The organism is Aquimarina sp. AD1, assembly GCF_003443695.1.
Taxonomy (GTDB): domain Bacteria; phylum Bacteroidota; class Bacteroidia; order Flavobacteriales; family Flavobacteriaceae; genus Aquimarina; species Aquimarina latercula.
In genome coordinates this window covers 1,695,758-1,753,428 of record NZ_CP031966.1, presented here as the reverse complement: position 1 = coordinate 1,753,428, position 57,671 = coordinate 1,695,758, and the positions used below count along the sequence as shown (strand labels likewise).

52 protein-coding genes and 2 tRNA genes (2 of these 54 running past the window's edge) are annotated in these 57,671 nt (G+C 31.8%); 25 read left to right on the top strand and 29 right to left on the bottom strand.

The genetic code is table 11. The features are described 5' to 3' along the window. From D1815_RS07930 to D1815_RS07845, 18 genes are all read right to left on the bottom strand, one after another. Positions 1 to 2,277, bottom strand: partial view of a DUF6531 domain-containing protein gene (locus tag D1815_RS07930; RefSeq protein ID WP_118386555.1) — the 5' portion only. Its footprint begins 1,854 nt before the window's first position; the window shows 2,277 of its 4,131 coding nt (coding positions 1-2,277); its start codon is at positions 2,275 to 2,277; its stop codon lies beyond the left edge, outside the window. Positions 2,278 to 2,279: 2 nt separating this feature from the next. Then, positions 2,280 to 3,641: a hypothetical protein gene (locus tag D1815_RS07925; RefSeq protein WP_118386554.1), complete on the bottom strand. Its 1,362-nt coding sequence runs from the start codon at positions 3,639 to 3,641 to the stop codon at positions 2,280 to 2,282. A 6-nt stretch (positions 3,642 to 3,647) separates the two neighbouring features. Continuing rightward, complete coding sequence (locus D1815_RS07920; RefSeq protein WP_118386553.1) at positions 3,648 to 5,435, bottom strand: type VI secretion system Vgr family protein; 1,788 nt, start codon at positions 5,433 to 5,435, stop codon at positions 3,648 to 3,650. 427 nt (positions 5,436 to 5,862) lie between these two features. After that, complete coding sequence (locus tag D1815_RS07915) at positions 5,863 to 7,335, bottom strand: SH3 domain-containing protein (RefSeq protein ID WP_118386552.1); 1,473 nt, start codon at positions 7,333 to 7,335, stop codon at positions 5,863 to 5,865. A gap of 90 nt (positions 7,336 to 7,425) precedes the next feature. Then, entirely contained in the window at positions 7,426 to 8,019 is a 594-nt protein-coding gene (locus D1815_RS07910; protein WP_118386551.1) for a hypothetical protein, read from the bottom strand. Further along, a complete protein-coding gene (locus D1815_RS07905; protein ID WP_118386550.1) occupies positions 8,020 to 9,012 on the bottom strand; it encodes a hypothetical protein in 993 nt (330 codons plus the stop codon). A gap of 2 nt (positions 9,013 to 9,014) precedes the next feature. Further along, positions 9,015 to 11,225: a hypothetical protein gene (locus D1815_RS07900; RefSeq protein ID WP_118386549.1), complete on the bottom strand. Its 2,211-nt coding sequence runs from the start codon at positions 11,223 to 11,225 to the stop codon at positions 9,015 to 9,017. Positions 11,226 to 11,233: 8 nt separating this feature from the next. Continuing rightward, a complete protein-coding gene (locus D1815_RS07895) occupies positions 11,234 to 11,815 on the bottom strand; it encodes a hypothetical protein (RefSeq protein WP_118386548.1) in 582 nt (193 codons plus the stop codon). A gap of 68 nt (positions 11,816 to 11,883) precedes the next feature. After that, the gene (locus tag D1815_RS07890) at positions 11,884 to 13,416 is read right to left on the bottom strand and encodes a PAAR-like protein (protein WP_118386547.1); all 1,533 of its coding nucleotides are present in this window, start codon (positions 13,414 to 13,416) and stop codon (positions 11,884 to 11,886) included. After that, positions 13,409 to 14,296, bottom strand: a complete 888-nt coding sequence (locus D1815_RS07885) for a hypothetical protein (RefSeq protein ID WP_118386546.1) — start codon at positions 14,294 to 14,296, stop codon at positions 13,409 to 13,411. The genes D1815_RS07890 and D1815_RS07885 overlap by 8 nt, the downstream gene beginning before the upstream one ends. A gap of 10 nt (positions 14,297 to 14,306) precedes the next feature. After that, positions 14,307 to 15,746, bottom strand: a complete 1,440-nt coding sequence (locus D1815_RS07880) for a DUF2235 domain-containing protein (RefSeq protein WP_118386545.1) — start codon at positions 15,744 to 15,746, stop codon at positions 14,307 to 14,309. 8 nt (positions 15,747 to 15,754) lie between these two features. Continuing rightward, entirely contained in the window at positions 15,755 to 16,834 is a 1,080-nt protein-coding gene (locus tag D1815_RS07875; protein ID WP_158594438.1) for a DUF2931 family protein, read from the bottom strand. Next, positions 16,824 to 18,608, bottom strand: a complete 1,785-nt coding sequence (locus D1815_RS07870) for a type VI secretion system Vgr family protein (RefSeq protein ID WP_118386544.1) — start codon at positions 18,606 to 18,608, stop codon at positions 16,824 to 16,826. The genes D1815_RS07875 and D1815_RS07870 overlap by 11 nt, the downstream gene beginning before the upstream one ends. A 450-nt stretch (positions 18,609 to 19,058) precedes the next feature. After that, on the bottom strand, positions 19,059 to 19,454 hold the full coding sequence (tssD, locus tag D1815_RS07865) for a type VI secretion system tube protein TssD (RefSeq protein WP_108803055.1): 396 nt from the start codon (positions 19,452 to 19,454) through the stop codon (positions 19,059 to 19,061). A 147-nt stretch (positions 19,455 to 19,601) separates the two neighbouring features. Further along, complete coding sequence (gene tssD, locus D1815_RS07860; RefSeq protein ID WP_118386543.1) at positions 19,602 to 19,988, bottom strand: type VI secretion system tube protein TssD; 387 nt, start codon at positions 19,986 to 19,988, stop codon at positions 19,602 to 19,604. A gap of 252 nt (positions 19,989 to 20,240) precedes the next feature. Continuing rightward, positions 20,241 to 21,116: a TssN family type VI secretion system protein gene (locus D1815_RS07855; protein ID WP_118386542.1), complete on the bottom strand. Its 876-nt coding sequence runs from the start codon at positions 21,114 to 21,116 to the stop codon at positions 20,241 to 20,243. Further along, the gene (locus D1815_RS07850; protein ID WP_027392883.1) at positions 21,113 to 22,036 is read right to left on the bottom strand and encodes a hypothetical protein; all 924 of its coding nucleotides are present in this window, start codon (positions 22,034 to 22,036) and stop codon (positions 21,113 to 21,115) included. Before D1815_RS07850 ends, D1815_RS07855 begins: the two co-directional genes overlap by 4 nt. 35 nt (positions 22,037 to 22,071) lie before the next feature. Next, the gene (locus tag D1815_RS07845) at positions 22,072 to 22,701 is read right to left on the bottom strand and encodes a C40 family peptidase (protein WP_081415589.1); all 630 of its coding nucleotides are present in this window, start codon (positions 22,699 to 22,701) and stop codon (positions 22,072 to 22,074) included. Positions 22,702 to 22,903: 202 nt separating this feature from the next. Here D1815_RS07845 and D1815_RS07840 point away from each other — a divergent pair, with 202 nt between their 5' ends. Genes D1815_RS07840 through tssO form a run of 5 tightly spaced genes read left to right on the top strand, consistent with a single transcriptional unit; the run spans position 22,904 to position 27,926 of the window. Further along, the gene (locus D1815_RS07840) at positions 22,904 to 23,335 is read left to right on the top strand and encodes a GPW/gp25 family protein (RefSeq protein WP_027392882.1); all 432 of its coding nucleotides are present in this window, start codon (positions 22,904 to 22,906) and stop codon (positions 23,333 to 23,335) included. An 8-nt stretch (positions 23,336 to 23,343) separates the two neighbouring features. Then, positions 23,344 to 25,179 carry a type VI secretion system baseplate subunit TssF gene (locus D1815_RS07835; RefSeq protein WP_118389918.1) on the top strand — a complete coding sequence of 612 codons (1,836 nt, stop codon included), beginning with the start codon at positions 23,344 to 23,346 and terminating at the stop codon, positions 25,177 to 25,179. Positions 25,180 to 25,202: 23 nt separating this feature from the next. After that, positions 25,203 to 26,192 (top strand): PKD domain-containing protein, encoded by a 990-nt coding sequence (locus tag D1815_RS07830; protein ID WP_118386541.1) that lies wholly within the window; start codon positions 25,203 to 25,205, stop codon positions 26,190 to 26,192. A gap of 33 nt (positions 26,193 to 26,225) precedes the next feature. After that, positions 26,226 to 27,383 (top strand): hypothetical protein, encoded by a 1,158-nt coding sequence (locus tag D1815_RS07825; protein ID WP_118386540.1) that lies wholly within the window; start codon positions 26,226 to 26,228, stop codon positions 27,381 to 27,383. A 27-nt stretch (positions 27,384 to 27,410) separates the two neighbouring features. Beyond that, positions 27,411 to 27,926 (top strand): type VI secretion system TssO, encoded by a 516-nt coding sequence (gene tssO, locus D1815_RS07820; RefSeq protein ID WP_027392878.1) that lies wholly within the window; start codon positions 27,411 to 27,413, stop codon positions 27,924 to 27,926. Positions 27,927 to 27,989: 63 nt separating this feature from the next. Here tssO and D1815_RS07815 read toward each other — a convergent pair whose 3' ends face one another. Then, positions 27,990 to 29,798, bottom strand: coding sequence for a M61 family metallopeptidase (locus tag D1815_RS07815; RefSeq protein ID WP_118386539.1), 1,809 nt, complete (start codon positions 29,796 to 29,798; stop codon positions 27,990 to 27,992). Positions 29,799 to 30,192: 394 nt separating this feature from the next. Between D1815_RS07815 and folE the strand changes: the two genes are divergently transcribed. The 9 genes from folE (at position 30,193) to D1815_RS07770 (ending at position 37,306) form a co-directional block, all read left to right on the top strand. Beyond that, positions 30,193 to 30,891 carry a GTP cyclohydrolase I FolE gene (gene folE / locus D1815_RS07810; RefSeq protein WP_027392876.1) on the top strand — a complete coding sequence of 233 codons (699 nt, stop codon included), beginning with the start codon at positions 30,193 to 30,195 and terminating at the stop codon, positions 30,889 to 30,891. A gap of 43 nt (positions 30,892 to 30,934) precedes the next feature. Beyond that, positions 30,935 to 31,567: a flavin reductase family protein gene (locus tag D1815_RS07805; protein ID WP_118386538.1), complete on the top strand. Its 633-nt coding sequence runs from the start codon at positions 30,935 to 30,937 to the stop codon at positions 31,565 to 31,567. Position 31,568: 1 nt separating this feature from the next. Then, positions 31,569 to 31,985, top strand: coding sequence for a hypothetical protein (locus tag D1815_RS07800; protein ID WP_118386537.1), 417 nt, complete (start codon positions 31,569 to 31,571; stop codon positions 31,983 to 31,985). 169 nt (positions 31,986 to 32,154) lie between these two features. Beyond that, positions 32,155 to 32,304: a DUF2256 domain-containing protein gene (locus D1815_RS07795; protein ID WP_081415588.1), complete on the top strand. Its 150-nt coding sequence runs from the start codon at positions 32,155 to 32,157 to the stop codon at positions 32,302 to 32,304. 15 nt (positions 32,305 to 32,319) lie between these two features. After that, positions 32,320 to 33,618 (top strand): DASH family cryptochrome, encoded by a 1,299-nt coding sequence (locus D1815_RS07790; protein WP_118389916.1) that lies wholly within the window; start codon positions 32,320 to 32,322, stop codon positions 33,616 to 33,618. A gap of 3 nt (positions 33,619 to 33,621) precedes the next feature. Then, positions 33,622 to 35,154: a cryptochrome/photolyase family protein gene (locus D1815_RS07785; protein WP_118386536.1), complete on the top strand. Its 1,533-nt coding sequence runs from the start codon at positions 33,622 to 33,624 to the stop codon at positions 35,152 to 35,154. Then, positions 35,144 to 36,622: a cryptochrome/deoxyribodipyrimidine photo-lyase family protein gene (locus D1815_RS07780; RefSeq protein WP_118386535.1), complete on the top strand. Its 1,479-nt coding sequence runs from the start codon at positions 35,144 to 35,146 to the stop codon at positions 36,620 to 36,622. The genes D1815_RS07785 and D1815_RS07780 overlap by 11 nt, the downstream gene beginning before the upstream one ends. A 4-nt stretch (positions 36,623 to 36,626) precedes the next feature. Continuing rightward, positions 36,627 to 36,908, top strand: coding sequence for a TIGR03643 family protein (locus tag D1815_RS07775; protein ID WP_118386534.1), 282 nt, complete (start codon positions 36,627 to 36,629; stop codon positions 36,906 to 36,908). After that, positions 36,908 to 37,306 (top strand): DUF2452 domain-containing protein, encoded by a 399-nt coding sequence (locus D1815_RS07770; RefSeq protein ID WP_108803073.1) that lies wholly within the window; start codon positions 36,908 to 36,910, stop codon positions 37,304 to 37,306. Before D1815_RS07775 ends, D1815_RS07770 begins: the two co-directional genes overlap by 1 nt. A gap of 141 nt (positions 37,307 to 37,447) precedes the next feature. Here the strand turns inward: D1815_RS07770 and D1815_RS07765 are convergent. Next, a tRNA-Ser gene (locus D1815_RS07765) sits at positions 37,448 to 37,532 on the bottom strand. 170 nt (positions 37,533 to 37,702) lie between these two features. On the opposite strand from D1815_RS07765, the gene D1815_RS07760 reads away from it, so the two are divergent. Next, positions 37,703 to 38,749 carry a M28 family metallopeptidase gene (locus D1815_RS07760; protein WP_118386533.1) on the top strand — a complete coding sequence of 349 codons (1,047 nt, stop codon included), beginning with the start codon at positions 37,703 to 37,705 and terminating at the stop codon, positions 38,747 to 38,749. Positions 38,750 to 38,818: 69 nt separating this feature from the next. Here the strand turns inward: D1815_RS07760 and D1815_RS07755 are convergent. The 4 genes from D1815_RS07755 to D1815_RS07740 form a co-directional block, all read right to left on the bottom strand. After that, a tRNA-His gene (locus D1815_RS07755) sits at positions 38,819 to 38,894 on the bottom strand. 59 nt (positions 38,895 to 38,953) lie between these two features. After that, complete coding sequence (gene bshB1 / locus D1815_RS07750; protein WP_027392867.1) at positions 38,954 to 39,670, bottom strand: bacillithiol biosynthesis deacetylase BshB1; 717 nt, start codon at positions 39,668 to 39,670, stop codon at positions 38,954 to 38,956. Position 39,671: 1 nt separating this feature from the next. Next, entirely contained in the window at positions 39,672 to 40,841 is a 1,170-nt protein-coding gene (locus D1815_RS07745; protein WP_027392866.1) for a PLP-dependent aspartate aminotransferase family protein, read from the bottom strand. A 97-nt stretch (positions 40,842 to 40,938) separates the two neighbouring features. Continuing rightward, positions 40,939 to 43,188 (bottom strand): response regulator, encoded by a 2,250-nt coding sequence (locus D1815_RS07740; protein ID WP_027392865.1) that lies wholly within the window; start codon positions 43,186 to 43,188, stop codon positions 40,939 to 40,941. 275 nt (positions 43,189 to 43,463) lie between these two features. Between D1815_RS07740 and D1815_RS07735 the strand changes: the two genes are divergently transcribed. The 3 genes from D1815_RS07735 to D1815_RS07725 all read left to right on the top strand — a co-directional run bounded on the left by D1815_RS07735 (position 43,464) and on the right by D1815_RS07725 (position 44,724). After that, the gene (locus D1815_RS07735) at positions 43,464 to 44,102 is read left to right on the top strand and encodes a peroxiredoxin (protein WP_027392864.1); all 639 of its coding nucleotides are present in this window, start codon (positions 43,464 to 43,466) and stop codon (positions 44,100 to 44,102) included. Between the two features lie 69 nt (positions 44,103 to 44,171). Next, on the top strand, positions 44,172 to 44,486 hold the full coding sequence (locus D1815_RS07730) for a co-chaperone YbbN (RefSeq protein WP_027392863.1): 315 nt from the start codon (positions 44,172 to 44,174) through the stop codon (positions 44,484 to 44,486). After that, complete coding sequence (locus D1815_RS07725) at positions 44,467 to 44,724, top strand: hypothetical protein (protein ID WP_108803080.1); 258 nt, start codon at positions 44,467 to 44,469, stop codon at positions 44,722 to 44,724. Before D1815_RS07730 ends, D1815_RS07725 begins: the two co-directional genes overlap by 20 nt. A gap of 81 nt (positions 44,725 to 44,805) precedes the next feature. On the opposite strand, the gene D1815_RS07720 is transcribed toward D1815_RS07725, so the two are convergent. Further along, entirely contained in the window at positions 44,806 to 46,905 is a 2,100-nt protein-coding gene (locus D1815_RS07720; protein ID WP_118386532.1) for a T9SS type A sorting domain-containing protein, read from the bottom strand. Positions 46,906 to 47,040: 135 nt separating this feature from the next. Here D1815_RS07720 and tpx point away from each other — a divergent pair, with 135 nt between their 5' ends. From tpx to ribB, 6 genes are all read left to right on the top strand, one after another. Further along, positions 47,041 to 47,541, top strand: coding sequence for a thiol peroxidase (gene tpx, locus D1815_RS07715; protein WP_118386531.1), 501 nt, complete (start codon positions 47,041 to 47,043; stop codon positions 47,539 to 47,541). Between the two features lie 9 nt (positions 47,542 to 47,550). Beyond that, a complete protein-coding gene (locus D1815_RS07710) occupies positions 47,551 to 47,919 on the top strand; it encodes a diacylglycerol kinase (RefSeq protein WP_108803083.1) in 369 nt (122 codons plus the stop codon). 67 nt (positions 47,920 to 47,986) lie between these two features. After that, on the top strand, positions 47,987 to 50,461 hold the full coding sequence (locus tag D1815_RS07705) for a DNA translocase FtsK (RefSeq protein ID WP_118386530.1): 2,475 nt from the start codon (positions 47,987 to 47,989) through the stop codon (positions 50,459 to 50,461). Between the two features lie 45 nt (positions 50,462 to 50,506). Continuing rightward, a complete protein-coding gene (locus tag D1815_RS07700; RefSeq protein WP_118386529.1) occupies positions 50,507 to 51,142 on the top strand; it encodes an outer membrane lipoprotein carrier protein LolA in 636 nt (211 codons plus the stop codon). A gap of 143 nt (positions 51,143 to 51,285) precedes the next feature. Then, complete coding sequence (locus tag D1815_RS07695) at positions 51,286 to 53,058, top strand: LptF/LptG family permease (protein ID WP_369899401.1); 1,773 nt, start codon at positions 51,286 to 51,288, stop codon at positions 53,056 to 53,058. Positions 53,059 to 53,127: 69 nt separating this feature from the next. Next, positions 53,128 to 54,279 carry a 3,4-dihydroxy-2-butanone-4-phosphate synthase gene (ribB, locus tag D1815_RS07690; RefSeq protein WP_118386527.1) on the top strand — a complete coding sequence of 384 codons (1,152 nt, stop codon included), beginning with the start codon at positions 53,128 to 53,130 and terminating at the stop codon, positions 54,277 to 54,279. A gap of 14 nt (positions 54,280 to 54,293) precedes the next feature. On the opposite strand, the gene D1815_RS07685 is transcribed toward ribB, so the two are convergent. The 3 genes from D1815_RS07685 to D1815_RS07675 all read right to left on the bottom strand — a co-directional run bounded on the left by D1815_RS07685 (position 54,294) and on the right by D1815_RS07675 (position 56,725). Next, complete coding sequence (locus D1815_RS07685) at positions 54,294 to 55,484, bottom strand: DegT/DnrJ/EryC1/StrS aminotransferase family protein (protein ID WP_118386526.1); 1,191 nt, start codon at positions 55,482 to 55,484, stop codon at positions 54,294 to 54,296. Between the two features lie 84 nt (positions 55,485 to 55,568). Beyond that, positions 55,569 to 56,024 carry a thioredoxin family protein gene (locus tag D1815_RS07680; RefSeq protein ID WP_233557556.1) on the bottom strand — a complete coding sequence of 152 codons (456 nt, stop codon included), beginning with the start codon at positions 56,022 to 56,024 and terminating at the stop codon, positions 55,569 to 55,571. Between the two features lie 71 nt (positions 56,025 to 56,095). Further along, on the bottom strand, positions 56,096 to 56,725 hold the full coding sequence (locus tag D1815_RS07675) for an NAD(P)H-dependent oxidoreductase (protein ID WP_118386525.1): 630 nt from the start codon (positions 56,723 to 56,725) through the stop codon (positions 56,096 to 56,098). Between the two features lie 91 nt (positions 56,726 to 56,816). On the opposite strand from D1815_RS07675, the gene D1815_RS07670 reads away from it, so the two are divergent. Then, positions 56,817 to 57,212 carry an acyl-CoA thioesterase gene (locus D1815_RS07670; protein ID WP_027392852.1) on the top strand — a complete coding sequence of 132 codons (396 nt, stop codon included), beginning with the start codon at positions 56,817 to 56,819 and terminating at the stop codon, positions 57,210 to 57,212. A 56-nt stretch (positions 57,213 to 57,268) separates the two neighbouring features. Here D1815_RS07670 and nhaC read toward each other — a convergent pair whose 3' ends face one another. Continuing rightward, positions 57,269 to 57,671, bottom strand: the 3' end of a protein-coding gene (gene nhaC / locus D1815_RS07665) for a Na+/H+ antiporter NhaC (RefSeq protein WP_027392851.1). 1,082 nt of this gene lie beyond the right edge of the window; the window shows 403 of its 1,485 coding nt (coding positions 1,083-1,485); its start codon lies off the right edge, out of view; its stop codon occupies positions 57,269 to 57,271.

Below are 57,671 nucleotides of genomic sequence, written 5' to 3'. Positions count from 1 at the left end.
TACTTTTCCCGCTCGGTCCCGATCATATTTTCGGGTAAGTCCATCAAAACCAATTTCTCTAATAATTTCCCCTTTTTCATTTCTAGAAAAACGATAATATTCATTGTGCTCATTGGTAATAGTATTTAACTGTTCTTCGGTATCATACTTAAAAAATACTTTTCTGCCATTTTCTTCTCGCATTTTGAGGCTTCCCATCGGAGTATAGTCAAAATTCACTTCACGTTTCTTTTGATCTATAGATTGAATCACCTCATCATAGGCGTTGTATTTTAACTTAACCAGATTGGTGTCCGCTTGTCGTATTTGATAAATACGGTCTAATTCATCATAAAAGAATTGTTGTTGATGGTCTTCAGAATTTTTGGTATGTAGACATCTTCCCCAAGGGTCATATTCCCAAGTAGATTCGGCATTATTAGGTAGTGTTAATTTATTTAGGTTATGATCTTCATCATAATTTAGAAAAGTCCTATTCCCTGCATTATCTCTTATTTCCTGAATTAACCCTTGGTTATTGTATTCAAAAGAGGTAACGCCTCCATCTAATCCAATTACAGCGTGTAGACGGTCATTTTCAAAAGTTTTTACTATAGATCCTCCAGCTGGGTCTTTAGTAAGAACCAATCTATCTTTTTCGTCGTAAACAAATCCAATAACGGAACCATCAGGTTGATGTAAACCAATTAAATTTCCTCTATCATCATAACTATATCCAGTAATATTTCCTTCTTCATCAATATCGCGATACGGTTCCATATATGGCGTATATTCATGGAAAATATGATCTCCCATTGGATCGGTAACTTGTGTACAAAGATTTTGATTGTTAAAGTAATAGATACTCTCTTGATCTAGTGAATTGGTAATTACATTATACCCTTTATTATATTCAATTGTTCCTGATAATATGCCTCCATCTCCCCAAGTTCTAATACATTTAGCACCAGTTGTTTTTCCGTCATATTCCCAATAGAATGCCTGACCATTACGATCAGTTTTCCTTATCATTAGGTGATTTTCATATTCCATCACCGTTTTTTGATCTAATGCATCAATAATTTCAATTAAATCTCCTTCTTCATTATAAGAATATTTTACTAGCGTTCTGGTTTCCCCCTGATGCGTAGCGGAAACTTTAGTTATTTTGTTTTCTTCATTCAGATCTAAATCAATTCTTCTGCCAGCAGTATCGATGATTTGTTCTAATTTATAAACAGCGTTATAAATGAATTGAATTTCAAAACCTTCAGGATTTTTTAAACTTGTCGGTTTGTATAATGTATCCGTATATTTCTTAAATGTATATGTTTGTTGTGATTCATTGTCAATAACTTCATAGGTGCTACCATCAATAAAGGTAAGTGTTAGTTTTTCTGTTCTGTTATAAGAAGTTTCATTTTCTGTAAGCAACATTGGGAAAGAAGTTATTCTTCCATCTGGTAATCGCATTACGATGGAATCCTCATCATAATCAACGTGTAATGAGAGATCATAATTGCAATGCATTCCATGTCCCATCATTCCTTCATATCCAGAATCTGAATACCAATTTCGTTCCCAACGAATAGGTATTGGTCCAGCTATGCTAAAATCTTCTCCTTCATATACCATACGACCTGTAATTAGGTCAACCGGTTCGAATCCCATTTTACACATTTTTTTACTAAGACCTTGTGTGGCAGGAAATTTCTTTAATACTTTATGATTTAATTTGGTCAATCCTTTTCCAGCTCCTTTCATAAGAGCACCAAAACCGTATGACATCACTAAAGCCATTAGCATTCCCATCAAATCTGGAGCATATGGTCCTCCAACATTAACAGGTTTTCCCATTGGTAAAGGAACACTCATTGACGATGGCAGATACAAACTAGGAATTGGTTTCATCTTTTTTCCAGGAGTCAATGACAACGGCATCCCGATGTCATTACATGTCATTGTCATATATCCCGCAGGAGTAAAATAGGCATCTTCTGCGCTTACTTTTGTGCTTCCAAAAAAGTTCATAGAATCGTGACCAATCATCGGAGCCATTGCAAACGGACCTCCCATAGGTATATGAACTACTGTTCCGATCATTCCTGCTGTTCCACTATTTCCTTTGGGAACACAGTTTACATTTACGGTAGATCCAATAATAGGAACATAATCCATAGGATCAATAACCATACCTATGTATGGATGAGGAATTGGTATAGGAACTCCAGGCGGAACGATTATGATATGTATATCAATTCCGATGACAGGAGTAAAGTGTTTACTTGCTAATAACATATCTAGAACCAGTTTAAAATTGAAAGACTTTTTTTCTCCATTTCTTTACGATGTGTTTCTACTTGTTCTCTCCATTCTTCTCCTTCAATTTCTTTCATGAAGAGATCAATAGATTCACATTCTTCAGTATTTCTGTTTTTTTCGCAACTGTTATAATAATCCGCTGCGATATATGCCATACACGTAGATTTTATTAGTTCTGTTGGCAATGTTACTCCATATTGGTATGCCTCAGTAATAATAGTTGTATAGCGTTTCTTGTCTCTTTTTTTTATTACATTATATCCCAACCACCATGCTGTCAATGCTTGTGGACCAAAACCATATTCAATAGACATTTCTGCTTGTTTACAAAATAAATCTGCTGCTGTGTCTTTTTGTTTTTGTAATTGCTTACAACTTGCTTGATACCCATAATTTTGTACAATAATTGGCTTACAAGTATCATCACCTACTGATAATCCTTGTTTTGCTATAGCCATACCTTTTTGTAGTAATTCTTCTATAATTTGATATTCTTTGAAATTGAAAAGCATTCCAGCATATATGACATGAGCAGTAGCAAAGGCAGATTTACTTCCAGATTTCTGAGTAATCATTAATCCTTTTTTACCCCAATTATGAAGTCGTGGGAGATTTTTTTTAGTTACACTTTTAGACATTTCGATCATGCATTGTCTAAATTGAACTTCTGGATCATTCGGATCTCCCGCAGCTGCTATTTTGTTAATAGCACCTTGTAAATCAATGGGCACAGCTAAAGATTTAGAAACATCCTGATGTGTTTTTATAAGTTGATCAAAATGTCTTTCTTCTACATAATCAAAAAACATAAGTCTTACTTTATCTGGCATCCCTAATTGTATAAGGTTGTCAATCCATTTGCTATAGTCCTTAGTGTCTTCTATAGAGTAGGGGTAAAGCGATAAAGTTAAATGTAGTTGAGGGTTAGGCATTGCTTTTTGAAAAGTACTGAGCATCTCCAATAATAAAATATTACAATCAGTATTCTCATTTTCTAGTTTCGCTTCATAGTCCGCAATATTCCAATTGAATTTTAAGTTCCTAACTTTTAGTTCTTGTTGTAATTTTTCGTCTTTTTTAAAAGTTTCAATCCAATCTTCTATTAATTTTCTGCTGTGAGTTTCTTTTGTTTCGAAAGCCGTAAGCAACACAATTGGAACATCGGGAAGTCCTCCATTTGGAGTAGATTCTAATCTTAGAAACCCCTCATATAATCTAGCTTGATCAGGTTTGATTAACCATCGCACCAATTGAATATGATTATACGGACTGACTTCATTAATCCATTTTTGTTGGATTGTAGTAATTAATTGCGCTATAGGATTATGCTCATTATTCATGATATATTACCCACAATTTAGATTTAACAAACCTCCTTTTACATTAGTCATTGCTGTACCATCAATATCCGTCATTCCTTTACTAGTAAGCTTTAGTTCTGCTTTTCCTTCTACCAAAGTACTAGGTGCTCCGACTTCGACCTTGGCTCCACTATTGATAGTAACTTTAGCACTACCATCATTAAGGATTTCTTTGGACTTAACATTTACATTATTTGTGCCGTCAATATTTACGGTCTCCGATGCATTAATATTAATTTCTTTAGAAGAAAAATTAATTTTTTCTGGAGCACTGATGTTTATTTCTTTTTTGGAAGTGTCTAAGATGATAGAATTCCCATTTTTGTCAGTAATAGTAATCGTTTCTTTTCCGTCTTCATCAGAGAAGGATAGTGTATGACCACCTCGAGTTTTGATCGCTTTGATATCATTCTTTTCAGTTTTCCAATCTCCAGCATTACTACCTCCCGTAAAAAGAGCTCCCATTACATAAGGTCTTTCTGCATTACCTCCTTCAAAACCTACGATAACTTCTTCATCTTTTTCAGGTGTAAATTGAAAACCTTTACCACCTCCTGCATGCGGAGTTAAAACACGAAGCCATGGGGTTTCTTCTCCGGTTGCTTTTTGCCATGGAAACTGAACTTTTATTCGACTCATTCCTTCTGGATCGGCATTATCCATTACAGTAGCTACTTGTGATTCACTCTTTGGAAATGCCATCATATTAGTATTAGGATAGACATCTAAATCAGCAGTTACTCCTACAAAACGATTTTGATACTTTCCATTTTCCGTAGAATTATGAGATACACTTATAATTCTAAAACTTCCATAATCAGAGTTTTCTCCTTTTATTTTTACAACTTGACCAAGATTTACACCAGGATTATCACTTACTCCATGTATTTCAACTTGTCTTACTTCTGTTGCTTTCTTTTGTTGCTCTACGTGTTTGTCTAGTCGTTTTTTTAATTGCGGATCATAATATGAGTTTACGTAGATGCTTGTTTCTTTAGCAAAGATTGCCTCACTTTTTTGACTTGTAAAACCATTAAATCCATTGACACCAGAATTTATTTGGGCAGTAGCCATTTCGTGCTGCTCATCGGTTAGGTAATCATTCGTAAAATATTTAAAATTATTAGGAGTAGGATTGAGATTTAAAGAGAATTCTTGTAAATCATGGCCGTAATTTAGTTCTGTTGCTTCTTTATCTTCGGGTTTTCCGAATACTAGTTTACTACCATCATAAAAAAACCATTCGCTGTACTGGGCAGCTAATCTACTAGCATATTTGAAAGCGCTCTCATTATGCTGTACGCTATAATGAAGACTTTCTGAGTTTTGAGGACTAATATTAGTATCAAGTTTAGACTTATCATATCCCTGAAAAGTTTTATCCAATATTTCAGAAAGTCCAACATCACTATGAGAGTCATAATGTGGACCATCATCCGTAATAATGCTGCAAGAATGTGCTTTTATAGAAACTAGATCACCGCTTTGTTGATGAAATCCTTTTGTATTACTTACTGAGGTAACAATACCTTTAAACTCTAATTCTTTATATCCGTTTACAGTATCTAAAGAGGATACTTTTACGGTTAGAATTTCGCCAAGATAATTTTTGCTTTCCGAGGCAATTTCTCCTGCGATAGTTTCTAATACATCCATTCGACATAAAAGTTCTAACGCATGATGTGCATCAATTTCTTGATGTAACATTAGTCTTTTATAGGCTTTTATAGGAGATCCTCCGATAAAAATTTGTGTGTTTGATTGCAGTGCCATGATTTTCCTTATTTCCAGTTTTGTAAAATGCCCTAATGCTAAAAACTCATTATTTAGTCAACTATTAGTATACGATTTATAGTGATAGTTAACAGTTCGAACGATTTGGGGAAAGAATGTATATTCGAATTGTGTAAAAACTATCAAAAATAGTACCTAACTATTCTCTTATAAAAATACTTAAAATTTTAAAAATCTTATAGTTAGCAACGTTATTTTTACCTTTTCTTACACAAAAATGGGTTGTTTTCCCCCTTTATTTTGTACGTTCTACTTTATATACAATCTATAGTGTAATTGTTACCCCTATACATTAGAAAATGTTTTATAGGTGTGTGATAGAAATTTATGGAAGGGAAGCGGGTATTCTATTTTGGACAGACTAAAACCTCTAAGATTATTGGAATAAAATGTTATATTAAGTTTTTTATTTATGTATTTTAATATGTATATTCTGATAGGATTTATTATAATTCCCCGAGCTTTCCCACATCGTGGCTATAGGAGTTGCTTTTACTAGAAAAGAGAGATTAGAAGTCCAGAGAATTTCTGTGTTCTCCATATTTTGTCCCCAATAAACTATTTCTATTATACGTTTTAAAGTAATTTGATTCTTATTGTCTATTGTATAAATGAAAAACTCAGAACGATGATTATACGGATTAAAATAAAAACAAATTATAGTTTTTTTGTCTGGCGAAATATGTGGGTAATTTGGGAACCTAGTTTTTATTTCTCCATTATTTTGATCAACAAAAAAGAAATCTCCTTCTTCAAAATAACTTCCTGCTATTAAGTGGTAATTGAATGATTCTAAAAATCCAATATATTCATAAGATTCCGTACTCTCTAGGTATTTTGTGTTATTAACGAATGTTTTTTTCTTCCCATTTGTTAACGGTAGAGTTATTTCTCCTTTTTCTATTATTACGTTATCATTTTTGGTGATAAAATTAGTGGGGATACTATTGGGTAGTTTTTCTAAAATAATTGAGTATATATCATCTAAACAAACCCTTTCTCCGTTATTAAAAGGGTCTTTATCATCCTCTGTAAGCATATTTGGACATAATTGAGTATTATATAGTTTTAATGCGGTATCATCAACAAGATATCCATCAAAAACATATCTTCTTTTGTTGTAACCAGATTCATAATTACATATTTCTACTATAGAGCCATTTATGATTTTTCCATTATCATTTACAGATAATTCTTTATTGGTATATTTTATAATATTTACTTTTTCTCCATACAGTAATTTTCCAATTTTGTTTCCATTTTCATCTCTGATATTAAGCCCATTTAATGCTTGTACATATTTTACTGCTAATGGATCAAAATAATGAATACAGGTATCTGGGATGTCTCCATTGTAATATTCTTTTTCACTAACAATTTCACCTGTATCTTTAAAAATAAAATTTATGTATTCTATCTGTTCTGGTTCGATATATAATGCATCCATTCTGTGAATACGGTGTCGGGTAATAGTACTTTCTGATAAAGTCCATCCTTCTGCGTTTTCATCCATTGCAAGTTGCTCTGAATCGATAAAGTTATATTCTAAATCGTAATTTACAAGGGTGGTATGAAGTTCTTCGCCCCAATAATAATAAAGGACCCAAGTAATATAGTTTTCGGATAATTTGAGGTTATAAAGTACTCCACAATCTACTTGTTTCCAATCTTCTGTGATTTTATCAAAATGAAGTGCTTTTTTTTGAATTACTGTAATGTGATTCGTCGGTGCGTTATGATCTAATTTCGTTTTTTCTTCTAGTGGAACTTCTTTAGTAGAATAATCGTTTAAAAACTTATAATTAAACTTCTCTTGTCCAAAAGATAAGGTTACAGTAACGATAGAAATGAGCAAAATGAATATTTGAAGGCTTTTCATAAGATTAATAAACTCCTGTTAGATAATTGTTTTCGAATTGATATAATAGTTTTTCTCCTTGAATACTACTTTCTTATTCTTTATGAAACATTAACATGGAAAGAAATAACGAAGCTCCACTAGTTTTTCGTTTCGAAATGTAAATATATAAAGATCATCAGATAAAGGATGTGAGAACATGTTGATTGTAATTATTCCATTTTTTTCCTTACTCTTATTTTTTACAAAGGAAACAGGGAAATCTTCTTTAAAATTTAGTAGCGTATATTTTTTTGAAAAAATAACATTCTTATGTTTAATGGTAAAATTAGAAGATTTTAAATCTATTTCTCTGAATACATATTCAGTTTTTGATACTTCAATTTCACAATTTAGATAATTCCATATTTCATCAGAATCATCGATAATAGTTCCACAATCATCTATCTGTTTTTGGATAGTATCAGGTTTTTTTATTAAAGGTTTTAGGGCATCTAGTTTTCCTTCAAACGGATATTTGCTGTTTATATATAAAGTCTCGGATAAATATTCAACTTCTGATTGGTCCCTTAAAACAGCACCTTGTTCTATAGTTGAAGAAGTACTTTTTTTATTTAAATTTGTGCTTATTTCTTGAGAACTTATCTTTGTTGTATAACTACTAAGAAATAAAATAGATAGTATTAAAGGTAATATGTTTTTCATTTACTTATTTCCAATAATTTCTCTTTTAAGTAGAACTCCTTTATCTGAATATTCTTCGGTCATTAGAAGTTTATCTGTTTTTTGGGTAATGGTATTTATTACGTATCCTTCGTCATTTATCTCCTCAATAGTTTCTAACATATAATAATACCATTTTTTAACAGGAATTCCATTGGAATATTTGGCTTCAACATAAGTTTCTGAATTGACATAACCATAATTTGGTTTTTTTTCTATCCAAGATCCATGTTTTAAATGATCTTTTATTAAACCTTTTTCATATTTGTTTTCATATGATCCATCAGATTTCTCAAAATAATTGATTAAAATCCCTTCATCATTTAGGGTGAACTTATTTAACATATGAACATAATATTCATTATTTCCAGAGACACTACTTATGGTTCTTGTGTTAATGATATAGTTATTGTCGATAAACCAATATTTAGAGGTTTCTGTTAAATCCCCAAATAAAGTATAACCAATATTATAAAGTTTGATTAGTTTGTTTTGTTTTTTTATCACTAAACAATATTGAATTTCCAAGTTATTATTATCATTACATTTCTTAGAGACTTTTTCAATAGAAATATCTAATCCCTTTTTTTGAGGAAGTTTTAAAATATGTTCAAACGAAACAGATTTGGAATCTTCTAATAGTTCTTTTATTTCATAATAAGGATATTCGATAGGTATGTTAGAGGCCAAACATTTTGATTCTTTTGTAGAACTGATTTTATCAAAATGATGTGATATAGAATCTAATGTTGAACTTAATTTTTTGTTGTCAAAACTTACAACTTCTGGGAAATCAGTAAGTATTAGTTTATTTCCTACGGGTAAAGAAATAGAAAAAGAATCGAGATTAGATTCATCATTACTACTAATCGAAGTAACTTCACTTGTTTTATTGTTATGATATTTTTTTTTATAACAACTATTCAGGGAAGTGAAGAGTATTAGCAATATAAATATGGACTTCAACACTTTCATTATTATTTATATTTAGCTTTAAATTTTATTGTACCATTCTTAGGAGCTCCTCCTGAATGTAAATGATCATTATGACCTCCTAACGCGGTAGCTCCGGTTAAACTACTAAATTTTGATTTAGTACCTTTATATTGAACTAAAAAACCATAATCTTTTAGAGCATTAATAAGTTTTTGTTCTCTCGTATTGTCTATATAGCTAGTATCTATTGCATAGCCATTATTGTGAGATAAACTTGGGTAACTACTTCCATCTTCGTAACAAGATCCTCCACTTTTAATATCTTTAAAGCCACATTTTGCTAATGCACCAATAAATGCTGCAAAAACTTCTGGCTGACTAAACCTTCTTAATGTTTGATGCCAGACAAACTTTATCAAAGTGTCTCCGTTTTTATAGTTTAATCCGTTATAAGGAAGCTTAACCATTGTTATTTTTTCGTTTAACGCTTTATAATATACATGGGTATAACCCCAAGATCCTTTTTCTCCTTCGGTATAAACATCTTGATTGCTTAAGATATAAGATTTATATGCAGAAACCCCAGTTATGTTTTTAGATTTATAATCAACAATTGTTGCGGAAGCTTTTTCTGTGGTGTTTAACACTTTAGCTTTATTCCCACTTCCCATCTTCAAAGTTTCATATATCTCACATTCACAAACATTGTGTTTTTCCCCATTTTTATCGTGATACCTATATTTCACTTTAGTTAATCCTTCTAAATTTAATTTACTCATTTTACCATCGTGATATACGTGAATAGTATTTGGTGTAATTAGTTTTAGAGTTCCAATAAAATCTTTTTTTATAGTGGTGTTAGGGCTTTGAACACTATCGCATTGTGATGTTAACCAAAGAGCAGTGGTTTCTCTTTTAGAAATTTTAACCCCTTTTATAGTATTTTCATACACCCAATCTTTTTCTACTTTATGATCAGGAGCTCCTCTGTAAGGTTCTATTTGGATAGTTTTACCCTCCAAAGCTTTGTCAAAAACAATAGTTAATTTATTAGTGCCGCCGGTTTCAGTAACGGTTCCATCAGCAGCTGTAGTTTCTACTACATCTATCAATTCTGATTTAGCATATGTATATAAACCTGCTTTACTTTTGGCATCTATTACAGTACTCTTATCATCAACATAAATACACCAGCGGATGTTATTTTTATCTTTGGTAGTAGCGTTTGATTTATATTTATCTATTGTAAAAACAGCATCTTTCCCTAGAATGCCAATGTCTTCTGGGCCACTTATTTTTTTAGGATAACTTTTTTTGTTTTCTTTTTTATCTGCATCAGCATCGCGGGTAAGCGTAATAAAAGTTTCGGCAGCTCTTGTTGTAGCTAATGTCTCGGAATCTTCTATAGCTTTTTTGCCTTCTTCAGTTTCATCTTCTCGGATATATAAAGCTTCTTGCCAACCCTCAAAACTTTTATGTGTGTCTTCTCCTTCAGTTTTGATTTTGTCTTCTTTAGGGCGCAACTGTATTTTTTTGATACCTACTTCTATTTTATTTTCGTTTTCTTCTTTATACAAAAATAAATCATCCCCATCTTTGTTTCCATTTTCTTCTTTAACGTCTATTTCTATCCAATCACTAACTTCTGTATCAGTACTAGTGTCTTCTTTTTTAGCAAAAACCTTTACTGGTAAAGCATCATCTTTGGTTTTTAATAACTTAAGGACTTTTTCTTTTCCTTCTTCTTTTTCGTGAATCTTGATCTTTACCGTTTTATTTTTAAGATTTTTGGTTTCCGTAATGAGGTATACCTCATACCCCATGGGTGCAGAACTAATCTTTTTGTAATATATCTTGGTTTCGTTTTTATATTGGTCAAAGGTTAAGGTGCTATCTTTTGCATGACTTTGTAAAGGCCATTTTTTACCTGTTTCCTTTTCATTAATAACTTTTGTAATATCTTTTAGCTTTACTTCCTTATGTTGCGATGATAATTCATCATTTATACTTTTATGAATAGCTTTGGCTACATTGGATCGTTTTGTTTTGCTATCGGTACTCGTTTCTTTATCAAACGTATATTGATAGGTGCCATCTTTTAAGGATTCTTTTTTTAATGTTTTTTCTGCAAAATAAGCGCTAATAACTTCAGGTTCTAAGACATTTTCTAAGGTCAACGTTTCATTATAAGTGAATCGTCTGTCAGCCGCTGTTATGGTATCAATAACTATTTCTAATTCCTTATTACTCATAGCATCCTTTATTTATAATTTAACAAAAGCGATGTTCCCTTATTACTATAGGTTATATCTAAAATGTTAATTTCCTGTTTGTTATTTATTTGATAAGTAAAGATATTGTGTTCAAATTGATGTTTTAGCTTTTTTGTTGTTTCAAAAATTTGATATAACCCTTCTAGTGTAAGTTCTTCATTATTTATTTCGAGAATACATCTATTACTTTCTTTAGTTTCTTTTATAGTATAAGAAGATGATTGATACGTATCACCGATATCAATATTTTTTATAGTAAAATTTTCTTCATCAAGTTTGTATTCCATCACCATTTCTTTTTCACGGACTCGATCTAATGATTGAGGTGGTGTATAAAGTGATATATCTGTTGCTGTAAGCGATAATGAGGTACCGTATTGATGATCCTGGTATGTTTTAGGTAAGCTGTCCATATAACTAGAGTTTTTTAGAGAGTCTACAAAATGCTTCTGAGCCTCTATTTCTGCTAGTGTAAATTGATGTATTTTTTTTAGTCCAGTAGTGTTGTTTTTTAAATTAAAGACATAATTAGCGTCATAATCATTAAGGGATGTATAACGAATTTCCATTTCTTGTTTTTGTGATTTACAAGAAAGCAGGAGTGTACAAATCAATATGGATATATAACTATATCTTATCATAATTCTATGTTTAGCATAATTGCAAATGGTTGAAACTTATTTTTATCTTCTACGTTTTTAAAATGTTGAAGACAAAACATAGATACTAATCCAGGGATCCATTGTTTAGCCATTCCATCAGCTCCTCCATCTTCCCATCCAGCTCCGAAAGTATCAAAAAATGAAAGGTTGGTAATCGTGGCGCCAATTTCACCATTTTGATCATAAATTTCGTAATTAGCTAAGCAACCTTGAATACCTCCAACAAAAGTTGCAATTTCGTTTACATTGGGATTCATTCCCTGTAAAGCGCTGTAGTAGGGTAGGCTAGTTCTAAAATTATATACTTTTTGCGGATTTTTGGTTACGTAGTTGTTTTTTTTATATTGATCTACCAATTCTTGTTCAAGTTTAGGTATAAACTCATCCTTGAACTGGCTGGAATCTTTGATTTCCCTAACTGGGTTTGATTCGTTGTCAAAAATAAAGTTACTCCCATGTCCATCAAAAAAGTGATTGGCCAAATCCCTTCCGTTTTTACCAAACCCATCTTCGATATCCGAGAAGCTCCATAAAACCGCTTTCATTTCTGTTTTAAGCATCGCAGTAGGGTAGGACTTAGTAAGATTAATGTTTGTAACATCATATCCAGACATTCCATTTTTTTTCATTAAACTTTCACTAGGAGCATCCGCATAGATCCAATCATATGCGCGCTTACCCTTAGAATTAACAATAATGATCTTTCCATTTTCGTTAATACGATTTCCTTTATTAACAACTCCAGTTTCTAAAATTACCTTTTCAGAAGAGTTTCTATTTGATGGTTCATTATTAGTTACTGTAGTTGGTGAGCTATTAGAGTTGGAAATTGCTGTTTCTTCTTTTTCAGGTTCATCAATACATACTAGATCTAAAGCTACTGTACCATCTGCTTTTACATTTCCTGAGTAGATTAACTCATTTTTTCCTTCTTTTATCTCCTTACCGTTTTTTGCTTTTACTCGTACTTCTACTTTTTCGCCAACTTCCATGTTTTCCGTTTGTACAAACATGGTTGCTTTTTCTCCATAATTGATTTTATCAATCTTTTCTTTACCAGCAGCATCCATCCAATAACTTTCTACTACCTTGGGAGCTTTGTCGTTGCCCATCATCGCACCAGGAATAGTCATTGCAATTTCCTTGAATTTTTCACTAGCATTACCACCAGTATTGATCTGCATAGGTTGCATAATGGTAACTTTACCTCCAGTACCACACATACATTCAGAATCTTCATATAAGAACTTTTTACTTCCTCCTAATGTTGAGGTTTTAGTAGTTTTAGTCCACTTTTGTAGCGCTGGAATACAAGGTAAATATCCACCACTAGTTGGTTTTAGTTTACATTGTCCGAAAGTAGCAGGCACCTGAACATCCATATCCGTAGCTTTAAACTTGCCTTGGATTTTCACTTTTTGATTTTGCGTTACTAAAAGCTTAGCAGGCACAAAGCCCTGATTACATTCTAATAATGCGCCATCTAATACATATATTTTACTACTCATCTTTTTCTAAATTAAAGGTTATGGTAGTTGTTTTTTTATATAATTCCTTTACTTCGAAGGAGTAATTTAATTTTCCTTTGGTTACCAATCCAAATTGGGGTTTTACTTTATAAGTACCTTTATACTCAAAATCTAACGTGTGTTTATCACCTGGATTCGTTGGTAATTTGCCTAAAAATCCGTTAAGCTTAGCTAATGGAAACTTTTTATGATCAATATCCATTTCGGCATCTGATGTAATAGTTACCTTGGTGAACCCAATATCTTGTTTAGAAATCTTTTTTTGCTCTAAAATTGGGATGTTTATATTACCAAGGGCATTGGCAGATACTTTAACTTGTTGTGCTAACTTTTTATCTTCAAATTCTTGATAAAAAATATTAGTAAAAAAAAATTGATAAAAATTATCTTCTAAAAATACGCGCTGAATATTATCTTCTTGTAATTGCCAATCAAAATCACTTGTCATTTTAAGCAAATCTGGGTATTCTTCTAAAAGATCAATTTTTACTTCTTTCCATTTTTGTCTTATTTCTTTGGTGTTGTTTACTTTATTCAATTTAAAACTCTTGTCAACTTTTAGTTCTAAAATATCATTAACTGAAGCAACTTTTAGCGCAATTTTTTGTGCTTTATCTATCTTACGAATAACACTAAATTTTTCATTTAATAGGAATCTCTTTTTAACTTCCATTCTATAATTTAGAAGCCCTTCTTGATCAATTCCATAAAAAGTTAAATCAAATTCGATCCCCACAGCAGCAGAGGATTTATTTTTACCTTGTTCTATAAGGTTAACCACCTCAGAAGTATAGGTGCGTGTAATTCGCTCTCCATTGAGTTTTATAATCTGATTGATATGGGGTAGGGCACGTTGCATGATTATTTTGTTATCCAGCTTGTGTTACTCGTTCTCGATTACCATTTACTCTATTTGGTCCCATACCTATACTACTGTAATGAGCAGAAAAATGGAAATAACGGTTTCTAAGCGTCTCTAATAATATTCTATGTTCTGGATTGTCATAAGACATTTCTACGCCATCGTTAAATACATATTCATCCAGAATGGTTTTAGCTGAACTTAATTCAGCAGGTATTTTAAACTCTCGAGAGATTTTACTCATTATTAAATTCACATTTTTATCAATTGAGAATTTTGTCATAATTTGTAAAGGAATAAAACTGTACTTGTTACTTAGCCCTTTTCTATCTCCAGTGAGGGTTCCCCAAAAATCACTTACCGTTATTTCTTTAGGTTTAAACCATCCTTGATCAATGAGTAATTGCCTTTCTCTTTCTAGATCATTAAGATTTGTAATTGTATAATCAAGACGAACTTCTTCATCTGCATTATCTACATAACCGCCTCCAATGTCAGAATGAACTCCAGGAAGAAATTTCTCGACACCTCTATTACCTGTACTTCTGATATCCGTAAGTCTAAAATTACTTCGATGTTCATCGGCGGCAGCAAGTTGCAATGTATGCTGAGATTTTTTTACAGCGTTTAACTTTAATTGAGTAGTATTATTATCGTGAGACAGTCCTAAGGAAGCCACCGTATCAAATAATCCTGCAAAATGAATTATTATCATTTTTACTTTGATTCCTTTTTCTTCTAGGAATTCACCAAGTGCTCCATAATCTACCTTATAATAGATTTTTCCACCGCGTCCTACACGTTTTTTAAATTGCCCTTTTCTTTGAGTTATTTCATATATAAAATTCCTTGCAGCTGCTGCACCTCTACTAAAGCCGTACGTTTCTATAGTGAGTGTGTTAATATTTGTAATACTTAAATCTGCAATAGCATTAGATACTTCTTCACACCCTTTTTTTACTTTAGCTCGGACTCCAGTAGATCCTGTACCTAATCCCATTCCCGTTTTAGAATCGGAACTTTCATTTTCTGTACCAATACCTTCTATGTAAATAGAAAATTTTTTTATTGTCTCTTCTTCTACGGGTTCATAAGCTGGTTCCATTCGGGATACATTAGAGTGATCATTATCATAGCTACCTGTTTTATTAGGACTCCATGGAGTTCCCCACCAAAAATCGCGATACTTTTTTACAAGCTCCTCATCATGTGGCTCACCTCGTTTCATCTTCTCATACTCCAAACGAATATTCGTATTTTCTCTATTGTTGGCTGTTCCATCAAAAAAAACAGCGGCTGTGACATTTACAGAATCATCTGGTGTTAACTCTTCATACTCCGCATTCCCTACATGAACTGGAGCGGTTTGCACATTAACTCCGCTTAGTACATTTTTGCTAGCCTCTTGAGCTCCCGATGATGTAGCTGTCAATCCAATACCTCCCATAATATTTATTAATTAGAAGTTTCGTATACTTTTATTCTTGCCTTTTTAATATCGATGCTTTCTGATGCATTCTGTAAAGCAATAGTAATATCGCTATTATATTTATCAATAGTTAACATCAATTCTGTAGGCACATCTTTTGACTTTTCATACATTTTTTCGAAAACAGTGTGTATTTCATTCTCTTCAAAATAAATTCTAGTCCCATATTGATTATTATTTTGGTCTGTCCATTCCATTCTGATATGATCCGGAATAGCATAATTCTGAAATTGATCTAATATTTTGTTTGAACCAATAGTATATAGACTTTCACCATTAAAAAATGTTATTCTTATTTCTTCAAGCTTTCCTTCTTTTTTAAATGCAACAGAGGGCTTCCATTCGAACTTTTTTCTATACGCATTCCATTTGCCAAATGGAATACTATCAGGATTCATTTTAGCTTTTACTTCGTCTTTAAAATCTTCTTCTAGTACAGAATCAATAAATTCTTCCATAGAAAGTTCTGCATAAGGTGAAAATTCCTTAATACTTACTTCTGTTTCTGAAGCTTTAAATATACCGATCTCTTTAGACCACCCATTTCCCATCATCCATACGACAACTTCTCCTCCTGGAATTAATCCGATATTAATCCTTCCATAGGTGTCTTTCTTACCTAGTCGATTAATATAGCCTTCTTTAAAAAGTTTATTTATTTTTTCTGAAGGCAAGTCAAAATTACCTGTATAGAATTTTCTTTCTAAGTAGGAAATCCAAGTTATTTCTAATTTTACAGGTGCAGGTTTTAAGTCTTCACCCACCACGTGTGTTGGCCCTATTTTACCCCATCCTTGATGTAATGTATGCCCTGAAGGAATATAAATACTTTCTCCATTTTCATACAGCAATCGTCCCTTATGAATCTGCATAGGATTATATTTCGGTGCACAAGCAGTAGGTCTCCATTCGTATTTTTCCATTTTTTTTGTAGTCTTAATTTCTTGGGAATTATTCTTTTGACAAGAAACAACTCCAATACTCATTACGGTGAATATTACCATCAATAAAGAAGCGGTATTACGAATACTGCTTTTATTCTCCATATTCAACTGTTTCGGCACTAGCAATTGTAATTTTACCTCCGGCATTGGTTTTGATTTCGCCACTTGCATCTGTAGTTATTTCCTGAGCTTCCTGCTTATATTCACTACTTATTACTTTGATTGTTTCTCCTATCTGGCGATCTTCATTAGTCGCACTGATAAAATAATCTTCAGTAATTGTTTCGTTTTTATTTTTTCCAACAGAAATATCTAAATTTTCATCTACATTTATCTGCATGTTTTTAGCATTCAGTGTCATGTTTTCTCCCGCTGATATCGTAATGTCATTATTAGCGGTGTCTATATGAATTATATTTTTGTTTTTATCTGTTATCATTATGAATTCTGATCCGTCTGCATCATTCAATTCTACCGTATGACCGCTTCGGGTTCGCAAAGCTTTTACATCATTACTTTGGGTATTCCAACTTGCAGGATTGGCTCCTCCTGTATATAGGGTTCCTAGTACATAAGGTCTTTCTGCGTTGCCACCTTCAAAACCAATTAATACTTCTTCGTCAAGTTCTGGGATGAAATGAAAACCTTTTTCTCCACCTGCGTGCGGAGTGACAATACGTAACCAAGGAGTTAATTCTCCTGTTTCTCTTTGCCAAGGGAATTGTACTCGTATTCTACCAATTCCATCAGGGTCACTATTTTCTTTTACAATAGCTACCTGAGATTCACTTTTAGGAAACGCCATTAAATTGGTGTTTGGATACACATCCAATTCGGCAGTAACTCCTTCGAATTTATTTTGATATCTTCCGTTTTCGGTATTAGTATGAGTAACTTTTGTAATTCTGAAACTACCATAATCAGCACCTTCTCCCTTGATGGTAACTACTTGTCCAATTTTAACACCAGGATTATCACTAGATCCTTTAAAAATCACCTGCTTTATTTCTTCAGCCTTTTTCTGTTGCTCTACATGCGTGTCTAATCTTTGCTTCAGTGATGGATCGTTGTAAGAATTTAAATAAATATTAGTTTCATTAGGGAAAATTTCATCTCCTTTATTGCTAGTAAAACCATTATATCCATTTACACCAGAACTAACTTCATTCGTGGCTTTTTCATGCTGTCCATCTGTAAGGTAGTCGTTAGTAAAATATTTGTAACTATTGGATGTAGGTTTTAAATCCAAAGAAAATTCCTGAAGATCGTGTCCATAAGTTAAGGTAACTTCTTCTTGATCTTCTGGTTTTCCAAATATCAAAGCACTTCCATCATAGTAAAACCATTGACTATATTGCGCAGCTAATCGACTTGAATATTGAAAAGCACTTTCTTTATTCTGTACACTATAATGAATGTTATCAGATCCAGAAGGGTTAAAGACTGTTTTTAATTTAGACTGATCATATCCTTGAAATGTTTCATCTAAAATGGTAGTGAGATCAACATCATTAAAAGAATTATAATGTGGTCCATCATCAGCTATAATACTACAACTATGCGCTTTTATAGTTACTAAGTCACCATTTTGTTGATGAAATCCCATAGTACTATTTACAGAGGTTACCACTCCTTTAAACTCAAATTCTTTGTAGCCCGAAAACGTTCCAATAGAAGAAATTTGTATGGTAATGATTTGTCCTAGATAATCCTTGGTTTGAGAAGCAATATCTCCAGTTATATTTTCTAGAACATCCATTCTACAAACTAATTCTAGTACATGATGCGCATCGATTTCTTGATGCAGCATTAATCGTTTATAAGCATTTATTGCTGTTCCTCCAATAAATATTTGAGTGTTAGATTGCAACGCCATGTCTTTTGTTTTTTAGTGATTTAACAACCAATAAGTTGTCAATATAGTTTTCACAGGTTTTTATAAAGTTACCATTTTTAGATTAACAAATAGTATGTTTTTAAACAATACTATGTATTATCTGGTATAATAAGGATAACTCATATCTATATTATATATTCTAAGATAAGAGATTTTTGTTTTTAAAAATCATTTATAGCTTTTCCCGTTCTTTCTCAAATAGAGACCAAGAATTAAGAAGAGATACTTTCTAGACGGTTTTATCAAATAATATTCCCCTAAAAAACTAAAAACTTTATGATAAATATTAAAGCGACCACTTTAACGGTATCATTAGTTTTTAGTAAGTTTATTTAATATCAGAAATACTATTATCTCAGAATAAAAATTCTTTGATATTCTATTCAATTATGAAAATATTCAAAATCACAACTGATAAAAAAAAAAGAATTATACTTTAGAAGGCCAATTATTGGTAAACGTAGTTCCTTTAATTGAAATTTCTTTTGCGGATAAAACTAAATGTATCTGTAGCGGCTTAGTGCTTTCTGCATTAAAATGCTCCGTGTATTCGATACAATAAGCGTCCTTAACTTCTACATTTTTGAGACTAGACATATTATCTCTTCTAAAAAAAGTAATTTTACAACTTTTGGTAATAGTAGGAGAGATGGTCCAGTCCAAGAAATCTGTTTTGGCAGTAGATTCTATTAATAAACTAACTTGTCCTCCTTGTGGTTTTGCACAAGGTCTCCCTGTGTAATCGGTATCTTGTCTGAAGGTAAAAGAGCAATCCAAAATGTTTATCTCTTCCCCATCAAGATCTAATTTTGCTAAAAATGACATAAGTAATAATTTTAATGTGAATAACTACTTTATCAGTTCCATTATTGTTTACAAGAAAATGTAATATAGAGGAAATGATGATGTAAGATAAGAAAGGGAGTGAAAAAACCACTCCCTTAATTTAAATCTTATATAAAATGAGATGGATTATACCCACTCGTTTATATGTTCACCGTTTCCGATTCCAATTTGTCTTGCAGAAATATTAATTGTTTCTGTCATTGGATTTTTTCCTGTAGAATCAAAGTTTTCTCTATATTTTACTGCGTAAGCATCAGTAAAATTTAATTCTTTAGAAGTGGCTTCGGTATCTCTCTTTAAGAAAACAATAGATCCGCTTCTCATTTCAAAATTGTTAAACATCCAATCAGATAAACTTGTGTCTGATGTAGATTCTACTTCGATAGTAATCATACCACCTCTTGTTACAGATGATGGACGACCTGTTGCGTCAGTTTCTTGGGAAAGAGCATAACTGCAATTTAATACATTGTACTCATTTCCACCAACTTTTAATTTTGCTTTAAAAGACATAATAAATAATTTTTAAATTAATAATAATAATAAAGTATAATAAACGTAACTTGTACAGGGTAAAGATAGTAAAATATATCAGACTTAGGTTGTTATCATATTGTTAAGCGTAAAGGAATCAGTGAATTAAGAAAGAAAAGGACTACACGGTTTTCAGGGAATTTGCACTTTGTCGTGAAGTTTATCTAATAAAAAAAAGATCTCAACGAGTAAATTGAGATCTTTTTTTAACAAAATTTTAACAATAAGTTTTTATGCTCTTTTGCAGATGATTACATCATTTTCTTTGATATTATTTCCCTCTATTGTTCGAGTGAAATCAACATGTGTTTGCATACCTATCCAATTTGGTTTTGTATAGAAAATCCACCCGTAAGGGTTGTTTTTATCATCTAAAAACTCTATTTCACCTTCGGGATGTCTGTCATTATAATCATTTATAAAAAAATAGAATAGCTTTCCAAATTCCATTTTTTCTGGTGCTTTTAATCTAAAGTTGCTCAGCTCATCAATATTTTCACCTTTATTGAATTCAAAAGAAATAACCAATGGGTTAATTAATTCATCGTCTTTAGGATCTTTCATCTTTTTGTCAATAGGATAGAACCATTTTTTGTATATAGGTACAGGAACGGAGACTGCAAATTCATAAAGTTTTACAATCATTATAGGGATAAGAAAGCAAATTGATGATGCTGTGAAAATATATTTGTAGTCAGGTTTGTAAATCCCAACAACGAACAGAAACGTAATTAATCCAACAAATACTGTTACTATAGTATATAAAAATTCTGGCCAGAATTTTGTTGGACCTTCTTCTGATAGGTTTGGGAAAAATTTACGCATAGCAAACACGTGTAAAGACCCCAAGCATAAAAATATTATTTGGAAACCAATAAAGCTGTTTAAAGGTATATCATTAAGTACTTTTTCATTACTTAATAGTGCTGTCGCAGCAAATAATAAAAGTACTACTAGCATGTATAGTAAAAACTTCTTTTTGTTTTTGACAAAAAGTTTCTTCAACCCGGCAACAACTCCCATTAAAATAGCACTAACGGCCAATAGTAAGATTCCTACCTTAAAAAAATCAGCATTTAATGCTGCAGATTGTAATATCAAATTCATATCATAGTTGTTAGACCCATCCTGGGACCGTTAGTCTCATTTAATACAAATGTTTCTTCTTTACTCGAATATGTTACGTTAATTTTTGTATCTATTTCCATAGGGATAAAATAGTCACAAAAGATAGTAATAAATTTTTTAGTAGCACCACTTACTATATATTTATCAATATTTTTTTGGTCAACAGGCCCTATGGTTATTTCCCAACAAGGATAGGAGATTACAGTTTCTTTTAGTTCTAAAACCAAATCAACTCCTAGTTGGTGTTCTTTAGAAGTGTCATTTATATTGTCATCTAAAGTTTTATACTTTTTTTCAATAGTTACTTTTTCTCCTATAATTTTTTCTAAACTTAAAGCAGTTAGTTCAATTTCACCCGATATTTTGTGCACATAAGGTAATAATTGCAAAAGTTTAATGCTATAATCTGAAGGAATCTCAGGGTCTAAATTCCAAAATTTTAAAAGAAAATCTGTCTTTAGGTTCGCAAACTCATTAATTAGTTTACGTTCGTTTTTTTCAATATTGACTCTTTGCGTGAAAAATTCGTTTTCTAAAGGGGAGAAAAAAGATCGAGCATCTTTTTCTTGTTTCTTCTGCTTTTGATGTAATTCTGTAAAAGAAATATTACTTTTTGCTTTTACAGGTTCATGAAATAGTCCTTCAGGTAAAGTGTCATAAAGACCATTTCTAGCAATATTAAATTGCAACTTATCTGTGTTCCCAGAATAGGAGTCTAATTTAAAATTAATTACATCTCTTCTATAGGATCTAGAAAAAGTACTATTGTTAAAAACATCAATATCAGTTAGATTAACACTAGAGTTTTCTAAAATTTCAGTAACAAAAATTTCTGCTTTTAGATTTTGATAGGTAGTGGTTAATTCTTGATAGATGTCCTGTATCTCTTTGTTCTTCATTCGTTTAGTTGGTGTAAAGAATGCGAGCTTCTTCTCTAGTTTTCTACAGTGTTGGTGTTATTATTAAATTTAGGTTTTTTTCCAGCAGCGACAAACATTCGTTTCCAAGGTTGTTTTGATAGGTCACTAATTTGAACTCCATTTCCTCCAGAATTTCCTCTTCTTGAAGTAGAATGAACAAATTTGTTGTTTCCAAGATAGAATCCAACATGGCTAATTTCTCGAAATTCAGATCCTTTATTATTAAAAAAGATTAAATCTCCCTGTTTTAGGTTATGTAAACCCTTAAACTTATTTGTGTCTGGTGCATCAAATTGTTTTTGTGCTGTGCGTTCAATTAAATTACCATAAATATCATGATAAATGTATTGAGTAAAATAAGAACAATCAATTCCTTGTTTAGTATTTCCCCCTAATTTGTACGGTGCATTCATCCAATCATCAATAAACTCAAATAAAGGTACGTTATCTATTTTCTTTGGAGGAACCCCCAATATTGCTCCATATTTTTTCTGGATCGGAAGGATGGCATTTTGTTTCGCTAGCGCAATAGAATCTCTTCTTGCTTGGGCTAAAGCTTCTTGTTCTGCTTTTTTAGATCCACCACAACTCATTGCCCCAACAATAATGATAAATAAAAATAGTGTTTTAAAAAGTGTATTCATTTGAAAAATAAAATTTACACAAATATAAAAAACTTATGCTTATTTTCTAGTCTTAGTCCACTGATAACAATAAAATAAAATCATAAAATCTTGGATTGTTGTTTTTTTAGTTAGTTTATTGAATTATGAAGTGTAGATAAATAAAATCTTTATTAAATTGCATTTGCTTTGTAAGTAAATTAAAGCACACAAATTATCCTGTATGAATACTTCTTATTATAAGTTGCCTTTAGATACGTTTAGAATTGTTAAAAACAAAGAGATTGAGAGTTGTGATCTTAATCAATCTATTGTTGGGTATATTCATTTAATTACTACATCGTATTTTGGAGAATGTACTTTTGATGAATCTTTTGGGTGTTCCATTTGGAATGTGGATTTTGATAATCTTACTAGTACAAATAAGTTGCGTAACACTATTTCCGAATCTTTAGTGGAGAGTATAGTTTCTCAAGAAAGAAGACTTAAGAAAGTCACGGTCGATGTAACGATTCAACAAGAAGAATTTAAAAACAGAGGAAGTTTAAATAGGATTAAGAAACTAGTAGAGATAAAAGTAAATGGGGTTGTGAGTAGAACAAATGAACAATTTGCTTGTTTAGAAAGATTTTATATTGCTCCACTTTCATTTTAATAGGGTTTATGAGTACAGAAAATAAAGTTCAGATTAAAAATAGAATGATCAAAAAGGCGGCTTCTCTTTGGGGAGTTTCCCCCAATGAGATAGAGAGCTCTTTTGATCCTGTGGTATCTCTTCTAATTGGTGCCTGTGCTTCTGAGATAGAAAAAATTTCTGGAGAGATTGATAATTCGCAAACACGAATTACGGAGCGGTTAATTCAATTAATGACGCCAGAAACGTTATATGGATCTCGGCCTGCCCACGGTATTGTATATGCGGAACCAATCGAAAAAAAGACGACAATAACTCCTGAGCATTTATTGTATTATAAAAAGAAGATAAAGACTAAGAATGCGAGTACGGAATTAAAGAATATATATTTCTCCCCAATTCAACAGAATCAATTGATAGATGCTACTGTTAGTCGTATGATTTGCGGGAATAAAATTTTTGAACTAGAAGGAAAAAGAAAAACAACTAGTGATTTGTCTTTAAAGTCCGGTGGATCTTTGCCACCATCAACTTTGTATTTAGGTATAAAAACTGAACAGGATAAAATTTCATTAAAAGATGTTTCTTTTTATTTTGAACTATTAGATGTGCAAGAAAATGAGCTTTTTTATCATCATCTTAAAAACGCGAATTTTAGTTTTGTAGATCAAGAGTTTAAAACCTTTCCGGGTTATTATAATAGTGATGTCTCTAGGCGAATTAATTTAGAGTCCATATTTAATTATAAGCCTAATAAAACACGTAATATAGAGGAGCAAGTAAAGAAGTTATATCGAAAACATTTTATTTCTATAAAATCAGATATTTCGTTGAGTTCAAAGGTGGATATACCAGAAGAATTTTCTAAATTTATAGATCAGAAGGATCATGATGATTTGGCTGATTTTAATTGGATTAAGATAGAGTTTCCTAGAATTGTAGATAACTCGATTTTGGAAAGTGTTTTCTGTACTGTAAATGCTTTTCCAGCATTAAATAGAAAATGGGAGAGTATTTCGTATCAATTAAAGGACTATATTGATATTGTACCAATAAGTACGCAAGAATTGTTTTTGGATGTAAAATCTATTTCTAACACCTCTGGGAAGGATTATAGATTGCGAGAAAATGATTCGGCTTCGGATGATAAAGGAACTTATGTTATTAGAAGAGATAACGTAAGTAAATTAGATTATAGGAAAGCGAGAGAGTATTTGATTCACTTAATTGAACTATTAAAAGATGAAAGTGCTTCTTTTTCGTTTTTTGGAAATGATTTTTTGCAATCTAATATTAATGAATTAAATCAAAACATTTCTCTTTTAGAGAAAAAGGTTTCTGATATGAAAAAGTCTTCTGAGGAGACTAATTATATTTCTGTAAAACCTTACAAAAAGAAGGATACACTTCTTGTAGAGTATTGGACGACTAGTGGAGAAGATGCGAATCAGATTAAATCAGGTAATAGTCTTAGTATTTATCAAGGTAGTGATCTTAAGCAAAAAGGAAGTATGTTTCTTACTTCTACATTCCAAGGTAAAAATAACCTAGGGATGGAAGAAAGACTAAATGCTTATAGAAGGGCATTGCTTTCTAGAAACAGAATTGTAACTAGAGAAGATGTAAAAGCGCTTTGTTATGAATTGTGTAGTAATAAGGTAGTAGAAGTAGAGGTGTCAAAAGGTTTTAAAACAGATATTCATGTTTCTAAAGGTCTTATTCCTTGTATTGAAGTAAAACTTTTGGAAAATAAGAAAGAGAATACTTCTTCGGTAGAATGGGATTCTTTAAAAAGTAATATTTTATCTATTTTAGAGCAACAATCTTTAAACGTTTTTCCTTACAAAATAACAGTGGTAAGTTAATTATATATTGAAAAGAGATACTAATGAAAACATCAAATAAAACAACAAATTATCATTTGGATAAAAGTGTGATATTGTTTTTTTTAATAACAATATTAGTAACGGCAACAGTGTTTGCCTTTAAGTATGTGAATTATGTTCCTTGTGAGATTATCGAATTTTCTTTTAAGGAAACTGAAATAAGAGTTGATGAATCTATTGAGTTTGAAGATAAAACAATAGGAGCATTAGAATGGAAATGGGACTTTGGTGATAGTACGGCTATAGATACTAGAAGAAAACCATACCATACTTTTAAAAAACCTGGTGAATATAATGTTTCGTTAATTGTTAATGGTAAATGCCCTAAAATTAGGAAGGTTACTGTTTTAGAGAAAAAAGAAATTTTAGACCCACTTAAGAAAGCTAAGTTTAAAATTTTAACTCCTAGAATTAGAGTTGGAGAAAAGTTAAAAGTTGAGGATAATACCTTAAACGCAGAAACTTGGGAGTGGAACTTTGAGAATGCTTTAGGAGGAACATCTAGAGAGAAAAGCCCTGAATATGTATATACTACAGAAGGAAAGAAAACGATTACCTTAATTGTTAACGGAGAACTTAAGTACTCTACTAAACAAACTATAGAGGTATTGCCAAAGAAAAAAGAAAAAATCCGTAAAGATGATATAGTGGTAAGAGATGTATCCGTTATACCAGATGATCCTATTGGAGATGATCCAATAGCAGATGATCCTAAGGATGAATTTAAAGCTCCTTTTATTAATGAAAAATCATTTAAGTCTAAATTGATTTTAGTATCAACCAAAAAATTGACGGCTAAAGATTTTAAGGATTATTTATGTGGGAACTTAGACCTTCCTATTATCGTAAAGAAAAAGCGAACTACTTTTATTGAATTTTGTGAAAAAATAAAAGGAAAGAGTATCGTTATAAAGGACTTAGATTTAACTCATGAAGATAATAACTGTATAAAGAACATTGTAATTGATTACAGGAAAACGAGTATATTTTAATTTAATGTTCTATAACAAGTATATTTTAAAAAGATGGAATTAAAAAATAAAAATCATCATCGTGTCAATTGGATTGACGGAATGAAGATTAATAAGAATCATTTTATTGAGGCTGATAATGCATTTACTAATTTCTCCCAATTAATAGGTTCTAAGGATATTAATGCTATTAATTATGGTTTGTTACCTGATTTAGCAGGTGATGATGCAGTGGATATGGTTTTTTCTATGGATGGCCAAGACACTATAAAGGTACAGCTTAATAAATGTAAGGCGATTACCAAAGGAGGCTATATTATTAATATCACACCAGAAATATCTTCTGCATTAGAACAAAAGGGGAGTATCATTAATACAGAATATAAGATTAATAGCGCAGAAGAAGAGTGTTATATAGTACTTAGTGTGAATCCTTATGGAAGAGTTCCTGTTGGAGATGCTGATCCAGAGGAAGAGCCTCCGAGGCATCCTTTTGTATTACCTGAATATAGTCTTAATGTAATCAATTTATCAGAGGCTAATGAAGAAGAGTTCGGTAGACATCATATTACTATAGGACGAATCGAATTTAATGATGGTGTTGCTTCTTTAGCAGAGGATTTTATACCGCCTTGTGTGTCTATACAGAGCCATCAAGATCTACGTTATATCTATACTGAAATACATACTTTTTTTAATGCTATAGAAAAGTATTCTATGAACATTATACAAAAGATCTATCAAAAGAAACAGTCTAATGAGTTGGCTACAATGGTTTTAACATTGACTCAGAATACATTACAGTATTTAGGTGGAATGTTGCCAGAATTTAGGTTGTATGATAGGCATTTGCCCCCGGTTACTATGATTACTAAACTAATGTCTTTAGCAAGGGTGATCAAAAATAATATGGATGTGTATGTAGGAACAGGTAAAGAAGAACTACTAAATTATCTATCGGATTGGTGTGATTTAAATCAAGGAGCTTTTGAGAATGTATTGATAGAAATGATGGATTTAGAATATCAGCATACAGATATTAATAAGGCTTTACATAATGTCTCTAGTTTTACAAAATTGATGCTTTCTTTGTTTAAGAAATTAAATGAGCTAGATTATATTGGAAAAAAATCAGATTCTAATATATTTGTGAAAGAAGAGGTAATCGCTAAACCTGATGTTAAGAATAGACGAAGCTTCTTATTAGATTAATGTGTAATTAAATATAATTTTCGGAAAATGAAACCAAAAAACAGTAAAGAAAGAAGAAATAGTGTTTTAAAATTTGCCTTACTATTTTTATTTACAGCCGCATTAATTGTTACTGCATTCTTTTTTGATTTTGATAGAATACCTTTTAAAGAAAATGAAGTCTTACGAGAACGTACAGCAATTGTAGAAAAAGACGCAAAATTTCAGAAAGATTTTTCTAAAGGAATGTTTAAAATAGAAAAACTAATTGATTCGTTAGATAGGCCAGATAAAGAAGAAGATCTGTATTATATAAATAGATCTCTGGAGTCTGAAATTGGAGATCTTACTGAAGCTATCGATCCTAATGATACAACATATCGATATAGGATGTATGTAAATGTTGTGAGTTCTTACAGGCAGATAAAAGAGTTGAAAGCTCAGCTTGCTAAGCAGAAAAAGGAATTTCAAGAGTTTGATGAATATAAAGCAGCTCTAGAGAAAGCTAGAGAACAGTTAGATAGAGCTAGAAGCGATCTTGATCGCTGTAGAGCTGCTCTTTAGTTATCAAATAAAAAAAAGTCGACAATTTAATTGTCGACTTTTTTTTGACTTGTCAAAAACAAATTATTTAGCCTTTAACCAGTTTTCTCTTTTTAGTAAGGCTTTTTTACTCGGTTTAGAAAACTGTGTGATAACAACTGTTGGGTCTACACCAAACCTTACTAAAGCTTTTTTCTCAACTCCAAGTCTTCTGTATATTAAAGTAGCTTTTTTACCAGGCTTGTATTTGCTGATAACATCATTGAACTGATCAATATCTGAAAACGATTTATTATCAATAGCAACAATTACATCTCCTTTTGCTAAACCAATAGTATAGGCTGGAGTTCCTTTTTTCACATATTTAGACACAACAGCATTGTCATCATCGTTAAATGTGATATCTGCGCCTAAATATGCCTTTTTACTGTTTGTTTTAGGGTATATTGCAACAGAACCAAGTAATTTTTTGAAATCCGGAGTTTGACTATCAAAAATGTATTTTTCAAAAAAGTCATCCGCAAAAGATTCGCCAGCATATTCTCTTAAGGTAAAGAATAAGTTTTCTATGGTATAAGGTATTTCTGTTTTCCCATATTTTGTCCATACTAACTTAAGATAATCATCTAAATTTAGATCGTCTTTATCCCTTAACGATAGATCTAAGGCAAGTCCTAGCATACTTCCATAAGAATAGTAAGATATAAATGTATTGTCTCGATTAGTCGGATCTATGGAGCTAGCTGCATCAACAAAAGGAGCTTGGTAGCTCATTTCAATCGGGTTGAAATATTGTAAGGCAGGAGAGTTCCAAACATAATTGTATGTTTTACTTAATCCTGCTATGTATTGATCTTGCGTAATTATTCCTGCTCTACATAAAATTAAATTTGTATAGTAGCTTGTAAATCCTTCAGCAAACCACAACTCACCAGACATATTTGCATTTTCGAAATCAAAAGGTTCTAAGGATATTGGGCGTATACGTTCTACATTCCAAGCATGAAAAAATTCGTGAGCAACTGTACCGATATTTTTTTTCATTCCTCCATCAGCTAAGCTTAGTGTACTTGTTAGAACAGTAGAATTACGATGCTCCATTCCGTCACCAGAAACCTGAGGCATATAGCTAGCTAGGAATGTATATTCTCCGTAATCGAAATTTGGATAATCTCCAAAAACTGCTTTTTCTTGCTCTACAATCTTTTTTATTTGTTCGAAATACTGATCAGCTTCTTCTTCTGTTCCTTGATGCAGAAGCGCTAATTTTATAGTATATTCCGTTCCTCCAGATGCTACTTTAAATTCTTTTACCGTATGATTACTGATTTGAGCCGGACTATCCATGAAATACTGAAGATTTGGTGCTAAAAAAGCATTACCTCCTAGTGGAATCAATTGAGTTGCAACTTTCCAATTAAGATCTTCTCTTACTTGATATGTAACTTGTACCGGACGATCTTTTAAAGTAGGTACATACATAAAAGTTGCTGGCATATTTAAGTGAGCGTGAGTTTCGTCAATTTGTGAATAGGTGCCATCACCTCTATCAGCAAATAGAATATAAGAAACATTTAAGGTTCCATCATGACCAGAAACATCCCATTGATATGGGTTTGGCCTTGTTACTGTAACATCTTTTCCTTTACTGTCTGTAATCTTAACATCATACACATTTTTTGCAAATTCGTGCAATGCATATCTACCTGGAGAAGTTCTACTCATTCTAAGAGAAATTGTACCACTCTCTAAATTGGTAAATACCGCATTGATTTTAGCTTCATGATGCACAGCATTTTCAAAAGAAATTTGGTATTCATTTCGTACTTGAGTATATCCTAGTTGAATAACAAATAGAAATAAAATAGAAAGAAAAAATCGAAAAGATTTCATTAAAAAGGTTTTTGGTTAAAAGATTCGTGCTTTTATTAGCGGCAAAAATAAAAATAATTTATTACCGACAGCAATTAGGGAAGTTCGAAATATTTATGGGGCTCCGAAATAAATTTAAACCGCGGTTTAGATTAAAACAGAATTCAAAAATACAACAAACTCTTAATTGGACAAATATTACCTAAGGAAATTAGATGTTATGTCAAAACAGTAGGTTGATTGTTGTAATTCTTATCTAAAATTGAAACATATGTTAATTTTTGTTTAACTAATGGTTTAAATAGTTAAACAATTTTGTAGCTTTGGTATTGTAAGATTTCACTTAGACTAAGAATACTAGTGAGATGCTTGGTTTAAAAACCTTAATAAATTTTAAAATATAATAGTAAACTAGATGAAAGTAGGAATAGATACATTAATTGAGTCTAACGGATATAATTTAAACGGGTTTTCGATTGATGAAATAGGAGATGATCATATAAGTACAGGGATGGAAACTCCTATGAAAAAAGATGCGTTTAATATATCAGATGAAGAAAAAAAGGAAAAGATCGCATATTTATTTAAAGAAATCATGGATGTTATGGGGCTCGATCTCACAGATGATTCTCTAAAAGGTACTCCTGATCGTGTTGCTAAAATGTATATAGAAGAAATTTTTTCAGGGTTAGATCCTAGAAACAAGCCTAAGGTGGCATTGTTTGACAATAAATATAAATATGAGCAGATGCTCGTGGAAAAAAATATTACGTTTTATTCTAATTGTGAGCACCATTTCGTTCCTATAATAGGAAAAGCGCATATTGCTTATATTTCTTCTGGTAAAGTGATTGGTTTGTCTAAGCTAAACAGGATAGTTCAATATTTTGCTAAAAGACCTCAGGTGCAAGAACGATTGACCAATCAAATTGCTATGGAGTTAAAAGAGATTTTAAGAACAGAGGATGTCGCTGTAATTATTGATGCAAAGCATCTTTGTGTGTCTTCTAGAGGTGTTAAAGACGATACTTCTGCCACTGTTACTTCATATTATGGAGGTGTTTTTAGGGCATCTGATAAAATAGCAGAATTGCAGAACTATCTTAACGACTAGTTGTTTAATATAAATTGTCTTTCTAAAAGATTTTAAGTTTCATATGCATTATACAAAACAGCAGATTGAAGATATGGAACGCGTGAAGCGTTTGAAAATTATTAACTCAGTTTCTGGAATAAAACCAGCAAATCTAATCGGCACAATTGATGATTCTGGAAAAACAAATGTAGCAATATTTAGTTCCGTGATTCATTTAGGGAGTGATCCTGCATTGATGGGTTTTATTATGAGACCAATAGGAGAGGTGCCTAGACACACCTATGAAAATATTTTACAGAATAGGCAGTATACAATAAATCATATTCATCAATCATTTGTGAGAAACGCTCATTATACATCAGCTAAATTGGATAAAAATGATTCGGAGTTTGTGAAATGTGGATTAACGGAAGATTTTATTTCTGACTTTAAAGCTCCTTTTGTCAAAGAAAGTCAACTTAAAATTGGGTTAAAGTTTGTAGAGGAAATAAAAATCCCTCTTAATGGAACTATTCTTATGATTGGAGAAATACAACATTTAATTATTCCTGAAGCGGTTATTACGGATTATTTAGATATAGATTTGAGTCAGACAAACACGGTTGGAATATCAGGGCTTAATACATATTATGCTTTAGAGAAAATAGAGGAGTACCCGTATGCTAGAGTTTCAGAAATGCCGGATTTTAAATAATATGGATTTTGGAATAGCGCGCTTAGTTTTAGATTTTTCATTATTAGTGTTGATCTTAATAGTACAATTAATAATTTATCCGAGTTTTAGGTATTTTCAGACTAAAGATTTAATAAAATGGCATTCTAGTTATACCAAGCGTATTGGTGGAATAGTAATACCTCTTATGACTGGACAATTGGTTATAGGTATTGTTCAGGTTTTTCAGAATTCTTCTTCGATTTATAATGTTGTTTATTTGTTTTTGGTAATTGGAGTATGGGTATCTACTTTTTTCCAATTTGTTCCAATGCATTCACTTATTTCAAGAAATATGGTGGATACCGAGCTTATTAACAAGCTTATTGTTATGAATTGGTTGCGTACTACTTTATGGCTAATGATCTTTTTGTTAAGCTTGTTTACGTATGTTTACTGATCAAGTGTTATTAATGATTAATGTTTTCTTTCTACACTCTTTTTAGATTTTCTTAGTCTTCCGTAGTTTTTTGGTTTTATACTTCCGGTATGTTTTAATCTTGTTAAAATCTAATTGTTATGATCATTTTGTTTAAACTTTTTGTAAATTTATTAAACAAAATAGAATTATGAAAAAACCTGACCTTCCTACTAAAGTTTGTAAAGTATGTGCACGTCCTTTTACTTGGAGAAAGAAATGGGAAAAAGTATGGGAAGAGGTTCAGTATTGTAGTAAAAAATGCAGAAATAATAGGAATCGATTAAAGACGCTTTCTTAGAAATGAGATGATATGATGAAGACAGGACTTGTGTGGTTTAGAAATGACTTAAGAGTTAGTGATAATTCTTCTCTTTACAAAGCAGTATCTACTAATGATAAGGTAATAGCTGTATTTTGTTTTGATCCCAGACTATTTAATTTAAATCAATATGGTTTTAGAAAAACAGAGGTATATCGAACTAAATTTCTTTTAGAAAGTATAATTGAGCTAAAAGAAAATTTAGCGAAACTTAATATTACGTTGCTTATATATCGTAGTCGTCCAGAACAAATTATCCCAAAAATAATTAAAGATCATTCTATAGATACTGTGTACCTCCAAAAAGAATGGACTAGGGAAGAGGTGATAGTTTCGGAATCGGTAAGGAGTGAGCTTAATGAATCAAAAGTTGATTGGATCGAATCTTATGATCAATTTCTTTTTCATCCAGATGATGTTCCTTTTGATATACTGGAAATACCAAAAGTATTTACTGTTTTTAGAAAGCAATGTGAAAAACTTATTACGGTTAGACCAGAAGTTTCGATTACACCTTTATTACTAGATAATTTATTAGAAGATTCAACTGAGATTCCTTCGTTAAAGATGTTAGGTTTTGAAGATTTTCAAGTCGATTCTAGAACAGCGTTTCCTTTTCTTGGAGGCGAGAATCAAGTTTTACAAAGAATTGAGGACTATTTCTGGAATAGTAAAAACATATCATTTTATAAAAAAACAAGGAACGGTTTGGTAGGAACTGAATATAGTTCAAAACTTTCTGCTTGGCTTGCAAATGGATCTATTTCTCCTCGTACTATTTATCATCAAGTGATGAATTATGAGGCACAAGTAAAAAAAAATCAGAGTACATATTGGCTTGTTTTTGAACTCATTTGGAGAGATTTTTTTAAATATATTTCGCTGAAGCACGGAGATGATCTTTTTAAAATAGATGGGATTCTTCATAAAGAGTACTCTTGGTCTGAAAATAAAGAAAGTGTTAATCGGTGGATTCACGGAGAAACGGAAGAACCATTTGTAAATGCTAATATGATCGAACTATATCATACTGGATGGATGAGTAATAGGGGTAGGCAAAATGTGGCATCTTATTTTGCAAAAGAGCTAAGATTGGATTGGAGAATTGGAGCAGCATATTTTGAGTCTTTATTGATTGATTTTGATGTTCATAGCAATTATGGTAATTGGCAATATGTTGCTGGAGTAGGTAATGATCCGAGGGATCGAAAATTTAATATTAAACTGCAATCAGAGCGGTATGATCCCAAAAATAAATTTCAAAATCTTTGGTTACAACCAACCTTATTTTAACCTATGAAACTACGTTTATTACTTGGCGATCAATTAAACTATAATCACTCTTGGTATAAGAATGAACAAGATGAAGTGTGCTATTTTATGGCAGAAATGCGACAGGAAACAGATTACACAACGCATCATATTCAGAAAGTTGTTGGTTTTTTTCAGAGTATGAGAAACTTTAAATTATGGCTAAAAAGTAATAAACGTAATGTTGTTTATTACGAGTTGAATCATAATGATAATCAACAAAATCTAGTAGAGAATTTAAAACAAATAATTGCTGAGAAGAATATAACAAAATTTGAATATCAGCTTCCTGATGAGTATAGATTGGATATTCAATTGAAAAATTTTTGTAATGAATTATCAATAGAAACAGAGGTTTTTGACACAGAACATTTTTTAACCTCTAGAACAGATTTATTAGACTTTTTTAAAGGTAAAAAGCAATACATGATGGAATACTTTTATCGTAATATGCGAAAGAAGTACGATGTTTTAATGCTTACTAAAAAAGATCCTGAAGGAGGGAAATGGAATTTTGATCAAAGCAATAGGAAAAAGTGGACAGGAAAGCCAGAGATTCCAGGCAAAAAAGATTTTTATAAAGATGTCAGTGATATCGTAGACGGTATTAATAAATCCAATGTCAAGACTATAGGTAATATTAATAGCAAAGAGTTTAATTGGCCGACATCAAGAAAAGATTGTTTATCTCTTCTAACGTATTTCTGTGACAATCTACTCATGTATTTTGGAGATTATCAGGATGCAATGCATCCAGAAGAAAAGTACTTGTTTCATAGTAGACTCTCTTTTGCAATGAATAGCAAGATGCTTCATCCAATGGAAGTTATTACTACGGTAATTGGTTATTGGCAGAATAATAAAGATAATATAGATATATCTCAAGTAGAAGGGTTTGTTCGTCAGATTCTGGGGTGGAGAGAGTATATGCGCGGAATGTATTGGGCAAAAATGCCAAATTATAAAAATCTAAATAAATTAGATAACCATAATAGACTTCCGTCTTTTTATTGGACAGGAGAAACTAAGATGAATTGTATGCGCTCTGCAATTAAACAAAGCCTCGATGATTCTTATGCACACCATATTCAACGGTTAATGATTACAGGTAATTACGCTTTATTAACAATGACGAATCCTGATGAGGTTGATCAATGGTATTTGGGAGTTTACATTGATGCAATAGAGTGGGTAGAAATTACTAATACTCGTGGAATGAGTCAGTTTGCAGATGGAGGATTGGTAGCTACTAAACCATATGTTTCTAGTGGAAGTTATATTAATAAAATGAGCAATTACTGTAAAGGTTGTCATTATAAAGTAGCTAAAAAGCATGAAAATGATGCTTGTCCTTTTAATTCTCTTTATTGGAATTTTTTAGATGAAAAACAGGCGTATTTTAAAAATAATCAACGAATGTCCATGATGCTTAATTTATTACATAAAATGGATAGAGAAAAATTAAATAAGCTTAAGGAGAGAGCTAATCATATTATAGAAAACCCGGATGAGTACTAATAAAGAACATATCAATATAGTTTGGTTTAAGCGTGATTTGAGATTGCAGGATAATGAGGCGATATATAATGCCATTAATACCAATTGTCCAACATTATTATTATATGTATTTGAAAATTCACTTAAAGAAGATAAACACTACAGTGAACGACATTGGAATTTTATAAAGCAATCATTACAAGATTTGAATAATCAGTTGTTAGTTTATAATACAAAAGTGTTATGTGTATCTTCAGAAGTTATTCATGCGATTGGAACTTTACAACAATTCTGGAAAATAGACCACGTATTTTCGCATCAGGAGACCGGTATCCGATTAACCTATGAAAGAGATAAGGCATTTTCGAGGTTTTGTAAAAACAACCTAATTGATTGGAAAGAAAACACAAACAATGGCATACATAGAGGATTAAAAAACAGAGAGAATTGGAGAGAGGATTGTGAACATTATATGAATCAACAACCGTTTGAGTTTGATCCAAAATCTACTAGTTTTATTCCTATTAAAAAGATTTTAGAGCTTGAGAAGATTTTTAATGTGGTTAATTTAGATACTTCCTTAGCTAATAATTTTCAACAAGGTGGAACCACAAAAGGGTATGAATATCTAAACTCTTTTTTTAAAGGTAGATACAAAAATTATAGCTTTCATATTTCAAAACCAGAATTAGCACGCAGAGGTTGTAGTAGATTGTCTCCTTATATAGCTTGGGGGAATCTTTCTATTCGGCAGATTTGGCAATATGCTGTTCATCAAAGAGAATTATTAGGAGATAAAAAGCAAATTGATGCTTTTACATCTAGGTTACAATGGCAAGTACATTTTGTTCAAAAATTTGAAATGGAGGATATTATGGAGTTTGAGAGTATTAACAAAGGATATCGAAAATTAAAGAAACAAATTTCTGATGCATATCAATTAGCTTGGAAGGAGGGAAAAACTGGATATCCCTTGGTTGATGCTTGTATGCGCTGCTTGAAGGAAACTGGATACATTAATTTTAGAATGCGTGCATTGGTAGTTTCTTTTTTTACACATAATCTTTGGCAACCATGGCAAAATGCAAGTGCACATTTATCGAGTATGTTCTTGGATTTTGAACCTGGTATTCATTTTCCTCAATTGCAGATGCAAGCTGGTGAAACAGGAATTAATACACTTAGAATATATAATCCAGTCAAAAATAGTGTAGAGCATGACCCGGATGGGGTTTTTATAAAAAAATGGGTTCCAGAATTAAAGAATGTTCCCATAGCTTATATTCATGAACCGTATAAAATGCCACCTATGGAACAACAGTTTAACAATTTTGTATTAGGAGAAGATTATCCTTTTCCAATAGTTGATATAGATACCACTAGAAAAAGAGCAAGTGATACTTTATGGAATATGAAGGATGATGCTTTAGTGAAAAAAGAAGGGTATAGAATTTTAAAGAAACATACATTACCAAATAGAAAAATTTAAAAAAATGCAAAAAGATTTAACAATACGTGATGTCGATAGAATTATAGAGATGGCTTGGGAGGATAGAACTCCTTTTGATGCAATTCTTATTCAATTTGGGTTAAACGAGCAAGAAGTCATTACTTTAATGCGAAATGAAATGAAACCATCTAGTTTTAGGATGTGGCGTAAAAGAGTGCAAGGGAGAAAAACAAAGCATCTTAAAAAACGTACTTTTGAAGATGGAAGATTTAAATGTTCAAGACAAAAACAGATTACACATAATAAAATTTCAAAACGATACTAATGAGCGATAAAAAACCAGATCAGGTAGTTTATAATGAAGAAGAGAAAAGGTATGATGCGGCATTAAAACCTTATGCAACAGGTGTAGGCGCTCCTGTTATTACAATTCCGGATACTGTAGCTTGGAAAAACACAAATGTTCATAAGGTAAATAAGCAAGTGAAAGCAAAATATGATGAATTAAAGGCGCAGTATGATGTTTTGATGGAGCAATTCGAATACAATAATTTAATTTATAATGCTAAGTTTACTTTTGAGCCGATAGTTGGAGAGGTTTATCATTTATATAGAAATATAAAAGAAGAATCGTTTTTATCAATAATAGCGCCATCAGAATGTAGTTTTGATCACTTAGGAACATTTAGGCTAAACGCTGATAAAATGTGGGAACAGTTGTAGTAATTGTCAGGTCAAGGTTATTTAAAGAAAGAATTTCATAGTTTTTTATGAATACCTACCAATAAAAAACATCTTTCTGTCAACGATCTTGTCAACTAAAAAATAAAAGCCTTGTGAATCAAAAGATTACAAGGCTTTTTGCGGAGAAAGAGGGATTCGAACCCCCGGAGGTGTGACCCTCAACAGTTTTCAAGACTGCCGCATTCGACCACTCTGCCATTTCTCCAGTGTTTAGTCTCATCAGGTATTCCCTGAATGCGGGTGCAAATATAGTACCTTTTTTCAATTCTAAAAAAAAAATGTAAAATAATTTCAGGATATTTCTTTTAAGAAAATATTCGCTATTCGATCTCTCTCTAAATCTGTATATTGCATGGAGTTATAAAAAGGAATTAAATGAAAAATATTACAGTTGTATTTGGTGTGCTACTACTGCTATATTCGTGTGGCAGTTCACAAAAATCATCAAATACAGATAGCTCCAATTCTAAAGATGCTAAGTTGGATGTAACATCATATGCAGAGACTATTACTTCAGGGGAACTTAAAGATTATTTATTTACGTTTGCCGACGATAAATTTGAAGGAAGGGATACTGGCGAGCCAGGACAAAAAAAAGCTGCGGAATTCTTAAAAGAACAGTATAAACGTATGGGTATTGCTTCTCCATTAGGTGACGATGATTATTATCAGGAGATACCTGAAAGTTATTTTAGAGGAGGTATCAAATCCTCAGAAAATGTATTAGCATATATAAAAGGAGAAGAGAAGCCGAATGAAATAGTGGTAATATCTGCTCATTATGATCACGTTGGTGTTGATAGTGATGGGAATGTATATAATGGAGCGGATGATGATGGCTCGGGAACTGTAAGTATATTAGAGATTGCTGAGGCATTTGCTAAAGCTGCTAAAAACGGACAAGGACCTAAAAGATCTATATTGTTTTTACATGTAACGGGAGAAGAGAAAGGTTTATATGGGTCAAAGTTTTATACAGAAAATCCAATTTTTCCTTTAGAAAATACGGTTACAAACCTCAATATCGATATGATAGGAAGGATTGATAAAGATCATGATGAGAAGGATAAGAATGATTATATCTATTTAATCGGAAGTGATAGGTTAAGTACTGAATTGCACAATGTAAGTGAAGAAGTAAACCAAAAATATACTAAGTTGAATTTGGATTATACGTATAATGCAAAAGATGATCCTAATAGATTCTATTATAGGAGTGATCACTATAATTTTGCAAAAAACAATATTCCTATAATATTTTACTTTAATGGGGTTCACGAGGATTATCATAAGCCTACAGATACACCAGATAAAATTGAATATGAACTTATGACCAAAAGAGCACAATTAGTTTTTTATACAGCTTGGGAAGTAGCAAATAGAGAAAAAAGACTTATAGTCGATGGTATAGGAAAAGAATGATTTATTTCTAAATGAAACTGTCTGAAAACAAAAGACTCTGTATATAAATACAGAGTCTTTTTTTTAAAAGGGTGGAAGATCGGTTTCGAACCGACGACCTCCTGAACCACAATCAGGCGCTCTAACCAGCTGAGCTACAACCACCATTTAATTTCGGCTGCAAAAATAAGGTATTTCTTGCTTTCTGCAAAAGAAAAAATGAAATTATATTAAATCAAAAATGGAATTCACTGCAGGATAGCGTTCTACGGTATACCCTTCAGCATATTCAACTCCTATTATTCTTCCTAAATCTGCCGCACGATAGCGAACACTTTCTTTAAAATTCTTACTAGAGATTGGAGTGGATGGAGCATCACTTGTAGCATCATAAAACTGTGTCTTATATGCTAGTACACTATCCATTTTTTTATCCATATATCCACTAATATCTACAACAAAATCTGGTTCTAGAATTTCCCATTGAATATAGTGATATACTTTTTTTGGTCTCCAGGCTTCTTGTTTCTTACCATCAATAGAAGTTTCTATTTTTCGCAAACCTGATAAGAAACAGGCATCGCTAACTAGTTGACTTCCTTTTTCATGATCAATATGTCGATCCTTAATAGCATTGCAAAGAACTATTTCGGGACGATATTTTCTTAATATTTCAATAATTGCTAGCTGATGAGCTTCGTCATTCCTAAAAAAACCATCTCTAAAACCTAAATTCTCTCGAACTGATACGCCTAAAATAGTAGCAGCATCTTTTGCTTCTTGATCTCTTGTTTCTGCAGTACCTCGGGTACCAAGTTCACCTCTTGTAAGGTCAAGTATTCCAACTTTTTTTCCATTGTCTACTTCTTTTGCAACTGTTCCAGAGCAACTTAATTCCACATCATCGGGATGAGCTCCAATAGCTAGAATGTCTAATTTCATTTTAGTGTTCAAATTCTAAGATCTTTATTTTTTGTAATGCTTGTTCGATATCTGCAATGAGGTCTTCTGTTTCTTCAATACCTACACTAAATCGAAGTAAACCGTCATTGATTCCCTGGTGTTTTCTTTCTTCTTCCGTTAATAATGCGTGGGATGTTAGGGTAGGAGATAGGATTGTACTTTCTACTCCGGCAAGACTCATTGAACTTTTAATTAGTTTTAATTCTTTTTGGAATTTACTCGCGTCAAGTCCTTGATTTAATTCAAAAGATAACATTCCTCCAAATCCTTTCATTTGACTTTTGGCTAATTTATAGTCTGGATGAGATTTTAAACCAGGATAATAGACAGCTTGTATATCATCATGCTTTTCTAGCCATTTTGCCATCTTTTTGGCATTCTTATTTTGTTGTTTTACTCGTAAACCTAGTGTTTTAATACTTCGCTCTAACATCCAAACTGTAAAGTCACTTAAGCTACCTCCAAAATTTTTAGCCAGATGAAAAATTTGCTCCATATTTTTTTCAGAGGAAACAACTGCGCCAGCTAAAATATCACTATGACCGCCTAAATATTTTGTAGCGGAATGTATTACAATATCGATTCCTAGTTCTATGGGGTTTTGATTTACAGGAGAAGCAAAAGTATTGTCTATCATAGTTGTTATTCCTTTTTCTTTTGCTAATTCGGATATTGCTCTGATATCTGTTATAGTTAAAAGAGGGTTAGAAGGAGTTTCAATATAGATAACTTTAGTGTTTTCCTTTATTTTTTCTTCAAACCCATTCGCATCTTGAGAATCGACAAAAGAATATTCTATTCCATACTTACTGAATTCCTCATTTACTAAATTAACAGTTCCTCCATATAGTGTTCTTTGTAATACAATATGATCTCCTTTTTGTAAAAATGCAAATAAAGTAGTGCTAATTGCAGCCATACCACTCCCAAAAATTAAAGATGCTTCTCCTTTTTCTAGCTGTGCTATTTTTTTACATAATGCTTCCTGATTAGGAGTATTAAAGTAACGAGGATATCTTTTGATATCAACGTCTTCAAAAGCATAGGAAGTGGATAAATAAATAGGAGATATTGCGCCCTTAAATTGTTTATCTTCAATTTCTCCAACGTGAGTGCAGATGGTATTAAAACCTTTGTTTTTTGAGTTCATGTCTGTTTAGTAAGCTTGAATTATTGCTCTAAAATAATATATTCGAGAATAATAAGAATAAGCTTTAACAGAATAAATTATGTATACTAATTGAAATCTAACTTATGTATTTCACTTTAGAAATATTCTTCATAATAGTTTGGAAGAATTGTTGCGTATCATATGGTTTTATGATAACGTCATTCATGCCTACAGATAATGCTTGGTCTCTAATTTCCCCTTCTTCTACCGCCGTAAGTGCAATTATAGGAATATGAGAGTTAAAAGTTCTAATAACTGTTGTTGCATCTAGTCCATTCATTTCTGGCATATTAATATCCATCAAGATTAAATCAAAACTTTCACTTTTTACCATCTCTATAGCATCCATACCGTTACTAGCTAAGTTACAGGTATAGCCTTTCTTTTTTAAGATGTTTTGAGTAACAATTTGATTAATTTTATTATCATCTACAATTAAGATATTAAAATTAGTAGTTCCGATGCTAATGCTTTCACCAGTTTGGGAAGTGTTATTTTGTTCTTTAACAGCTTTTTCGTAGCTTAAATCAAATGTAAATTCTGACCCAACTCCTTCTTCACTATTAATAAAAATCTCGCTTTTATGCAGATGGATTAATTTTTTTACAATCGCTAAACCTAATCCAGTTCCTTCGTATTCTTGGTTTTGATTTTTTACTTGAGCAAAATTATCAAAAATAGTCTCCTGCTTACTTTTAGGAATTCCTATACCATCATCTTTTATTATAAAACGAAGTTTATGAATATCACCTTCTAAACCTTGACTTTTTACTTTAATCCAGATGTTTCCATTATTCGTGAATTTAAGTGCGTTACCAATTAAGTTTATTAATATTTGTGATAATCTAACCGAATCTCCAAGAAGTGTGGTTTTGATATTTTTATCAATGTCTATATGAACAGTATTACTATTGTGCTTTTGTTTGGAGTGTAATGAATTTACAATTCCTTCGATTAGAGATCTTATGTCAAAAGAAACTTTCTCTAATTTTACTTCATTTGTTTCTATTTTACTTAATTGTAAAACATCATTTATTAATGCCAGTAAATAGTCTCCCGAGAATTTAAGAGATTCAAGATATTCGTTTTTCTTTTTCTCTTCAGGATGCTCCATTAACAATGAAGTAAGACCAATAACACCATAAAGAGGAGTTCTTAATTCATGACTTACTGTGGATATAAATTGAGACTTTAATGTAGAAACTTGTTCAGCGGTTTCTTTAGCATTTACTAGTTCCTTATTTTTCTCAATAAGGTCATTGTTTAGCTTTTTCTTTTGCAGATTGTTCTTGTATGCGCTAATTAAAAAAGCAAGAGAGATTAGTATGAGAACAACGCCAAGAATTGTAATAATATGCCATTTTATTTCTTTAGAATAGTTTTTAGCATCTTTTTTATTAGCCTGCTCAACTTGATCTCGCATCTGATCAACATCATTCTCTATGATGGCTCTAAGTAATTCTATTTCTTTTATTAAATCTTCTGATTTAGAAAGATGTTCATAATGCTTTTCTAAAAAAGGGTTTGCTAGTTCAAATTCTTTTTGTGCTTTAAAAATTTTATATTTTGTCAGGTAAGCTGTTGCAAGTTTTACGTGAAATGTGGATATCAATCTTAGATTCTTATCAGATTTATGAACATCAATTTCTTCTTCTGCAAAACTTATAGCGTTATCTACATGTTCACTTGCTCGCTCATACCTTCTAACGCGTAAGAAGTATTTTCCAAGCAAATTACTTAACTTAATTTTTTGTGTACTTTCTATGTTTAATTCAGAACCAATTATCGCTCTTACTTTTGTTAGGTATTTATCACTAGTTTTGTAGTCATTATTATCTATATAATGTTCTGCTAGATTTAATAAAGGTTTTACCATTTTTACAGTATCCTTTATTCCTCTGGCGATATCGTGACTTTGTTGAAAACGTTCTACACCTTTATGCCTCGTTTTATCATTTTTGATATAGAGGGTTCCTAAACTATTTAATAATTTGGCTTTTAGTTTGCTACTTTTAGCACTAGCAGCATAAGTTAGTGCAGTAATATAATTGGTAATAGCTTCACTTTCTTGTTCGTTTAACTCATGTATTTGAGCGATTAAATCGTAAATTTTAGCTAAGCTTTTATCGTCATTGTTGTATTTGGCACTTTTAAGAGCTGCATTTGCTTTTTCTAAAGCTTGCTGGTATTTATATTCTTCTAAGAATTCTTCGGCCCTTTCAATATATAATTGGATACTATCAGTATCAAGAATAGATTGAGCAAAAGTGTTTATTGAAGAAAACACTAAAAAGGCTAATATAGTATGTTTAATAAAGTTCCTCAACTTTTAAATCTCTAGGCTAAGTTTGTTTAGCGAAAATACAAAAATAGATCTAACAAAGTGTAAATCATCGTGTAAAAAGGACAATTTATCCGTAATTTATGTAAGGTATTTTCTTTTTTTGTAAGAATTTATATAAATACATGAAGGAATTGATGTGTATTAGAAAAAACTATCAACATATAGAAAATTAAAATTATCTCTTAATATATGTTGAGTAATGAGATGTATATTTGCCACTTCAAAAAAATAATTAATCACATTTTAAAAAACAAAAAATGGCATTTGTAGGTAAAAAATTCCCGAATTTGAACGTTGATGCAATGAACGATATGGGAGATACTTTCAAACTTAACGTATTGGAAGAGGCTAAAAATAATAACAAAAAAGTTTTATTATTCTGGTATCCAAAGGATTTTACTTTTGTTTGTCCAACTGAATTACATGCTTTTCAAGAAGCACTTGCTGAATTTGAAAAAAGAAATACAATAGTTATTGGAGCTTCTTGTGACACTCCAGAAGTTCATTTCGCGTGGTTAAACACCTCTAAGGATAATGGAGGAATTGAAGGTGTTACGTATCCAATATTAGCAGATTCTAACCGTAATCTTTCTAATACATTAGGAATTTTAGATATTACTAACGAAACTTATAATGAAGAAACTGGAGTAGTAACTGTAGAAGGTGACAATGTTACTTATAGAGCTACTTACCTTATTGATGAAGAAGGTACTGTTTTTCATGAAGGAGTTAACCATATGCCAGTTGGTAGAAACGTAGCTGAGTTTTTGAGATTAATTGATGCTTATGCTCACGTTCAGAAAAATGGCGAAGTATGTCCTGCAAATTGGGAAGAAGGAAAAGATGCTATGTCGGCCAATAGAGATGGAGTGGCTTCTTACTTAGCTTCTCACTAAGAAATAATAGTTTAAAAACTTCTTCAAAACCCATGTTTTGGAGAAGTTTCTTTTATAGTTTTATAAATTATGGTTCAAGAATTAACAACGGATAACCTTTCTGAGGTAATAAAAGATAACAATACAGTAGTAGTTCAGTACTCTGCAACTTGGTGTGGAAACTGTAGAATTATGAAGCCTAAATTTAAAAAATTAGCTTCAGAAAAAAATGATACCGCATTTGTTATAGTGGATGCTGAAAAAAATCCTGAATCTAGAAAGATGGCTACAGTGGATAACCTTCCTACCTTTGCCACTTTTAAAAATGGAGTTTTTGTAAATCAGGTTCAGACAAATAAGTTTGACATTCTAAAAGAATTAGTAGATGAAGTTGCCAATAATTAAACACCTTACCTCTTTTATTGAAGAAAACGATGAGGATTTTGTGGTAGAAACGATTGAAACGTTAGAAACTCTTACGGAAGTTCCTTCTCTAAAAGATGAAGAGTTAGATGTGATAGGAGAGTTGATTTCTAATATGTACGGAGCTATCGAAGTTAATAAAATGATTAAGGATGGTACCCCTAAAAAAGAGGCGCTAAATAATTTTATGCAGCGAGTTATGGGATCTATTGATTCCTAAAAAAGATTGCTTTTAAATATAAAAAAAACCACTCATCATTAATGAGTGGTTTTTTTTATATTTAAGAATAACCGATATGTGTTAATCTTTTACAAATTTTAAAGTTCCCTTTTTGTTTTTGAAAGATCCAAAATAGACTCCTTCAGGTAATTTAGAAATGTTTATTCTTGTTATGTTTTCTGTGATCGAGATTTCCATTAATTGTTGACCTACAAGATTATATATTTGAAGCGTTTCTTTATTGTCAAATTTCCCATCTAAAATAATATTATCTTTAGCAGGAACCGGGTAGAGCGTAATACCAGTTTTCTCAATGAAATCTTCTGTGTCAAGTGTGTTATTATCTACGGTTATATTAAAAGTACAAGTGACAGAAGTGTTTCCGGTTGCTGTTATTGTTATTGCATGAACACCTTCTGGTAATAATGTGCCTGCTATCGGGTCTTGAGTAATGCTGGCATTACATCCTGTATTAATAGCATTGGCCATTGGAGTATAATCTTGGATTGTATAAGACGAACTTCCAGCGTCTGGAGAGACGGATTGATCTTGTGGACAATTAACTACAAGATCAATTGCGGGCATTGTATATCCAGTTGTTGTAAATTCAGTTGTAAATACATCAACATCTGCACAACTATATCCCATGTCTATTGCTGCTTGTCTAACAGCAATAGCAGCATTTTCTTGATTAGTAGAACTATTTGTCATTCCTAGTCCTTCTAAAAAAGCCTTATCTGTTTTCTCTCTACCAATAACATCAAAAATTCTCATCAAACTAGTTGCCCAAATTTGCCCATTATTGTGATTAAAACCAGTGATAAGATCATTAGGGTATTGAGCAGAATAATTAGTTGATCTTCCACCCCAGAATTGATTATGACCATCCCATCCAAAAACAAAATGATAAGAAGCATCGGTTGATTGCCATTGTCCTAAGCTTCTTTTATATGACTGCGCCCAATAATCTCCACATCCTTCGCTTAAAGCTTCTACTTGTGATAAAGAACCGTTAGTAATCCAATCGTGTAATCCGTGCCCTAATTCATGAAGAATAACATCAGCATCCTCTGCGTCATCAACTCCTCCTTCTCCAAAATTTAATTGACCACCACCATATGAGGAATTGTCAGCTCCATTAAAGCTACTAGGGTCATATTCTAAAACTCCGTTATTAAATAATGATACTAAATCAATACCAAGTGTTTCATTAATATAACGCAGACTTTTATCTAAATGGTAATAACAGTTTACAGCTTCAAAACCATCTTCACTTCTGTTAAAATTAAAATTTGAATTTGCTTGAGTGAATAGCCCTTTAGAAGGTGCTTGAAGATCCGCAATTTCTACATATGGTCCTTTTAATCTATATACGCCATTAGTTAGAGTAATATCTTTAAGCACAACAGATGTGCGAGCTGCATCTAACTGTGCGTTAGTTGCATCATTATTATCAGCATAATTTCCACCATAAGTTTGGCCCGTTGCAGATAAAGGGTCTGGGTCAAATATCATTCCTGATCCTTCGACAAGAAATGAAGCAGTTTCATTTTTCTTCTGATTTTGAAGATTTTTTGCTATGCCTTTATAATCTTCATTACGATCAAGAGTAGTGTTTTTTTTATTAATAAATTTAAAATTATGTTCAATATCTATGTTTTGTGATTTTAATACCTCTCCTGTTTGCGCATCTACAATTACTTCCCAATACCCAATTGGAGTGGTTGCTCTAATTTTATTAACATAAACTAGTTTTGTGCTACCCATTTTGTTGTACACATATAATTTAGATTCTTCTCTCGAAAAGTACCCTTTAGCATCTATATGTGCCTTGGCTATATCTAACGCAGATGTTTTAAAAACAGCTGGTGTAGTACTTATTTTAGATACGTTTATATCATAATTATCAGCTACATGGGTAACTTTGTTTTTTTTAGAAACATGTATAGTTAGCTCAGTATCATAAACTGGAATGTTATTGATAGTTTGCTGATATCTTAATGTGTGGCCAGATAAGCTCGTTCTAGAAGCTCTAAGCATAAGATTATCATCTATAGCAATTTTGAGAGTTGCTTTATTCTCATAGATCCATTCCCGTGCTATTTCTTCGGGTGTCTTTTGAGCATTAACTAAAGAAAATAGTGTGAATGCAAATAGCGTTAAGATATTGGTTTTTCTCATAGTGAATAAAGGTTTGTGTTATTATAAAAACAATTATTCTGTTTAAAACCCTAAAAATTTTTTTATTTCTCCTGTTATGTGTAAACTTGAAGTAAAAATAAACCTACCTAATTTTTAGGTACAAAAACACACAAAATGGCAGCAATAACACTAGGTGGAAACGCAATACATACAAATGGAGAATTACCTAAAGTAGGTGAATCAGCTCCGGATTTTGAATTGGTAAATACAGATTTATCCGTATCCAAACTTTCAGATTATAAAGGTTCAAGAGTTGTTTTGAATATTTTCCCGTCAATTGATACTGGAGTTTGTGCAGCTTCGGTTAGACAATTTAATAAAGAGGCTAGTAATTTATCGAATACTAAAGTTCTATGTGTCTCTCGAGATTTACCATTCGCGCAAGCTAGATTCTGCGGTGCAGAAGGATTAGAAAATGTAGTTAATCATTCTGATTTTAGAGATGGTAAGTTTGGAAAAGATTATGGATTAGAAATAGTTGATGGTCCAATGAAAGGACTTCACTCAAGAGCCGTAATTGTTGTTGATCAAGAAGGTGTTGTTGTGCACTCAGAACAAGTGCCAGAAATTGCACAAGAACCTAATTATGCTGAAGCTATAAAGATATTAGCATAAAAATTAACTATGAGTAAATTCTCAACGTTTATTGTTGGTAGATTACGTGGTTGTGGATATGCGATAAAGGGTGCACTAATACTCTTAAAAACAGAACCAAGTATACAAGTACAGGCTGTTATCGCAATTGTGATGACGGCCCTTGGCTTTTATAATAATATCACAGGAATAGAATGGATATTGCAAACCTTTGCAATTGGTCTTGTTATGAGTGTCGAAGGAGTAAATACAGCCATAGAAGCAATTGCAGATTTTATACATCCTGATTTTCATAATAAAATTGGATTTATTAAAGATATTGCAGCCGGAGCAGTATTTATTGCTGCAATAACGGCGGTTATTATTGGTTGTATTATTTACTATCCATATTTATTCTAGAAAATTTTTTTTCCATTTTTACGTTCCAATATAGATATTCGTATTTTTGCGATAACACATCCAAAAAATGGCAAAAAAAAAGGTAACAACAAAAAGGAAAACTTCAAAAAAAACCAAAACTCCTTTAAAAGAAAAACTAACCTTATCCAGACAACAAAAAGTTATTTTGGGTAGTTTCTTGTTTTTTTTGGGGATTGCATTATTCTTTGCATTTGTATCATTTTTCTTTAATTGGAAAATAGATCAAAGCGAAATATCTCAATTTCCAAATAGGACTTCTTCTGCTAAAAACTGGCTAAGTATATCTGGAGCAAAAGTTAGTGACTTTTTTATTTTTAGAGGGTTCGGTATTTCTGCGATAATAATTCCAGTATTAATTTCTTTATCCGGAGTTTATTTGTTTTTTGATTTAAACAAAAAGAAGCTTGCTGGGTTTTGGTTTTGGGGAACCTTGGTGATGCTATGGATTTCTGTGATTTTTGGTTTTGTGCAAAAAGAAAGTGGATTATTTGCAGGAGTAATTGGGTTCGAAATTAATGATTTGATGCAGGACTATATTGGTTTTATAGGAACCGTACTAGTTCTAGCTTTTTTTGCTATTGTTTATATAGTTGTTCGTTTGCGTTATACTCCGGAAAAAATTTCAGCTTCTTTAAGAAAAACTCAAACGGAAATTACAAGGGATTATGAATCTGCTAAAAAAATAAATGGTTCTAGGGCCAAAGGAAAAGAAAATAAAGAGATAGTTTCAGATAAAGAAAATATATCTGCAGGTGATACTAAAGAACTATCATTAGATACGCCTGTATTGGAAAAAGTTAAAACATCAACTGAAACTAAGACGGCTACCAATTCTGCAAAAACAACGGTAAATGAGTTTTTCGGTAATCCAAAAAATCAATCTGATGAAATTCCGGAAAAATTAATTATCAAATCAGAGGATAACCCCGAAGACATAGCTATGGAGGTTGAGACCGTGGTGGAAGAAGAGGAAGTTGAAAATTTAAGTGCTAAACTGGTGAAAGATTTTGGTGAGTTTGATCCAAAATTAGAACTAGGTAACTTTAAGTTCCCTACTATTGAGTTATTAAAAGATTATTCAATCCAAAACGGAGGAATAACGATTGATCAAGGTGAGTTAGAAGAAAATAAAAATCGTATTGTAGAAACATTAAAAAACTACAAGATAGAAATTGCTCAGATTAAAGCTACTGTTGGTCCTACAGTTACACTGTATGAAATAGTTCCAGAAGCTGGTATCCGTATTTCTAAAATTAAAAATTTAGAAGATGATATAGCCCTTTCTTTAGCTGCTTTAGGAATAAGGATTATTGCTCCGATTCCGGGTAAAGGAACTATTGGTATTGAAGTACCTAATAAAAAATCGACAATTGTTTCTATGAGATCTGCGATCGCATCCTCTAAGTTTCAGGGAGCAGAGATGGAGCTTCCTTTATCTTTAGGGAAAACAATTTCTAATGAGACGTTTGTTGTTGATTTAGCCAAAATGCCTCACTTATTAATGGCAGGAGCAACTGGACAAGGTAAATCAGTAGGTTTAAATGCTATCTTAACATCTCTGTTGTATAAAAAACACCCAGCAGAAGTTAAGTTTGTTCTAGTAGATCCTAAAAAAGTAGAACTTACCTTATTCAATAAAATAGAACGACATTATTTGGCCAAACTACCAGATGCAGAAGAAGCTATTATTACCGATAATAATAAGGTGATTAATACATTGAATTCTCTTTGTATAGAAATGGATGCTCGGTACGATTTACTTAAAAATGCAATGGTACGTAATATTAAGGAGTACAATACTAAGTTTAGGGCTAGGAAATTAAATCCAGAAAATGGACATAAGTTTTTACCTTATATAGTGCTTGTAGTAGATGAGTTTGCGGATCTTATTATGACCGCAGGTAAAGAGGTAGAAACACCAATTGCTAGATTAGCACAATTGGCAAGGGCTATTGGGATACATTTAATTATTGCAACTCAAAGACCTTCTGTAAATGTAATTACAGGTATGATTAAAGCAAATTTTCCTGCAAGAATTGCTTTTAGGGTAACATCCAAAATTGATTCTCGTACTATTTTAGATACCGGTGGTGCAGATCAATTAATTGGTCGAGGGGATATGTTATATACACAAGGTAATGACTTGGTTAGGATTCAATGTGCCTTTGTAGATACGCCAGAAGTAGAAAGGATTACAGAGTACATAGGAAGCCAAAAAGCGTATCCAGATGCTCACTTATTACCCGAATATTCTGGAGAAGAAAGTGGCACAAGTCTTGATATAGATGTAAAAGATAGAGATAAACTTTTTAATGAAGCAGCAGAAGTTATTGTCACAGCACAGCAAGGTTCGGCGTCTTTATTACAAAGAAAACTTAAATTAGGTTATAATCGAGCAGGAAGATTAATTGATCAATTAGAAGCAGCTGGTATTGTTGGCCCTTTTGAAGGGAGCAAAGCGAGGCAAGTTTTAGTAACAGATTTAATTGCTTTAAAACAATTGTTAGACGCTGAAAAGTAATTAAATTATATAAAAGAGTTTTTTAAATACAATAGAAATACATAGATGATACATAGAATATTTTTTTTAGTAGTAACACTTTTTATAGCAAATACTCAAGCACAAGATGCTAAAAAACTTTTGGATGAGGTGTCCACTAAAGTAAAGAGTTATGATAATATAGTTATTGGGTTTAAATATGCACTTAATAACCCAGCAGAAAATGTTTCTCAAGAAACAAGAGGTGATGTAACTCTTTTGGGAGAAAAGTACTTATTAAATTTAATGGGAACGGAGCAAATGTATGATGGTAAGAAATTGCATATGATAGTTCCTGAGGATGAAGAAATAAATATTTCTTCTCAGAGTGCCGAAGATGAATCCAGTGTAACACCTTCTAAAATGCTTACTTTTTACGAAGATGGTTATACTTCTAAGTTAGATATTGTACAAGATGTACAAGGAAGAAAGATTCAATTTGTGAAATTGATCCCTATTGATTCTAATAGTGAATTAAAAGAGATTTTATTAGGTGTAGATAAGCAAACAAAACATATTTATAAATTAATTTTGATGCAAAATAATGGGACTAATATTACAATTACAGTAAATAGTTTTAAAACAAATCAACCATTATCAAAAACATTATTTGTTTTTGATGAATCAAAATATGCTAATTATTATATCAATCGTTTAGATTAGTGATATATTTATAGCCTGATATTAATAACAATTTACATCCCGAAGATTTCGGGATTTATTTTATAGACGAATAGGTGAAAATACTTGACAGATATATTCTAACGACTTTTTTAAAGACTTTTTTCCCACTCTTTATTATCATTATGTTTATTCTTTTATTGCAAACAATCTGGTTATTTATATCGGAGTTAGCGGGAAAGGATTTAGATTTTGCAGTAATAATAAAGTTTTTAACATATGCTACTCCTAGATTAATACCAATGGTATTGCCATTGACTATTCTTCTTACATCGATAATGATATTTGGTAATTTTGCAGAAAACTATGAGTTTGCCGCAATGAAATCATCTGGGATATCATTGCAGAGAGCTATGAGAACATTAGCTGTTTTTATATTTTTTGTGGGTATTGGAGCGTTTTTATTTTCCAATACTGTAATTCCTAATTCCGAACGTAAGTTTGTTAACCTGCGTAAAAATATAGTAAAAGTCAAACCCGCTATGGTGATTACTCCCAATCAGTTTAATGATTTGGGAGATATAAATATACGTGTATCAGAAAAATATGGGGATAATGATCAATTTTTAAAAGATGTGATCATTCATAAAAAAGGTGCAAGACTTGGTAATTTTACAGTAATAAAAGCTACCGATGGTGAATTGCAAGGAAGTATTGATTCTGATTTGATTACACTTATCTTAAATGATGGGAATTATTATGAAGAGGTGCAACCAAAATCTCCCAAGAAAAGAAAAAAACTACCATTCGCTAAAACACATTTTAAACAATATATATTAAATATAGATTTATCGTCTTTGGATAATGTTGATATGGATGCCCAGCAATATAGTAAAGGGTTTAATATGTTAAATGTAAATGGACTAAGACAACAAATAGATACGTTATCTATTCAGGTAAATCAAGAGAATATTGCTACCGAGGATGATGTAAATCGAAGAAACGGTTTTAAAGAGTTAAATAGGAATCTAAAAATAGATACCTTAAAAAAAGCAACAAAGGATACTATAGATTTAATAAATGATCGATTTAGTGTCAAGCAAAAGTCTCAAATATATAATTTGGCATTTTCTAACGTTGATGGAGTCATAAGAAGACTTCAAACAGCTAAAAGAACATTAGATGTTAAAAAGAGAGCACTTAATAAGTATGAAATGTCATTACATGATAAGTATGCTCTAGGCATAGCTTGTATTTTACTGTTTTTTGTAGGAGCTCCATTAGGTGCAATTATAAGAAAAGGAGGATTAGGGTTGCCAATTGTTATTGGAGTGGTCTTGTTTCTAACATATCATTTTATTGGAATCTTTGCTAAGAACGGGGCAGAAGAAGGAGGGATTCCTCCATTTGTTGGATCTTGGTTGTCTACGTTTATTATTTTTCCACTTAGTATTTTCCTTACGTATAGAGCTACTAGAGATAGGGGATTAGCGAGTTTTGATATGTTAGTACAACCTATTCGAGATTTTTTTGAAAAGAGATCCGATAAAAAGAATAAAAATAAAAGTTTATCGATTAATCAAGAAATTGATATAGAGATAGATCAAAATACTCTTATTGAGGTTGAGAAAAATAAAATAAATTTTCAAGAAAATTCTTCGTTAGTGTTTGCATTATTTTTACTATTGTTAATAGTAAATATTGTAATTATGTTGATCTCAAAGGATGCTGGTGGCAATAAAACAATGCTATTAATTTTTAATGGTCTAGGTGTGATCTCGTATATAGTCTTTTTGGTTAAATCATATGTTAATCTGAAAAGTTTTTATACAAAACTTGAAGGGTTAATAGAGAAACCATCCTTGATTATTTTTCTAATTATTGGTATTCCATTATTTCCAGTACTATATTTTTTCTATAATAAAAGATTAAATAAAGATCTTAAGAAAATCAGATAATTAGTGGATACTATTCCATTTGATAATTATATAAAGTACCTTTGCTTTTAAATTAAGAATTGTATTGCTATGTCACAAGTTACTGAGACTAAAAACAAGTTAAAACTGAATACTATCCAAGAAGCTATAGAGGATATTCGCCAAGGAAAGGTGATTATTGTGGTTGATGATGAAGATAGAGAGAATGAAGGAGATTTTCTTGCAGCAGCGGAAAAAGTTACTCCAGAAATGATCAATTTTATGGCAACTCATGGGAGAGGGTTAATTTGTACTCCAATAACAGAACAGCGTTGTGAAGACCTCAAACTAAATATGATGGTCGATAATAATACGGATCCTATGGAAACTGCTTTTACAATTTCTGTGGATCTTAAAGGTAATGGTGTTACTACAGGAATTTCTGCGAGTGATCGAGCTAAAACCGTAAAAGCTTTGATTGACCCGGACACTAAATCTTATGATTTAGCAAGACCTGGACATATTTTTCCATTAAAAGCAAAAGAAGGTGGTGTTTTACGACGAACAGGACATACAGAAGCGGCAATTGATTTTGCAAGATTAGCAGGATTGGAACCTGCTGGTGTTATTGTAGAGATTATGAATGAGGATGGTACAATGGCAAGACTTCCAGAATTAGTAGAAGTTGCTAAAAAGTATGATCTTAAGTTAGTTTCTATTGAGGATTTAGTTGCGTATCGCATGCAGCACGATTCGCTAATAGAAAAGAAAGAAGATTTTGATATTGTAACACGTTTTGGGAGTTTTAGATTAAGAGCTTATAAGCAGACTACTAATAGTCAGATTCATATAGCATTAACAAAAGGAAGTTGGTCAGATAATGAACCCGTACTTACTCGCATCAATTCTACATTATTTAATAATGATATTCTTGGTACTTTGACCAACAATGCTGATAAGCGTTTAGACGCTATGTTCACTCGTATTAATAAAGAAGGTAAAGGTGCAATTGTTTTTATTAATCAAGAAAGTCAGTCGTTTAATTTATTAAACAGATTAAAAGCGTTAAATGAAACGCAGAATGGAAGCGATATCGTTAAAGCACCGAAAATAGCAATGGATAGCAAGGATTTTGGTATAGGTGCTCAAATCTTACACGACCTAAATATTCATAAACTTAGATTAGTGTCTAACTCTGTTCAACAAAAACGTGTTGGAATGATAGGGTACGGATTAGAAATAGTAGAATATGTGAACTACTAGGAAACAGTCCTTTTTTATAATATACTTTGTAGAGCTTCAATCATTTTTGAAGCTCTTTCTTTTACCTCTGCTTCGGACCAACCTACTTTTATTAAACAAGAAATTGTTCTACCCATCCAGGCATCACTAGCATCAAAAGATTGATTATTTCTTTGTAAACCATCTAGTTGTGCTTGCGATAACGCATTTAACGATGTAGGCTGTAATAGATGTTCCCACTTTTTATAATAGTGCCAGTTATTATCGAACCAATAAAAACAGGCATCTACACCATGACTGCCAAGGGTTTTGTGTCCTTTTCTTGCTAGTTCTTCAGAAGGTAAGAATATATTTAAAAAAGCATAACTTTCAATTCCAGTCTCGGGAACTCGTCTAAAGCTTACTTGTGGCATCTCTGATAAAGCCTCTCGAAGAATTGAATAATTTTTTTCTTGAATAGCTATAGTTTGATCTAATTTTCTTAATTGAGCAATACCAACTGCAGCATTCAATTCAGAAAGCCTGTAATTGTATCCCAAAAAGGGGTGTGTTTCTGCTCCACGATCATTACCAACGTGATCATGTCCATGATCTTGATATTTATGAGCATTATCAGCGTATGTTTTAGAATTGGTGATCAATCCACCACCCTCTCCACAGGTAACAGTTTTTACATAATCAAAAGAAAAACATCCTAAATCACCATAACTACCTAATGGTTTACTATCATAACTACCTCCAATTGCTTGGCATGCATCTTCTAAAAGGATTAAATTATTCTCTTCGCAGATTACTTTTAAGGCCTTTAGATCAGCCATAGAACCACACATATGAACGGGCATAACCGCCTTAGTTTTTGATGTAATTGCAGCCTTTACCGCCTCAGGATTTAAAGTTAATGTATCATCAATATCACACAAGATAGGAGTAGCTCCAACAGAAAGGATTGCTTCAAAACTAGCTACAAAAGTAAAGGTAGGCATGATTACTTCATCACCTGACCCAATACCAGCAGAGGCTAAAGCCACTGTAAGAGCTGCAGTACCACTAGATACTACTTGAGCATATTTCGTTTGCATTTTTGCAGCTAAATCTCTTTCAAGTTCTAAAGCTTTATAGTGTCCATTACGATTCCCGTCAAAACCATAACGCATTAAAACTCCATTGTCTAATACATCTTGAACTTCTTTTTTTTCTTCAGCTCCAAATAGCTCGAATCCAGGCATAGGTGAGGTGTTAAATTAAAAACTCTTTTCGGCAAAAATACCGAAAAGAGTTTTGATTATATAGTGTATGTTTTATATTTTTATTTAGTAATTCTCAATAATCATGGTAACAAAACTAAAGTATCTAGCAGGATCTCTAAGAGAAGCACTATAGGAGCCTTGTTTACCAAGTAGTTTCCCTTTATGATTTAGTGCAATTATATTAGGAAACCCACCTTCCTTATTATATTTAGCTAGTATTTTTTTATTTGCTTTTAATTGTTCCTCAGAAATTACATCCATTCTTCTCGGAATATCTACTTTTAATAAAATTAATCTTTTTGATAGCTCCTTAAATCTCATGGTACTAAAAAAATCTTCTTCAAGCATAATACAAGGAGCACACCAATCACTACCGGTAAAATACATAAGAATTGGTTTCTTAGCATCTTTAGAAATTTCTTTAGCAGTTTCAAAATCATTTAACCAGTACAACTCACTATTTTGAGCAAATACAGACGTTGTAGCGATTAATGATAAAAAAAGAACTATTTTTTTCATTTTTTATTAAGTTTTAGGTGCAACAAAAATATAACATTTTTAAGACACCAAATATCCTGCCAAGTATTTGATTACAATGTAATGACGGTTTCATTAATAGAACGTCTTACTTTTTTTAAATCAGCAAACATATCATTTTTAGATCGATATCCAACAGGTAGAACTAAAACAGAAGTTAACCCCAATTGAGTAAGATTCAGAATTTCGTCATATTTTTCAGAAATAAAACCTTCCATAGGACAGGCATCTATTTTTTCTGTTGCGCATACGGTTAACAGATTTCCCATAGCTAAATATGCTTGTTTTGCTGCCCAATTAGAAATTTCATCCGCACTTTTTTTTCCAAAAGAATCTATCAGTTGTTCTTTAAAAGGTTTTAATATTTCCTCGGGAGTATCTCTTATTGCTTTCACATTATCAAAATATTTTGTGATATATGCTTCACCTACTGTGTTTTCAATACAAAAAATTAAGATATGGGATGCATCCGCTACTTGTTGTTGGTTCCAAGAATGTGCGGTAAGTTCTTTTTGGATTTCCTTATCATTTAAAACTACTAGTTTTAAAGGCTGCAATCCATAAGAAGTGGCAGTCAGGTTAAAAGCTGTAGTAAGTATATCAATTTTCTCTTGTGGCAGTTTACGAGTATTGTCAAACTTTTTTGTTGCATAACGCCATTGAAGGCTTTCAATAATTTCCATCCTAGAATTTTAAAAAATATAGGACAAAGATAAAGGTATAACAAGTATCTTTATTCATTAAAATGATAAGAAAAAACTATATAACTATTGTATGAATACTATTGATGAATTAATCAAAAAATCAGAAACCAGAATCTTTAAGGCTGTTTTTCCTAATACAACCAATCATTATGAAACTTTATTCGGTGGAACTGCGTTACAATTAATGGATGAGGTTTCTTTCATTTGTGCTACCCGTTTTAGTAGGAAAAAAGTCGTGACGATTTCTACAGGGAAAATTGATTTTGAAAAACCTATTCCAGAGGGCACTATTATAGAGCTTGTAGCTAAGGTTCAAGAAGTAGGTAGAACTAGTTGTATGGTAAAAGTTGATATTTATAAAGAAGAGATGTATAACTATGATCGTGAGATAGCAGTTTCGGGGTTGTTTAAATTTGTAGCAATTGATAATGATAAAAAGCCGATCCCTATTATTGATAAAAATTGAAAAATTAAAAAAGCGCACTCTTTAATGAATGCGCTTTTTTATTATGATATATATTGTTATTTATCCCCTAATTGTTTAATTTTTATTCTGAAAGCAGCAAAAAGTAATGTTGTAAATGGACTAAGCCAATTGAAGATTGCAAAAAAGAAATAATCTACGACAGGAACACCTAAAACACCACTTTGATAAGCTCCGCAGGTATTCCATGGAACTAATACTGAAGTCACTGTTCCGGAGTCTTCTAAAGTTCTACTCAAATTTTCTGGGGCAAGCCCTTTATCTTTAAATGCTTTGGCATACATTCTTCCTGGTACTACAATTGCTAAATATTGGTCAGAAGCAGTAAGATTTAATGCTAAACAACTAGCTACAGTACTGGCAAATAATCCAAATACAGAGTCAAATAAACTTAATAAAGCTTTGCTAATTCTGGCTAAAGCACCAATAGCATCCATAACA

Excerpts from the sequence above, each read along its gene's own strand:
- D1815_RS07925 (WP_118386554.1), bottom strand. The coding sequence starts at position 3,641 with ATGAATAATGAGCATAATCCTATAGCGCAATTAATTACTACAATCCAA.
- D1815_RS07920 (WP_118386553.1), bottom strand. The coding sequence starts at position 5,435 with ATGGCACTGCAATCAAACACACAAATTTTTATCGGAGGATCTCCTATA.
- D1815_RS07915 (WP_118386552.1), bottom strand. The coding sequence starts at position 7,335 with ATGAAAAGCCTTCAAATATTCATTTTGCTCATTTCTATCGTTACTGTA.
- D1815_RS07910 (WP_118386551.1), bottom strand. The coding sequence starts at position 8,019 with ATGAAAAACATATTACCTTTAATACTATCTATTTTATTTCTTAGTAGT.
- D1815_RS07905 (WP_118386550.1), bottom strand. The coding sequence starts at position 9,012 with ATGAAAGTGTTGAAGTCCATATTTATATTGCTAATACTCTTCACTTCC.
- D1815_RS07900 (WP_118386549.1), bottom strand. The coding sequence starts at position 11,225 with ATGAGTAATAAGGAATTAGAAATAGTTATTGATACCATAACAGCGGCT.
- D1815_RS07895 (WP_118386548.1), bottom strand. The coding sequence starts at position 11,815 with ATGGAAATTCGTTATACATCCCTTAATGATTATGACGCTAATTATGTC.
- D1815_RS07890 (WP_118386547.1), bottom strand. The coding sequence starts at position 13,416 with ATGAGTAGTAAAATATATGTATTAGATGGCGCATTATTAGAATGTAAT.
- D1815_RS07885 (WP_118386546.1), bottom strand. The coding sequence starts at position 14,296 with ATGCAACGTGCCCTACCCCATATCAATCAGATTATAAAACTCAATGGA.
- D1815_RS07880 (WP_118386545.1), bottom strand. The coding sequence starts at position 15,746 with ATGGGAGGTATTGGATTGACAGCTACATCATCGGGAGCTCAAGAGGCT.
- D1815_RS07875 (WP_158594438.1), bottom strand. The coding sequence starts at position 16,834 with ATGGAGAATAAAAGCAGTATTCGTAATACCGCTTCTTTATTGATGGTA.
- D1815_RS07870 (WP_118386544.1), bottom strand. The coding sequence starts at position 18,608 with ATGGCGTTGCAATCTAACACTCAAATATTTATTGGAGGAACAGCAATA.
- tssD (WP_108803055.1), bottom strand. The coding sequence starts at position 19,454 with ATGTCATTTTTAGCAAAATTAGATCTTGATGGGGAAGAGATAAACATT.
- tssD (WP_118386543.1), bottom strand. The coding sequence starts at position 19,988 with ATGTCTTTTAAAGCAAAATTAAAAGTTGGTGGAAATGAGTACAATGTA.
- D1815_RS07855 (WP_118386542.1), bottom strand. The coding sequence starts at position 21,116 with ATGAATTTGATATTACAATCTGCAGCATTAAATGCTGATTTTTTTAAG.
- D1815_RS07850 (WP_027392883.1), bottom strand. The coding sequence starts at position 22,036 with ATGAAGAACAAAGAGATACAGGACATCTATCAAGAATTAACCACTACC.
- D1815_RS07845 (WP_081415589.1), bottom strand. The coding sequence starts at position 22,701 with ATGAATACACTTTTTAAAACACTATTTTTATTTATCATTATTGTTGGG.
- D1815_RS07840 (WP_027392882.1), top strand. The coding sequence starts at position 22,904 with ATGAATACTTCTTATTATAAGTTGCCTTTAGATACGTTTAGAATTGTT.
- D1815_RS07835 (WP_118389918.1), top strand. The coding sequence starts at position 23,344 with ATGAGTACAGAAAATAAAGTTCAGATTAAAAATAGAATGATCAAAAAG.
- D1815_RS07830 (WP_118386541.1), top strand. The coding sequence starts at position 25,203 with ATGAAAACATCAAATAAAACAACAAATTATCATTTGGATAAAAGTGTG.
- D1815_RS07825 (WP_118386540.1), top strand. The coding sequence starts at position 26,226 with ATGGAATTAAAAAATAAAAATCATCATCGTGTCAATTGGATTGACGGA.
- tssO (WP_027392878.1), top strand. The coding sequence starts at position 27,411 with ATGAAACCAAAAAACAGTAAAGAAAGAAGAAATAGTGTTTTAAAATTT.
- D1815_RS07815 (WP_118386539.1), bottom strand. The coding sequence starts at position 29,798 with ATGAAATCTTTTCGATTTTTTCTTTCTATTTTATTTCTATTTGTTATT.
- folE (WP_027392876.1), top strand. The coding sequence starts at position 30,193 with ATGAAAGTAGGAATAGATACATTAATTGAGTCTAACGGATATAATTTA.
- D1815_RS07805 (WP_118386538.1), top strand. The coding sequence starts at position 30,935 with ATGCATTATACAAAACAGCAGATTGAAGATATGGAACGCGTGAAGCGT.
- D1815_RS07800 (WP_118386537.1), top strand. The coding sequence starts at position 31,569 with ATGGATTTTGGAATAGCGCGCTTAGTTTTAGATTTTTCATTATTAGTG.
- D1815_RS07795 (WP_081415588.1), top strand. The coding sequence starts at position 32,155 with ATGAAAAAACCTGACCTTCCTACTAAAGTTTGTAAAGTATGTGCACGT.
- D1815_RS07790 (WP_118389916.1), top strand. The coding sequence starts at position 32,320 with ATGAAGACAGGACTTGTGTGGTTTAGAAATGACTTAAGAGTTAGTGAT.
- D1815_RS07785 (WP_118386536.1), top strand. The coding sequence starts at position 33,622 with ATGAAACTACGTTTATTACTTGGCGATCAATTAAACTATAATCACTCT.
- D1815_RS07780 (WP_118386535.1), top strand. The coding sequence starts at position 35,144 with ATGAGTACTAATAAAGAACATATCAATATAGTTTGGTTTAAGCGTGAT.
- D1815_RS07775 (WP_118386534.1), top strand. The coding sequence starts at position 36,627 with ATGCAAAAAGATTTAACAATACGTGATGTCGATAGAATTATAGAGATG.
- D1815_RS07770 (WP_108803073.1), top strand. The coding sequence starts at position 36,908 with ATGAGCGATAAAAAACCAGATCAGGTAGTTTATAATGAAGAAGAGAAA.
- D1815_RS07760 (WP_118386533.1), top strand. The coding sequence starts at position 37,703 with ATGAAAAATATTACAGTTGTATTTGGTGTGCTACTACTGCTATATTCG.
- bshB1 (WP_027392867.1), bottom strand. The coding sequence starts at position 39,670 with ATGAAATTAGACATTCTAGCTATTGGAGCTCATCCCGATGATGTGGAA.
- D1815_RS07745 (WP_027392866.1), bottom strand. The coding sequence starts at position 40,841 with ATGAACTCAAAAAACAAAGGTTTTAATACCATCTGCACTCACGTTGGA.
- D1815_RS07735 (WP_027392864.1), top strand. The coding sequence starts at position 43,464 with ATGGCATTTGTAGGTAAAAAATTCCCGAATTTGAACGTTGATGCAATG.
- D1815_RS07730 (WP_027392863.1), top strand. The coding sequence starts at position 44,172 with ATGGTTCAAGAATTAACAACGGATAACCTTTCTGAGGTAATAAAAGAT.
- D1815_RS07725 (WP_108803080.1), top strand. The coding sequence starts at position 44,467 with ATGAAGTTGCCAATAATTAAACACCTTACCTCTTTTATTGAAGAAAAC.
- D1815_RS07720 (WP_118386532.1), bottom strand. The coding sequence starts at position 46,905 with ATGAGAAAAACCAATATCTTAACGCTATTTGCATTCACACTATTTTCT.
- tpx (WP_118386531.1), top strand. The coding sequence starts at position 47,041 with ATGGCAGCAATAACACTAGGTGGAAACGCAATACATACAAATGGAGAA.
- D1815_RS07710 (WP_108803083.1), top strand. The coding sequence starts at position 47,551 with ATGAGTAAATTCTCAACGTTTATTGTTGGTAGATTACGTGGTTGTGGA.
- D1815_RS07705 (WP_118386530.1), top strand. The coding sequence starts at position 47,987 with ATGGCAAAAAAAAAGGTAACAACAAAAAGGAAAACTTCAAAAAAAACC.
- D1815_RS07700 (WP_118386529.1), top strand. The coding sequence starts at position 50,507 with ATGATACATAGAATATTTTTTTTAGTAGTAACACTTTTTATAGCAAAT.
- D1815_RS07695 (WP_369899401.1), top strand. The coding sequence starts at position 51,286 with ATGTTTATTCTTTTATTGCAAACAATCTGGTTATTTATATCGGAGTTA.
- ribB (WP_118386527.1), top strand. The coding sequence starts at position 53,128 with ATGTCACAAGTTACTGAGACTAAAAACAAGTTAAAACTGAATACTATC.
- D1815_RS07685 (WP_118386526.1), bottom strand. The coding sequence starts at position 55,484 with ATGCCTGGATTCGAGCTATTTGGAGCTGAAGAAAAAAAAGAAGTTCAA.
- D1815_RS07680 (WP_233557556.1), bottom strand. The coding sequence starts at position 56,024 with ATGAAAAAAATAGTTCTTTTTTTATCATTAATCGCTACAACGTCTGTA.
- D1815_RS07675 (WP_118386525.1), bottom strand. The coding sequence starts at position 56,725 with ATGGAAATTATTGAAAGCCTTCAATGGCGTTATGCAACAAAAAAGTTT.
- D1815_RS07670 (WP_027392852.1), top strand. The coding sequence starts at position 56,817 with ATGAATACTATTGATGAATTAATCAAAAAATCAGAAACCAGAATCTTT.